The organism is Caldicellulosiruptor hydrothermalis 108 (assembly GCF_000166355.1).
Lineage (GTDB): Bacteria > Bacillota > Thermoanaerobacteria > Caldicellulosiruptorales > Caldicellulosiruptoraceae > Caldicellulosiruptor > Caldicellulosiruptor hydrothermalis.
On the sequence record NC_014652.1, the window covers coordinates 1,353,357 to 1,411,027 of the forward strand.

54 protein-coding genes and 2 pseudogenes (1 of these 56 only partly in view) are annotated in these 57,671 nt (G+C 35.0%); 30 read left to right on the plus strand and 26 right to left on the minus strand.

What is annotated here, in order from left to right:
* Both CALHY_RS06715 and CALHY_RS06720 read left to right on the plus strand, forming a co-directional pair.
* On the plus strand, window positions 1-51 hold the final stretch of the coding sequence (locus CALHY_RS06715; protein WP_013290438.1) for an Lrp/AsnC family transcriptional regulator. The gene continues 438 nt to the left of window position 1, outside the view; only the last 51 of its 489 coding nucleotides appear in the window; its start codon lies off the left edge, out of view; it ends in the stop codon at window positions 49-51.
* Complete coding sequence (locus CALHY_RS06720) at window positions 48-1,271, plus strand: aminotransferase class I/II-fold pyridoxal phosphate-dependent enzyme (protein WP_013403216.1); 1,224 nt, start codon at window positions 48-50, stop codon at window positions 1,269-1,271. The genes CALHY_RS06715 and CALHY_RS06720 overlap by 4 nt, the downstream gene beginning before the upstream one ends.
* On the opposite strand, the gene CALHY_RS06725 is transcribed toward CALHY_RS06720, so the two are convergent.
* The gene (locus CALHY_RS06725; RefSeq protein WP_013403217.1) at window positions 1,213-2,094 is read right to left on the minus strand and encodes an RluA family pseudouridine synthase; all 882 of its coding nucleotides are present in this window, start codon (window positions 2,092-2,094) and stop codon (window positions 1,213-1,215) included. The two genes, CALHY_RS06720 and CALHY_RS06725, sit on opposite strands and share 59 nt — an antisense overlap.
* A gap of 121 nt (window positions 2,095-2,215) precedes the next feature.
* On the opposite strand from CALHY_RS06725, the gene era reads away from it, so the two are divergent.
* The 13 genes from era (at window position 2,216) to CALHY_RS06790 (ending at window position 19,100) form a co-directional block, all read left to right on the plus strand.
* Window positions 2,216-3,118 carry a GTPase Era gene (gene era / locus CALHY_RS06730; protein WP_013403218.1) on the plus strand — a complete coding sequence of 301 codons (903 nt, stop codon included), beginning with the start codon at window positions 2,216-2,218 and terminating at the stop codon, window positions 3,116-3,118.
* Window positions 3,119-3,125: 7 nt separating this feature from the next.
* Window positions 3,126-3,860 carry a DNA repair protein RecO gene (recO, locus tag CALHY_RS06735; protein ID WP_013403219.1) on the plus strand — a complete coding sequence of 245 codons (735 nt, stop codon included), beginning with the start codon at window positions 3,126-3,128 and terminating at the stop codon, window positions 3,858-3,860.
* 61 nt (window positions 3,861-3,921) lie between these two features.
* Entirely contained in the window at window positions 3,922-5,217 is a 1,296-nt protein-coding gene (locus tag CALHY_RS06740) for a glycine--tRNA ligase (protein ID WP_148222357.1), read from the plus strand.
* A gap of 112 nt (window positions 5,218-5,329) precedes the next feature.
* A complete protein-coding gene (gene ppdK / locus CALHY_RS06745; protein WP_013403221.1) occupies window positions 5,330-7,981 on the plus strand; it encodes a pyruvate, phosphate dikinase in 2,652 nt (883 codons plus the stop codon).
* A gap of 158 nt (window positions 7,982-8,139) precedes the next feature.
* A complete protein-coding gene (locus CALHY_RS06750; RefSeq protein ID WP_013403222.1) occupies window positions 8,140-9,162 on the plus strand; it encodes a sugar-binding transcriptional regulator in 1,023 nt (340 codons plus the stop codon).
* 83 nt (window positions 9,163-9,245) lie between these two features.
* The gene (gene gap, locus CALHY_RS06755; RefSeq protein ID WP_013403223.1) at window positions 9,246-10,259 is read left to right on the plus strand and encodes a type I glyceraldehyde-3-phosphate dehydrogenase; all 1,014 of its coding nucleotides are present in this window, start codon (window positions 9,246-9,248) and stop codon (window positions 10,257-10,259) included.
* A gap of 110 nt (window positions 10,260-10,369) precedes the next feature.
* Window positions 10,370-12,322: a triose-phosphate isomerase gene (gene tpiA / locus CALHY_RS06760; protein WP_013403224.1), complete on the plus strand. Its 1,953-nt coding sequence runs from the start codon at window positions 10,370-10,372 to the stop codon at window positions 12,320-12,322.
* Between the two features lie 24 nt (window positions 12,323-12,346).
* Window positions 12,347-13,885, plus strand: a complete 1,539-nt coding sequence (gpmI, locus tag CALHY_RS06765; protein WP_013403225.1) for a 2,3-bisphosphoglycerate-independent phosphoglycerate mutase — start codon at window positions 12,347-12,349, stop codon at window positions 13,883-13,885.
* Window positions 13,886-13,932: 47 nt separating this feature from the next.
* Window positions 13,933-15,237: a phosphopyruvate hydratase gene (eno, locus tag CALHY_RS06770; protein WP_013403226.1), complete on the plus strand. Its 1,305-nt coding sequence runs from the start codon at window positions 13,933-13,935 to the stop codon at window positions 15,235-15,237.
* A 172-nt stretch (window positions 15,238-15,409) separates the two neighbouring features.
* The gene (gene uxaC / locus CALHY_RS06775) at window positions 15,410-16,804 is read left to right on the plus strand and encodes a glucuronate isomerase (protein ID WP_013403227.1); all 1,395 of its coding nucleotides are present in this window, start codon (window positions 15,410-15,412) and stop codon (window positions 16,802-16,804) included.
* A gap of 615 nt (window positions 16,805-17,419) precedes the next feature.
* Complete coding sequence (locus tag CALHY_RS13875) at window positions 17,420-17,686, plus strand: hypothetical protein (protein WP_238524590.1); 267 nt, start codon at window positions 17,420-17,422, stop codon at window positions 17,684-17,686.
* Window positions 17,687-17,693: 7 nt separating this feature from the next.
* Entirely contained in the window at window positions 17,694-18,089 is a 396-nt protein-coding gene (locus CALHY_RS13880) for a DUF6345 domain-containing protein (RefSeq protein WP_238524591.1), read from the plus strand.
* Window positions 18,090-18,185: 96 nt separating this feature from the next.
* Window positions 18,186-19,100, plus strand: a complete 915-nt coding sequence (locus tag CALHY_RS06790) for a hypothetical protein (RefSeq protein ID WP_013403228.1) — start codon at window positions 18,186-18,188, stop codon at window positions 19,098-19,100.
* On the opposite strand, the pseudogene CALHY_RS13885 reads toward CALHY_RS06790, so the two are convergent.
* A pseudogene (locus CALHY_RS13885) lies at window positions 19,090-19,369 on the minus strand (IS1182 family transposase); the annotation flags it as partial. The gene CALHY_RS06790 and the pseudogene CALHY_RS13885 overlap by 11 nt on opposite strands.
* Before the next feature lie 41 nt (window positions 19,370-19,410).
* Here CALHY_RS13885 and CALHY_RS06795 point away from each other — a divergent pair.
* The 3 genes from CALHY_RS06795 to CALHY_RS06805 are packed head-to-tail and all read left to right on the plus strand — an operon-like array spanning window position 19,411 to window position 20,474.
* The gene (locus tag CALHY_RS06795; protein ID WP_013403229.1) at window positions 19,411-19,659 is read left to right on the plus strand and encodes a DUF6364 family protein; all 249 of its coding nucleotides are present in this window, start codon (window positions 19,411-19,413) and stop codon (window positions 19,657-19,659) included.
* Window positions 19,646-20,089, plus strand: a complete 444-nt coding sequence (locus tag CALHY_RS06800) for a PIN domain-containing protein (protein WP_013403230.1) — start codon at window positions 19,646-19,648, stop codon at window positions 20,087-20,089. Before CALHY_RS06795 ends, CALHY_RS06800 begins: the two co-directional genes overlap by 14 nt.
* Window positions 20,090-20,144: 55 nt before the next feature.
* Window positions 20,145-20,474: a LysM peptidoglycan-binding domain-containing protein gene (locus CALHY_RS06805; protein ID WP_013403231.1), complete on the plus strand. Its 330-nt coding sequence runs from the start codon at window positions 20,145-20,147 to the stop codon at window positions 20,472-20,474.
* A gap of 10 nt (window positions 20,475-20,484) precedes the next feature.
* Here CALHY_RS06805 and xerA read toward each other — a convergent pair whose 3' ends face one another.
* Both xerA and CALHY_RS06815 read right to left on the minus strand, forming a co-directional pair.
* Window positions 20,485-21,471 (minus strand): site-specific tyrosine recombinase/integron integrase, encoded by a 987-nt coding sequence (xerA, locus tag CALHY_RS06810; protein WP_013403232.1) that lies wholly within the window; start codon window positions 21,469-21,471, stop codon window positions 20,485-20,487.
* Window positions 21,472-21,602: 131 nt separating this feature from the next.
* A complete protein-coding gene (locus tag CALHY_RS06815; RefSeq protein WP_013403233.1) occupies window positions 21,603-22,148 on the minus strand; it encodes a pyruvate kinase alpha/beta domain-containing protein in 546 nt (181 codons plus the stop codon).
* A gap of 183 nt (window positions 22,149-22,331) precedes the next feature.
* Between CALHY_RS06815 and CALHY_RS06820 the strand changes: the two genes are divergently transcribed.
* From CALHY_RS06820 to CALHY_RS06840, 5 genes are all read left to right on the plus strand, one after another.
* A complete protein-coding gene (locus tag CALHY_RS06820; protein WP_013403234.1) occupies window positions 22,332-23,504 on the plus strand; it encodes an ABC transporter substrate-binding protein in 1,173 nt (390 codons plus the stop codon).
* Between the two features lie 118 nt (window positions 23,505-23,622).
* Window positions 23,623-24,507, plus strand: a complete 885-nt coding sequence (locus tag CALHY_RS06825) for a branched-chain amino acid ABC transporter permease (protein WP_013403235.1) — start codon at window positions 23,623-23,625, stop codon at window positions 24,505-24,507.
* Between the two features lie 6 nt (window positions 24,508-24,513).
* A complete protein-coding gene (locus CALHY_RS06830) occupies window positions 24,514-25,452 on the plus strand; it encodes a branched-chain amino acid ABC transporter permease (RefSeq protein WP_013403236.1) in 939 nt (312 codons plus the stop codon).
* Window positions 25,445-26,215 carry an ABC transporter ATP-binding protein gene (locus CALHY_RS06835; protein WP_013403237.1) on the plus strand — a complete coding sequence of 257 codons (771 nt, stop codon included), beginning with the start codon at window positions 25,445-25,447 and terminating at the stop codon, window positions 26,213-26,215. The genes CALHY_RS06830 and CALHY_RS06835 overlap by 8 nt, the downstream gene beginning before the upstream one ends.
* Entirely contained in the window at window positions 26,208-26,912 is a 705-nt protein-coding gene (locus tag CALHY_RS06840) for an ABC transporter ATP-binding protein (protein ID WP_013403238.1), read from the plus strand. The genes CALHY_RS06835 and CALHY_RS06840 overlap by 8 nt, the downstream gene beginning before the upstream one ends.
* Before the next feature lie 101 nt (window positions 26,913-27,013).
* Here the strand turns inward: CALHY_RS06840 and CALHY_RS06845 are convergent, their stop codons facing one another.
* The 12 genes from CALHY_RS06845 to CALHY_RS06900 form a co-directional block, all read right to left on the minus strand.
* The gene (locus CALHY_RS06845) at window positions 27,014-27,412 is read right to left on the minus strand and encodes a zinc ribbon domain-containing protein (protein ID WP_013403239.1); all 399 of its coding nucleotides are present in this window, start codon (window positions 27,410-27,412) and stop codon (window positions 27,014-27,016) included.
* Between the two features lie 114 nt (window positions 27,413-27,526).
* Window positions 27,527-28,099: an orotate phosphoribosyltransferase gene (gene pyrE / locus CALHY_RS06850; protein WP_013403240.1), complete on the minus strand. Its 573-nt coding sequence runs from the start codon at window positions 28,097-28,099 to the stop codon at window positions 27,527-27,529.
* Window positions 28,092-28,814, minus strand: a complete 723-nt coding sequence (locus tag CALHY_RS06855; protein ID WP_013403241.1) for a histidine phosphatase family protein — start codon at window positions 28,812-28,814, stop codon at window positions 28,092-28,094. The genes pyrE and CALHY_RS06855 overlap by 8 nt, the downstream gene beginning before the upstream one ends.
* Before the next feature lie 12 nt (window positions 28,815-28,826).
* The gene (locus CALHY_RS06860) at window positions 28,827-29,729 is read right to left on the minus strand and encodes a dihydroorotate dehydrogenase (protein ID WP_013403242.1); all 903 of its coding nucleotides are present in this window, start codon (window positions 29,727-29,729) and stop codon (window positions 28,827-28,829) included.
* Window positions 29,726-30,493 (minus strand): dihydroorotate dehydrogenase electron transfer subunit, encoded by a 768-nt coding sequence (locus tag CALHY_RS06865; protein WP_013403243.1) that lies wholly within the window; start codon window positions 30,491-30,493, stop codon window positions 29,726-29,728. Before CALHY_RS06865 ends, CALHY_RS06860 begins: the two co-directional genes overlap by 4 nt.
* A complete protein-coding gene (carB, locus tag CALHY_RS06870) occupies window positions 30,474-33,701 on the minus strand; it encodes a carbamoyl-phosphate synthase large subunit (protein ID WP_013403244.1) in 3,228 nt (1,075 codons plus the stop codon). The genes CALHY_RS06865 and carB overlap by 20 nt, the downstream gene beginning before the upstream one ends.
* A 32-nt stretch (window positions 33,702-33,733) precedes the next feature.
* Entirely contained in the window at window positions 33,734-34,651 is a 918-nt protein-coding gene (pyrF, locus tag CALHY_RS06875) for an orotidine-5'-phosphate decarboxylase (RefSeq protein ID WP_013403245.1), read from the minus strand.
* Window positions 34,645-35,937 carry a dihydroorotase gene (locus CALHY_RS06880; protein ID WP_013403246.1) on the minus strand — a complete coding sequence of 431 codons (1,293 nt, stop codon included), beginning with the start codon at window positions 35,935-35,937 and terminating at the stop codon, window positions 34,645-34,647. The genes pyrF and CALHY_RS06880 overlap by 7 nt, the downstream gene beginning before the upstream one ends.
* Window positions 35,937-36,854 carry an aspartate carbamoyltransferase catalytic subunit gene (locus CALHY_RS06885; RefSeq protein WP_013403247.1) on the minus strand — a complete coding sequence of 306 codons (918 nt, stop codon included), beginning with the start codon at window positions 36,852-36,854 and terminating at the stop codon, window positions 35,937-35,939. The genes CALHY_RS06880 and CALHY_RS06885 overlap by 1 nt, the downstream gene beginning before the upstream one ends.
* Before the next feature lie 50 nt (window positions 36,855-36,904).
* Entirely contained in the window at window positions 36,905-38,278 is a 1,374-nt protein-coding gene (gene uraA, locus CALHY_RS06890; protein WP_013403248.1) for a uracil permease, read from the minus strand.
* A gap of 28 nt (window positions 38,279-38,306) precedes the next feature.
* The gene (gene pyrR / locus CALHY_RS06895) at window positions 38,307-38,855 is read right to left on the minus strand and encodes a bifunctional pyr operon transcriptional regulator/uracil phosphoribosyltransferase PyrR (RefSeq protein WP_013403249.1); all 549 of its coding nucleotides are present in this window, start codon (window positions 38,853-38,855) and stop codon (window positions 38,307-38,309) included.
* A 228-nt stretch (window positions 38,856-39,083) separates the two neighbouring features.
* A complete protein-coding gene (locus CALHY_RS06900; protein ID WP_013403250.1) occupies window positions 39,084-39,983 on the minus strand; it encodes an RluA family pseudouridine synthase in 900 nt (299 codons plus the stop codon).
* Window positions 39,984-40,170: 187 nt separating this feature from the next.
* Here CALHY_RS06900 and CALHY_RS06905 point away from each other — a divergent pair, with 187 nt between their 5' ends.
* Window positions 40,171-41,601 (plus strand): ISNCY-like element ISCahy1 family transposase, encoded by a 1,431-nt coding sequence (locus CALHY_RS06905; protein WP_013402019.1) that lies wholly within the window; start codon window positions 40,171-40,173, stop codon window positions 41,599-41,601.
* A gap of 236 nt (window positions 41,602-41,837) precedes the next feature.
* Here CALHY_RS06905 and lspA read toward each other — a convergent pair whose 3' ends face one another.
* The 3 genes from lspA to CALHY_RS06920 form a co-directional block, all read right to left on the minus strand.
* Window positions 41,838-42,278 (minus strand): signal peptidase II, encoded by a 441-nt coding sequence (gene lspA, locus CALHY_RS06910; RefSeq protein WP_041723135.1) that lies wholly within the window; start codon window positions 42,276-42,278, stop codon window positions 41,838-41,840.
* A 95-nt stretch (window positions 42,279-42,373) separates the two neighbouring features.
* On the minus strand, window positions 42,374-43,003 hold the full coding sequence (locus tag CALHY_RS06915; RefSeq protein WP_013403252.1) for a TraR/DksA C4-type zinc finger protein: 630 nt from the start codon (window positions 43,001-43,003) through the stop codon (window positions 42,374-42,376).
* A gap of 28 nt (window positions 43,004-43,031) precedes the next feature.
* Window positions 43,032-43,310 (minus strand): DUF5665 domain-containing protein, encoded by a 279-nt coding sequence (locus tag CALHY_RS06920; protein ID WP_013403253.1) that lies wholly within the window; start codon window positions 43,308-43,310, stop codon window positions 43,032-43,034.
* 100 nt (window positions 43,311-43,410) lie between these two features.
* Here CALHY_RS06920 and CALHY_RS06925 point away from each other — a divergent pair, with 100 nt between their 5' ends.
* From CALHY_RS06925 to CALHY_RS06935, 3 genes are all read left to right on the plus strand, one after another.
* Window positions 43,411-44,184: an S-methyl-5'-thioadenosine phosphorylase gene (locus CALHY_RS06925; protein WP_013403254.1), complete on the plus strand. Its 774-nt coding sequence runs from the start codon at window positions 43,411-43,413 to the stop codon at window positions 44,182-44,184.
* Between the two features lie 8 nt (window positions 44,185-44,192).
* A complete protein-coding gene (gene mtnA, locus CALHY_RS06930; RefSeq protein ID WP_013403255.1) occupies window positions 44,193-45,221 on the plus strand; it encodes an S-methyl-5-thioribose-1-phosphate isomerase in 1,029 nt (342 codons plus the stop codon).
* A 190-nt stretch (window positions 45,222-45,411) separates the two neighbouring features.
* Window positions 45,412-46,038: a hypothetical protein gene (locus CALHY_RS06935; RefSeq protein WP_013403256.1), complete on the plus strand. Its 627-nt coding sequence runs from the start codon at window positions 45,412-45,414 to the stop codon at window positions 46,036-46,038.
* Between the two features lie 35 nt (window positions 46,039-46,073).
* Here the strand turns inward: CALHY_RS06935 and CALHY_RS06940 are convergent, their stop codons facing one another.
* The 5 genes from CALHY_RS06940 to CALHY_RS06960 form a co-directional block, all read right to left on the minus strand.
* Window positions 46,074-47,276 (minus strand): hypothetical protein, encoded by a 1,203-nt coding sequence (locus tag CALHY_RS06940; protein ID WP_013403257.1) that lies wholly within the window; start codon window positions 47,274-47,276, stop codon window positions 46,074-46,076.
* A 22-nt stretch (window positions 47,277-47,298) separates the two neighbouring features.
* Window positions 47,299-47,943, minus strand: coding sequence for a hypothetical protein (locus tag CALHY_RS06945; RefSeq protein ID WP_013403258.1), 645 nt, complete (start codon window positions 47,941-47,943; stop codon window positions 47,299-47,301).
* Between the two features lie 159 nt (window positions 47,944-48,102).
* Window positions 48,103-49,260 (minus strand): amidase domain-containing protein, encoded by a 1,158-nt coding sequence (locus CALHY_RS06950; RefSeq protein WP_013403259.1) that lies wholly within the window; start codon window positions 49,258-49,260, stop codon window positions 48,103-48,105.
* A gap of 120 nt (window positions 49,261-49,380) precedes the next feature.
* Complete coding sequence (locus CALHY_RS13320; RefSeq protein ID WP_013403260.1) at window positions 49,381-50,940, minus strand: M56 family metallopeptidase; 1,560 nt, start codon at window positions 50,938-50,940, stop codon at window positions 49,381-49,383.
* 7 nt (window positions 50,941-50,947) lie between these two features.
* Window positions 50,948-51,328, minus strand: coding sequence for a BlaI/MecI/CopY family transcriptional regulator (locus tag CALHY_RS06960; RefSeq protein WP_013403261.1), 381 nt, complete (start codon window positions 51,326-51,328; stop codon window positions 50,948-50,950).
* Window positions 51,329-51,792: 464 nt separating this feature from the next.
* Between CALHY_RS06960 and CALHY_RS13680 the strand changes: the two genes are divergently transcribed.
* The 3 genes and pseudogenes from CALHY_RS13680 to CALHY_RS13575 all read left to right on the plus strand — a co-directional run.
* Window positions 51,793-53,484: an NHL repeat-containing protein gene (locus CALHY_RS13680; protein ID WP_013403262.1), complete on the plus strand. Its 1,692-nt coding sequence runs from the start codon at window positions 51,793-51,795 to the stop codon at window positions 53,482-53,484.
* Between the two features lie 129 nt (window positions 53,485-53,613).
* Window positions 53,614-54,822: a hypothetical protein gene (locus tag CALHY_RS06970; protein WP_013403263.1), complete on the plus strand. Its 1,209-nt coding sequence runs from the start codon at window positions 53,614-53,616 to the stop codon at window positions 54,820-54,822.
* Between the two features lie 124 nt (window positions 54,823-54,946).
* Window positions 54,947-55,282 (plus strand): annotated as a pseudogene (locus CALHY_RS13575) (transposase); the annotation flags it as partial.
* A gap of 325 nt (window positions 55,283-55,607) precedes the next feature.
* Here the strand turns inward: CALHY_RS13575 and CALHY_RS06980 are convergent.
* Both CALHY_RS06980 and CALHY_RS06985 read right to left on the minus strand, forming a co-directional pair.
* Window positions 55,608-56,840, minus strand: a complete 1,233-nt coding sequence (locus CALHY_RS06980) for a hypothetical protein (RefSeq protein ID WP_013403264.1) — start codon at window positions 56,838-56,840, stop codon at window positions 55,608-55,610.
* 45 nt (window positions 56,841-56,885) lie between these two features.
* The gene (locus tag CALHY_RS06985; protein WP_148222358.1) at window positions 56,886-57,497 is read right to left on the minus strand and encodes a C39 family peptidase; all 612 of its coding nucleotides are present in this window, start codon (window positions 57,495-57,497) and stop codon (window positions 56,886-56,888) included.
* Window positions 57,498-57,671: the final 174 nt, after the last annotated feature.

A 57,671-nucleotide genomic window follows, 5' to 3' on the forward strand; every position in this document is an offset into this window, starting at 1 on the left:
GTAATACTTGAAGATGGCGAAAAGGACGACAGGGAGGTTATAACACCGTGAGTAATTTAGAAAAGTACATTTCAAAGAGCGTTCAAAGCGTTCCACCCTCAGGTATTAGGAAATTTTTTGATATTGTATCTGAGATGAAAGATGCTCTTTCGCTTGGAGTTGGTGAACCTGACTTTGTCACTCCATGGAACATTCGCGAGATGGGAATATATTCTATTGAAGAAGGGCACACCCACTATACATCAAACTTCGGACTTTTGGAGCTGAGAAAAGAGATTAGCAGGTATTTGAAAGATAGATTCGACCTGGACTATCCAAATTACAGGGAGCAGATTTTGGTAACTGTTGGGGCGAGCGAAGCAATCGATATTGCTTTAAGAAGCATAGTAAATCCTGGTGATGAGGTTTTGATTCCTGAACCCTGTTTTGTTTCTTACAAACCATGTGTAATTTTTGCAGGTGGTGTACCGGTAGAGATTGAAACAAGACCGGAAAACGACTTTAAACTTAGAGCAGAGGATATTTTGCCCAAAATATCTTCCAGAACTAAGGCTATTATTTTATCTTATCCCAACAATCCAACAGGTGCTATTATGACAAAAGATGATTTAAAAGAGATTGTTGATATATTGAAAGACAAAGAAATCATAGTAATTTCCGACGAAATATATGCTGAGCTTACATATGAAGGAAATCATGTTTCAATTGCCAACTTCTCTGAAATGAAAGAAAAGACCATTGTTATAAACGGTTTTTCAAAAGCATTTGCTATGACAGGTTGGAGACTCGGGTTTATTGCTGCAAATGAGGTTTTTATCAAAGCAATGGCAAAGGTGCATCAGTACATCATAATGAGTGCTCCTACTTTTTCACAGTATGCGGCTATTGAAGCGCTAAGAAATGGGCTTTTAGAAGTTGAAAAGATGAGAGATGAATACAATAGAAGAAGACGCTATATGGTAAGCAGATTTAATAAGATGGGGCTTGAATGTTTTGAGCCAAAAGGAGCGTTTTATGTTTTTCCATCCATAAAGTCCACCGGCCTTTCCTCAGAGGAGTTTGCAGAGAGGCTTTTGTACGAACAGAAAGTAGCAGTTGTGCCAGGCACTGCATTTGGGAGGTCAGGAGAAGGATTTATAAGATGTTCGTATGCCTATTCGATTGAAACCATAAAACAAGCTTTGGACAGAATAGAAAAGTTTGTTTTAAACCTTAAAACTCAAGGTGTCTTCCAGCAAACTCGTGAAAATAATGTGGTAGTGGAGAAGTAATATCATAGACTTTATTATTAATTAGTTTGAAATTAAATCTTATCGAATAAGCGTGAAGAAGTAAAGGGGTATTTTGTGTTTTTTCTTCGCCGTAAATGTAGTCCCCTACAATCGGATGACCAATTGATGATAAGTGAACTCTTAGCTGATGTGTTCTGCCCGTAATTGGTTTTAACTTTAACACTGAGAAGTTTTCAAAAGTATCAATAACTTCATAGTAGGTGGAAGCAAAACTGCCATCTTGATGAATTTCTCTTTTGATACCATCATCTGAGCGTTTAATGGGTTTTTCAATAAGCCCACTTTTTTTTGTGAGTCTTCCGTGAACAATTGCAATATATGTCTTATCAACTCGTCTTTTTTCAAACTCGTATGAAACGATGCTGTGAAAGTAAGAGTTTTTAGCAAATACAACTATCCCTGAGGTCTCTTTATCTAACCTGTTTATTATGTGTGAAGTGAGGTTCTTAGAATTTAAATAATATTCAACATAGTTTGCGATGGTATCAAAATAATGTCCTTTAGATGGATGTGAAGGTAGACCGGAAGGTTTGTTTACAAATAAAAAGAAGTTGTCCTCATACAATATGTCTATGCTTCCTTCAACAGGAACTATGTTTGATTTGTAAGATATCAAATCAACTTCAATTACAGCATTTTCTTGTGGATATTGATGGATAGAATAGATTGGAGGAATAAATCTTATTTGACCATGTGCCTTTAACCTGCTCATCAGCGTTGAAGAAAAAAAGAGTCTTTTTTGCAATATCTGTTTATATGTCATGTTCAAATCTTCTTTTTTGACCACGTATATTAGCTTCATAGTGTTTTTTCATCCTTCCTGTTAAAATTTTTTAACATATGATATGATAATTTATTGAGGGTATCGCTCGCTATCATTTTTAAAACAATTATATCACAAAACAATAGAGGTGATATGCTCTATGGCATTCAAATCCGGATTTGTTGCGTTAATTGGTCGTCCTAATGTTGGTAAATCTACTCTTATGAACTACCTTGTTGGTAAAAAGATCTCTATTATTTCTCCCAAACCACAGACAACCAGAAACAGTATAAAAGGTATCCTCACATTAGAAGATGCTCAGATTATATTCATCGACACACCAGGTGTTCATCCTCCAAAGAACAAGCTGGGTGAGTATATGGTAAAGGTGTCTGAGAAGACTTTAAAAGAAGTAGATTTGATTTTGTATATTGTAGAAGCAATCGACAATGGAATTGGACCATGGGATGAAGCAATAATAGAAAAGTTAAAGGAAGTGGAAACTCCCAAGATTCTGGTTTTGAACAAATCTGACCTTGCTTCAAAAGAGAATATGGAGATACTGAAAAGCATTTTCTCCACAAAACTGAATTTTGAATCTATAGTTGACATAGCTGCAATTAACGGGTACAATTGCGACCTGCTTCTTAGCAAAATAAAGGAACTGCTTCCAGAAGGGCCAAAGTATTATCTTGACGATATGACAACTGATGTGAGAGAAAGCTTCATTGTAGCAGAGATTATAAGAGAAAAGATTTTGCTCAATCTTTCTGAAGAAGTACCGCACGGCGTTGGAATTGCGATTGAGAGGTTTGCAGAAAGAGAAAACAAGGATATACTGGATATTGAAGCCACCATCTATTGTGAAAAAGATTCGCACAAAGCAATAATTATTGGTAAAGGCGGTCAGATGCTTAAGAAAATTGGAATGCAAGCACGGGAAGAGCTTGAGATGATATTCGGAATAAAAGTAAATCTTCAGCTTTGGGTAAAAGTTAAGAAAAACTGGAGAGATGACATCTCTGCCATGAAAATGCTCGGTTATAACCTTAAAGAGGTCTGAGGAATAGATGAAATTAATTAAAACTAAAGGAATTGTGCTAAAAGAGACAAACTTTGAAGAGTCGAGTAAGATTTTGACTGTGCTCACAAGCGACTTTGGCAAAATTCAAGTTTTATCGAAAAATTGTAGAAGGCTATTGAGTGTACTTTCTGCTGTATCTCAGCCGCTCATGTTCTGTGAGTTTGTTATAAGAAGAACAAAAGATATATACTCAATTTCTTCAGCATCTGTGATTGAATCATTTTTTGAACTGTCTCAAGATGTAAATCTTGCAATTTATTCGGGATATCTTATTGAACTTGTTGACACTTTCTTGGAATTTGAACAAAAAAATGAGGATGTTTTAAGGCTTCTTTTAAACTCTCTTTATCTTCTGAAAAAAGGAAAAGACCCTGAAGTGGTCAGCAGGATATTTGAAATAAAAATTTTAGTATATACAGGCTTTTTCCCTCAGTTTACCCAGTGTGTAAAGTGTCAGAGAAAGGACATTACAAGAGCTTTCTTTTCTTTCGAAAATAGTGGTCTTACTTGCGAAAAGTGCAAAGAAGAGAACGATATAGAAATTGAGATTGAAGTTGTAAAGAGTATTTTGGTTATTGCAGCAACCAACTTAAAAAAGCTCAACAAGATTTCGCTTGACAGGTCTTTGAATAACAAGATAAAGACCATAACGCTACCATATATTAAAATGGTGCTGCAAAAAGATATCAAAATTCTTGATTTTTTTAGGTTTATACAATAAAATAAATTCGACTCGTGATAAAAATAATAAATTTGAAGGTGGTAAGAGCAATATGGTGACAATGGATGAAATAGTTGCCCTTTGCAAACGTCGTGGATTTATATTCCAATCAAGCGAGATATACGGTGGACTCAATAGCTGCTGGGACTATGGTCCTCTTGGTGTAGAGATGAAAAATAACATAAAAAGACTGTGGTGGAAAGCAAACGTCCAGCTCAGAGACGATGTTGTGGGGCTTGACTCGAGCATCTTGATGAACCCAAAGGTGTGGGAAGCAAGCGGACACTTGAGTAATTTTGCCGACCCTATGGCTGACTGCAAGGTGTGCAAAAAAAGATGGAGAGTAGACCAGTTACAAGAGTATAAGTGTCCTGAATGCGGCGGTGAACTTACGGAGGCAAGGATGTTCAACCTTATGTTCAAAACATTTATGGGCCCTGTGGAGGACGAGTCGGCAGTAGTGTATTTGAGACCTGAAACAGCACAAGGTATTTTTGTAAACTTTGTAAACGTACAGCAGACCATGAGAAAAAAACTTCCTTTTGGGATTGCTCAGATTGGTAAGTCGTTCAGAAATGAAATCACGCCTGGTAACTTTATTTTCAGGACAAGAGAGTTTGAACAGATGGAAATAGAGTATTTTGTAAAGCCAGGGACTGATGAGTACTGGCACAAACACTGGATTGAGCAAAGGATAAACTGGTATTACAAGCTGGGAATAAGAAAGGAAAACTTGAGAGTTCGTGAACACGGCAAGGACGAGCTTGCACACTATGCAAAAGCATGTGTGGACATTGAATATTTATTCCCGATGGGATGGTCTGAACTTGAAGGTATTGCGAACAGGACCGATTTTGACCTGACACAGCATCAAAAATACAGTGGCGAAAATTTAACATACTTTGACGATGAGACAAAACAAAGGTATATTCCATATGTAATTGAGCCATCTGCGGGCGTGGACAGGTCTTTACTTGCATTTTTAATTGATGCATATGAATACCAGCAGATTGATAAAGATGACTTTAGAGTGGTACTTCACCTTCATCCTGCGATTGCGCCTGTAAAAGCTGCTGTGTTCCCGCTTATGAAAAAAGAAGAGCTTGTAAAAAAAGCAAGGGAAATTTACAATGAGCTTAAATACAAGTGGATTGTTCAATACGATGAGAGTGGTAGCATAGGTAAAAGATACAGACGCCAAGATGAGATAGGAACACCGTTCGGGATCACGGTGGATTATCAGACTTTAGAAGATGAAACTGTTACGATAAGAGATAGAGACACCATGGAGCAAGTGAGGGTGCATATAAAAGAAATAATTCCTTACCTTGAAGAAAGAATTGAGGTAAAGTTTTAAACAAAATATATTCTCAAACTGCAAAAATATGCTATAATATTTTATGTTGTAACATGCCAAGTTTCCCCTTTATATATTTTCCCTAATAAATTTCACATAGGAGGGATTTTAATTGAGCAAAAAGAAATACGTCTACATGTTCTATGAAGGTAACAAAGACATGAGAGAGCTTCTTGGTGGAAAAGGTGCGAATCTTGCTGAGATGACAAATCTTGGACTTCCTGTTCCTCCTGGATTTACTGTCACAACAGAAGCTTGTACAAGATACTATGAAGAAGGCGAAAAGATAGCAGATGAGATTGTAGAAGAGATCTTTGAAAAACTTGCTGAACTTGAGAAGATCACAGGCAAGAAATTCGGTGATCCAAGCAACCCACTTCTTGTCTCTGTTCGAAGCGGTGCAAGAGTTTCAATGCCAGGTATGATGGATACAATCCTCAACCTTGGTATCAATGATGAAGTTGTTGAAGGGTTAGCAAAACTTACAAACAATGAGAGGTTCGCATACGACTCATACAGAAGATTCATTCAGATGTTCTCTGACGTTGTTATGGGCATTGAAAAGAACAAGTTTGAAAAGATACTTGATGAAGTCAAAGAAAAGTATGGTGCAAAATACGACACAGACTTGACAGCTGAGCATTTAAAAGAGGTTGTTGTAAAGTACAAAGAGCTTTACAAAGCTGAAAAAGGTGAAGATTTCCCGCAAGACCCTAAAGTTCAACTCTTAGAAGCGGTAAAAGCAGTTTTCAGGTCCTGGAACAACCCAAGAGCTATTGTATACAGAAGACTTAACGAGATCCCACACGATTGGGGAACAGCTGTAAACGTTCAGATGATGGCATATGGTAACATGGGCAACGACTCTGGTACAGGCGTTGCATTTACAAGAAATCCTGCAACAGGTGAAAAAGAGCTTTATGGCGAGTTCTTGATGAACGCACAGGGTGAAGACGTTGTTGCAGGTATCAGAACACCACAGCCAATCTCTGCTTTGAAAGAGACAATGCCAGAGGTTTACCAGCAGCTTGCTGACATTGCAAAGAAACTTGAAACATATTACAAAGACATGCAGGATATGGAGTTTACAATTGAAAGAGGCAAACTCTATATGCTTCAGACAAGAAATGGTAAGAGAACTGCACAGGCAGCGCTTAAGATTGCAGTTGATATGGTGGAAGAAGGTCTTATTACAAAAGAAGAAGCAATGTTAAAAGTTGACCCCAAACAGCTTGATACACTACTTCACCCAACATTTGAGCCAGATGCACTCAAAGCTGCAAAACCAATTGCAAAGGGTCTTCCTGCATCACCTGGTGCTGCAACAGGTAAGATTTATTTCACAGCTGAAGAAGCAAAAGCTGCTGTTGAAAGAGGAGAAAAGAAGGTTATTCTTGTTAGAACAGAAACATCTCCAGAGGACATTGAAGGTATGGTTGCAGCTCAGGGTATTTTGACATCAAGAGGCGGTATGACATCACACGCTGCAGTTGTTGCAAGAGGTATGGGTAAATGCTGTGTTGCAGGATGTGGCGACATTACTATAAACGAAGAAGAGAAATATTTCACGACACCTGATGGAAAAGTTTATCGTGAAGGGGATTGGATTTCACTTGACGGTTCAACAGGATACGTATATGCTGGAGAGCTTCCAACAAAAGAGCCAGAGCTCACAGGTTATTTTGCAACATTTATGCAATGGGCTGATGAGATAAGAAGACTTAAAGTTAGAGCAAACGCAGATACACCAAGAGATGCTGCACAGGCAAGGAAGTTTGGTGCAGAGGGTATTGGTCTTTGCAGAACAGAGCACATGTTCTTTGAAGAAGATAGAATTCCTGCAATGAGAGAGATGATTGTTGCAAGAACAGAAGAGCAGAGAAGAAAAGCTCTTGAGAAGCTCCTACCAATGCAAAGAGGAGACTTTGAAGCACTGTTCAGAGAAATGAAAGGTTACCCTGTTACAATAAGACTTTTAGACCCACCACTCCATGAATTCTTGCCAAAAGAAGATGATGCTATAAGAGAACTTGCAGCACAGATGGGCATCACCTTTGAAGAACTCAAGGCAATTGTTCAGAGTTTGCACGAGCTCAACCCGATGCTTGGACACAGAGGTTGCCGTTTGGCTGTAACATATCCTGAGATTGCTGAGATGCAGACAAGGGCTATTATCGAGGCAGCAATCAATGTAAAGAATGAAGGTATTGATGTTGTTCCTGAGATAATGGTTCCTCTTGTTGGTGAGTTAAAAGAGCTCAAATATATTAAAGACATCATTGTAAAGACAGCTGAAAAAGTTATGGAAGAAAAAGGTGTTAAGATTGAATACAAAGTTGGGACAATGATTGAGGTACCACGTGCTGCACTTACTGCTGATGAGATTGCAAAAGAAGCTGAGTTCTTCTCATTCGGTACAAACGACTTGACACAGATGACATATGGTTTTTCCAGAGACGACATTGGTAAGTTCTTAAATGACTACTTTGAAAAGAAAATATTCGAAACAGATCCATTTGCAAGACTTGACGAAAAAGGTGTTGGCAAACTCATTAAGATGGCTGCAGAACTTGGAAGAGCAACAAGACCAGACATCAAACTTGGTATCTGTGGTGAGCATGGCGGCGATCCATCCAGCATAGAGTTCTGCCACAACGCAGGGCTTGACTATGTATCATGTTCACCGTTCAGAGTACCAATTGCAAGACTTGCTGCAGCTCAGGCTCAAGTAAAATCAAAGATGAAGGCATTTATTGATAAATAAGACTATTGTGAAGAGGAGCAGAGGAAGGCAAAAAAATGTCTTCCTCTGCTTTTTTTGTATGTATACACTTGAATGGAAATAAAAAAATGGTATAATATTATTGGGACCAAAAAGCAAGATATGTGGATAAATTTGTCCCGCTGGAGAATGAGAGAGTTATGGAAAGTTATTTTGAATCTATAAAGAAAATTGCTCCTGAAATTGTTGAAATTATTGAAAGAAGATATGAGATTCTCAAAAATATTAGTTATTATCAACCAATTGGTCGAAGAGTTCTTGCAGAAAAGCTCAGCCTCACTGAAAGGATTGTTAGAAATGAAATAGACATATTGAGAAATTTAGGACTCATAAATGTAACTGAAAACGGAACGTTTTTAACAAATGAAGGCAAAGAGATTCTTGAAAAACTTTCTAACATAGTATATGATATAAAGGGATTAGAAGATATAAAGGCAAAGGTAAAAGAGATTTTAAAAGCAAAGGATGTATATGTTGTCCCGGGAGATGCTGATTTAAACCCTTATGTGCTAAAAGAAATTGGAATTTTGGCAAGTAAGGTCATTCTTACATTGATAGAAGATGTAAAGATAATTGCTGTAACAGGTGGGCAAACTGTAAAAGAAGTTGTTGATAGTTTTCCAACATGTTCTTTTAAAGACATATTGGTTGTTCCAGCAAGAGGCGGGATAGGTCAGGAAGTTGAAAAACAGGCAAATACACTTGCGGCAAACTTAGCGAAAAAGATAAATGGTAGTTATAAGCTTCTTCATCTACCTGATACAATGGATGAAGAGGTTTACAATCTTTTGATTAAAAAAGAAGAGGTTCAAGAGGTTCTAAACGATATTAACAACGCAGATATGCTTGTATTTGGAATAGGAAATGCAATTGAAATGGCAAAGAGAAGGAAATTGAGCCAAGATATGATAGAAAAACTCAAAAAGGTTGGAGCAATTGGTGAAATATTTGGGTATTATTTTGACAAAGCTGGCAGGATTGTGTATTCGACCACTACAATAGGTATAAAACTTGAAAAAATAAAAAACATTAAATATATGATAGGAGTTGCAGGAGGTTCACACAAAGCAGAGGCGATTTTATCGCTTGGAGAGATAAAAAACAATACCGTATTTGTTATAGACGAAGGAATAGCTAAAAGAATTATAAGTTTAGAAAAGTAAAAGGTAAGAGGCAAAAACACTGCAAGAGCAGGCAGCTTTTGCAGTGTAAAAATAAAAAAATAACGAAGGGATGGTAGGTAGAGATGGCTGTTAAGATTGGTATTAATGGTTTTGGAAGAATTGGTAGAAATGCTTTCAAAGCAATTTTGGCAAAATATCCAAATGAGTTTGAGGTTGTTGCGGTAAACGACCTGACAGATCCAAAGACATTAGCACATCTTTTAAAGTATGACTCCTGTTATGGTATCTTCAATGGCACAGTGGACTATACAGACACATCAATAATTGTCAATGGCAAAGAGATAAAGGTATTAGCTGAAAAAGATCCAGCAAACTTGCCATGGAAAGATTTGGGTGTTGAGGTTGTAATTGAGTCAACAGGTAGATTTACAAAGAAACAGGATGCTGAAAAGCACATTCAAGCAGGTGCAAAGAAGGTAATCATCACAGCTCCGGCAACAGATGAAGACATCACAATTGTTATGGGTGTAAATGAGGAGATGTACGACCCTGCTAAGCACCATGTAATTTCAAATGCGTCCTGTACAACAAACTGTTTAGCACCAGTTACAAAGGTTATTGACAAGCATTTCAAGGTAAAAAGAGGTCTTATGACAACAGTTCACTCATATACAAATGACCAACAGATTTTGGATCTCCCACACAAGGATTTAAGGAGAGCAAGAGCAGCAGCGCTTTCTATTATTCCAACAACAACCGGTGCGGCAAAGGCAGTAGCGCTTGTTCTTCCACATCTCAAAGGAAAACTCAATGGTTTTGCACTCAGAGTTCCAACACCAACTGTTTCTGTTACAGACGTTGTGTTTGAGGTTGAAAAGCCAACAACAAAAGAAGAAGTAAACAGCGTTTTGAAAGCTGCTGCAGAAGGCGAATTAAAGGGTATTTTGGGATACAGCGAAGAACCGCTTGTTTCTGTTGACTACAAAGGCGATCCAAGGTCTTCAATAGTTGATGCTCTCTCAACAATGGTTATCGAAGATACGCTTGTAAAGGTTGTTGCATGGTACGACAACGAGTGGGGTTATTCCAACAGAGTTGCAGACCTTTTGAACTATATTGTAAACAAGGGACTGTAATTTTAAATTAAAAAATAGTTATTAAGACTGGTCCGGGAAAGATTGTATGACAGCAAATATCTTCCGGACCAGTCTTGATTTGAAAAATATATTTTGGGGTGATTGGAACAATGCCTAAGCTCAACAAAAAGACCATAAGAGATATAGATGTAAGCGGTAAAAGGGTTCTTGTGAGGGTTGACTTTAATGTTCCTCAAGATGAAAATGGCAATATCACTGATGATAGAAGAATAAGAGAAGCTCTTCCTACAATAAAGTATCTCATTGACCACAACGCAAAGGTAATATTGGTATCCCATTTGGGAAGACCGAAGGGCAAATTTGACCCGAAATACTCGATGGCTCCTGTTGCAAAAAGACTTTCTGAGCTTCTCGGCAAGGAAGTTGTTCTTGCAAAAGACGTTATAGGCGATGATGCAAAAAAGTGTGTTGAGCAGATGAAAGAAAGAGATGTAGTTCTTCTTGAAAATGTCAGATTCCACAAAGAGGAAGAAGAAAATGATAGAGAATTTGCAAAGGCTTTAGCCTCGCTTGCAGACATTTATGTCAATGACGCATTTGGTACAGCTCACAGAGCACATGCATCAACAGCAGGTGTTGCAGAGTTCTTGCCTGCAGTTGCTGGATTTTTGATGGAAAAAGAGATAGAAATGCTTGGCAATGCTCTTGCAAATCCGCAAAGACCTTTTGTTGCAATCTTGGGTGGCGCAAAAGTTTCTGATAAGATTGGGGTTATTACAAATCTTCTTGAAAAGGTTGATAGTCTCTTAATTGGCGGTGCAATGGCTTATACCTTCTTGAAGGCAAAAGGATATAAAATCGGGAAGTCAAAATGCGAAGATGATAAGCTTGATGTTGCAAGAGAGATAATGAAAAAGGCAGAGGAAAAAGGAGTAAACCTTCTGCTGCCTGTTGGAAGCATAGTAGCAAAAGAGTTTAAAAATGATACAGAGTTTATGTACGTACCATCAGATGCAATGCCAGACGATATGATGGGTATGGACATAGGGAATACCACAATTGAGCTTTTCTCAAAAGAGATAAAGAAGGCAAAGACCATTGTTTGGAACGGACCAATGGGTGTATTTGAATTTCCAAACTTTGCAAAGGGAACAGAAGCTATCGCAAGAGCTGTTGCTGAGGCTGTTGAAGAAAATGGCGCAATTGCAATTATCGGTGGTGGCGACTCTGCGGCTGCTGTTGAAAAACTGGGGTTTGCTGATAAGATGACACATATTTCAACAGGTGGCGGTGCTTCATTAGAGTTCTTGGAAGGCAAAGTTTTACCAGGTATTGCATGTCTTCTTGATAAAAATCCAAGAAAAAAGATAATCGCAGCAAACTGGAAGATGAACAAGACTCCTATTGAGGCGAAAGAGTTTGTTGAAGAGCTGAAAAAATATATTGATGATGTTCAGGCAGAAGTAGTTATCTGTGCTCCATCAATTCTTGTTCCTTATGTCAAAGAAGCAATAGAAGGAACAAATATAAAACTTGGAACACAAAACATGTTCTATGAAGAAAAAGGTGCATATACAGGTGAGATCTCAGGTCCAATGTTAAAGGAAGTTGGAGTTGAGTATGTGGTAATTGGTCACTCTGAAAGAAGGCAGTACTTTGGTGAAACTGATGAGATTGTGAACAAGAAAGTGTTAGCAGCGCTCAAGTTCGGTATCAAGCCTATTGTATGTGTTGGTGAGACACTTAAGCAAAGAGAATATGGTATTACAGATGAGCTTGTAAGGCTTCAGGTCAAGATTGCACTAAATGGTGTCTCAAAAGAAGATGTTGAAAAGGTTGTCATTGCATATGAGCCTATCTGGGCAATAGGTACAGGTAAGAATGCAACACCTGAAGAGGCAAATAGAGTAATTGGGGTTATCAGAAATGTAATTGCAGAGATTTACGATGAAGATACTGCGCAAAAGGTTAGAATTCAGTATGGCGGAAGTGTAAACTCTGCAAATTCAGCAGACATTTTCAATATGCCAGAGATTGATGGAGGCTTAGTTGGCGGTGCAAGCCTTAATGCTCAGGAATTTGCAAAGATATTACACTACTAATTATGGCAAGTAAAGGGGAATAAGATGATGAAAAAACCTGTTGTTCTTATCATCATGGATGGTTGGGGTTACAACCCAAAGCAAGAGGGGAATGCTGTTGCTTTGGGTAAGACCCCCAACCTTGACTATTACGAAAAGAATTACCCATATACTTTGATTGGTAGCAGTGGCATGGACGTTGGTCTTCCTGAAGGTCAGATGGGGAATTCTGAGGTAGGTCATCTTAATTTGGGTGCTGGGAGAATTGTGTATCAGGAGTTTACAAGAATAACAAAGTCAATTAAAGATGGTGATTTTTTTGAAAAAGAAGAGTTTTTAATGGCAATAGAAAATTGTAAAAAATATAACTCTTCTCTTCATCTGATGGGGCTTTTATCAGATGGTGGTGTGCATAGTCACAACACTCACCTTTATGCTCTTTTGGAGCTCGCAAAAAAGCATAATCTTGAAAAGGTTTATGTTCACTGTTTTTTGGATGGAAGAGACGTTCCACCTTCAAGCGCAAAGGGTTATATAGAAGAACTTGAACAGAAGATGAAAGAAATTGGTTGTGGCAAGATTGCAACAGTAATGGGCAGATACTATGCAATGGACAGAGACAAAAGGTGGGAAAGAGTAGAAAAGGCTTATAATGCAATGGTGTTTGGTGAAGGCGAATATGCAAGCTCAGGATTAGAGGCAGTTGAAAAGTCGTATGAAAAAGGCAACACGGATGAGTTTGTAATTCCGACTGTTGTACTTGAAAATGGCAAACCAGTTGCAACAATAAATGAACATGACAGTATTATTTTCTTTAACTTTAGACCCGATAGAGCAAGACAAATCACAAGAGCATTTTGTGATGTTGAGTTTGATGGGTTTGAAAGGAAAAAGGGATATTTTGAAGTGTTCTTTGTATGCATGACCCAGTATGATGTGACTATAAAAAACTGTCATGTTGCTTTCAAACCAGAGAACTTAACAAACACTTTAGGAGAATACCTTAGCAAGTTAGGGTTAAAACAACTTCGAATTGCTGAGACAGAAAAGTACGCTCATGTCACCTTCTTCTTCAACGGCGGTGTGGAAGTACCAAATGTCGGAGAAGACAGGGTTTTAGTACCATCACCAAAGGTGGCAACATATGATCTTAAGCCTGAGATGAGCGCATATGAGGTAACGGAAGCTTTGCTTGAGAGGATAGAAAAAGATGAATATGATGTAATAATCTGCAACTATGCAAATGGTGACATGGTAGGGCACACAGGCATTTTAGAGGCTGCTATAAAGGCTGTTGAGGCTGTAGATAGCTGCATAGGAAAAGTTGTGGAGAAAGTGTTGCAAAAGGGCGGCGTTGCAATAATAACTGCTGACCATGGCAACTGCGAGCAGATGATTGATTATGAGACAGGCGAGCCTCATACAGCTCATACAACAAATAAGGTGCCTTTGTATCTTGTTGGGTATGGCAATGTTAAATTAAGAGACGACGGAATTTTAGCAGACATTGCTCCGACAATCTTAGACATCTTAGGGTTAGAAAAGCCTTCAGAGATGAAAGGAAGTTCGCTTATTATTAAATAAAATCATATAGATACTGCCAAAAAATGTTTAGAAGGAGGAATAAACAAATGAAGGTTGACCTTTCTATTACAGCTGTAAAAGCAAGAGAAATTCTTGATTCAAGAGGGAACCCAACTGTTGAGGTAGAAGTTGTTGTAAATGATGAATTTGTAGGTAGAGCCGCTGTTCCATCAGGTGCGTCAACTGGTATATTTGAGGCTGTTGAGCTAAGAGATGGTGATAAAAAGAGATATATGGGTAAAGGTGTTCTCAAGGCAGTTGAGAATGTTAATGAAGTTATTGCACCAGAGATTATTGGAATGAATGCTCTTAACCAAGTTGAGATTGATAAACTTATGATTGAGCTTGATGGAACAGAGAACAAGAGCAAGCTTGGGGCAAACGCAATTTTGGGTGTATCTTTGGCAGTTGCAAAGGCAGCAGCAAACGCACTTGGCCTTCCACTGTATCAATACATTGGTGGTGTCAATGCAAAATATTTGCCTGTTCCAATGATGAACATCTTAAACGGTGGTAAGCACGCTGACAACTCGGTTGACTTGCAAGAGTTTATGATTATGCCTGTTGGTGCAAAGTCTTTTAGTGAAGCGCTCAGAATGTGTGCTGAGACGTTCCATCACTTGAGAAATGTGCTCAAAGCAAGAGGATACAACACAACAGTTGGTGATGAGGGTGGATTTGCACCAAACTTGAAGTCTAACGAAGAGCCATTGGAAGTGATTGTTGAGGCAATTGAAAAGGCTGGTTATACTCCTGGGAAGGACATTGCAATTGCGCTTGACCCTGCAACATCAGAGCTCTACAACGAAGAGGACGGAAAGTATCATTTCGAAAGAGAAGGAAAAGTTAGAACAAAAGAAGAAATGGTAGAGTTCTGGGTAAAGCTTGTTGAGAAATATCCTATTGTTTCTATTGAAGATGGTGTTGCAGAAGAGGACTGGGAAGGCTGGAAGATGCTCACTGAAGCACTTGGCAACAAAATTCAGCTTGTTGGTGATGATTTGTTTGTTACAAATACAAAGAGGCTTGCAAAGGGAATTAAGCTTGGTGTCGCAAACTCAATATTAATTAAGCTCAACCAGATAGGAACACTTACAGAAACTTTAGAAGCAATTGAGATGGCAAACAGGGCAGGTTACACTGCGGTTGTATCCCACAGGTCTGGTGAGACAGAAGATACAACGATTGCTGACCTTGTTGTTGCGGTAAATGCTGGTCAGATTAAGACAGGTGCGCCGTCAAGAACAGACAGAGTAGCAAAATACAATCAGCTGTTGAGAATTGAAGAGGAGCTTGGCAGCATTGCCGTATATCCTGGAATGAACGCATTCTTTAATTTGAAAAAGAAATAAATCCACAAAAGTCCAAAGATAAGCTTTGGATTCACAATGGAATTAAGATAGAGGGAAAGTGTTGAACTTTCCCTCTTTTCATTTTATAATATATTCAAACAGATTCTGTTGTGAATTTTGTTTGAATCTTTTAGAAATTGTGTTGAAACAAGTTTCAAGGAGGTTTGGAAAGATGAAAAGATTTATGGATGAGGATTTTCTCTTGAATAACAAGACTGCTAAAGTGCTTTACGAAAAATATGCAAAGGATATGCCAATTGTAGATTTCCACTGTCATTTAAACCCAAAGGAAATTTATGAAAATAAGACGTTTAAAAACATAACAGAGGTTTGGCTTGGAGGAGACCATTACAAGTGGAGGCTTATGAGAACAAACGGAATCGAAGAAAAGTATATAACAGGAGATGCAGATGACTATGAAAAGTTCTTGGCATGGGCAAAGACCATTCCGATGGCAATAGGAAACCCAATTTATCATTGGACACATTTAGAACTCAAAAGATACTTTGGAATAGATGATGTATTGAATGAAAGATCTGCACCTATCATTTGGGAAAAGACAAACAAAGTTCTCAAAGAGCTTGGTGCAAGAGATATAATTTTAAAGTCCAATGTAGAAGTAATCTGCACAACAGACGACCCTGTTGATACACTTGAGTATCATTTAAAACTGAAAGAAGATAAAGACTTCAATGTCAAAGTTTATCCTACTTTCAGACCTGACAAGGGTGTGAACATCGAAAGAGAAACCTTCATCCCGTGGGTAAAAAAGCTTGCAGAGGTATATGGAAAAAAGATAGAAAGCTATGATGAGTTTTTAGATGCTCTAAAGTCAAGAGCAGAGTTTTTCCACTCTGTGGGGTGTCGCATCTCAGACCATGCTATTGACGATATGGTTTTTGCTGATGCATCTTTTGATGAAGTAGCTAATATTTTCAAAAAAGCTTTAGCAGGTGAGAAACTTACTGATATCGAAGTTGCAAAATATAAAACATATACATTGGGATTCTTAGGGAAAGTTTATTCAAGTCTTGGCTGGGCAATGCAGCTTCATATAAATGCTCTGAGAAACAACAACACACGAATGTTCAATATTTTGGGGCCTGACACAGGATATGATTCAATAAACGATGGTCATATAGCCTCTGCACTTGTCAAATTCCTTGATTCATTAGAAAAGGAAAACTCTCTGCCAAAGACAATTTTGTATTCCTTAAATCCAAAAGATAGCTATGTTCTTGCAACAATCATGGGGTCTTTCCAGGATGGTAGCGTTCCTGGCAAGATGCAGCTCGGTGCAGCTTGGTGGTTCAACGATAGCAAAGATGGCAACCTTCAGCAGATGAAAGACCTTGCAAATCTTGGGCTTTTGAGCCGATTTGTTGGAATGGTAACAGATTCTCGAAGCTTTCTGTCTTACGCAAGACATGAATACTTTAGAAGACTTCTTTGCAATTTGATTGGCGAGTGGGTAGAAAACGGCGAATATCCTTATGATTTGGAAACACTTGGCAAAATAGTTCAAGGCATTTGTTATTATAATGCAAAAGAGTATTTTGGGTTTTAAAATAAGAAAAGATTATGGCAAAATGGGTGGGCTAAACAACCACCCTTATTTTTTTTAACTGTGGTTCATATAAAGTTAATTTTGGACTTAAATCCTACGATAGTAGCAACTCTGCCTTATTCTAAACCCAAGAAAATTGAAGCAATTTTAAGCTATTTCAAGAAAAACATAATTTTAGCTCAAAAATTGGCGAAATATTGTCTAAAAAAAGAAATAAACGGGATTGACAGTGTGAAAATGTATAAGATAAAATTTGCATAGAAATTCCAAGAATAAGTTTACAGAAAAAATAGTTTAAGTATAACAAACCCTAAATAAGATAATAAAGAATCAATTACACTAAAAATCAAATAGAATGAAGAAATGAGAAGAATATACTATTGTTTAAAGTAGGATAATGTAACAAAATAAATGTTAGTTTCAAAAGTTTTTGTTGATTTAAAATAATCACAGTACTAATAGTAAGTTTGTATAATGGATCGAGGAACGAATTTAAGATAGAACAATAAAATTATTTAAGAAGTCAAGCCAAAAGCGAGGTTTGTATAGAGTATAACGTTTTTATGTGATCATATAAAATATGTGTTTACATATTTAAAAGGTGGAGTTTTGGGTGTGAGCAAATATAGTAGTATATTCGGTTCATGCTTATATGGTGATAGAGCAGGCGCTGAATATGTTACCAACCTAAAAAATAAACTTTCTCCAATTATGAATGCAGCTTTTGTTAGACTTAACAGTGATGCAAATGAATCTCATTTAAAAGATATTACATTAACCTCAAATGTTGATTTGTTAGTATATTCAGGACATGGATTAAAATTTACTAAAGAGAATGCTGCTCATTTTTTTTGCAAGAAGTACAGGGCAATCTTGGCATAATAGTTCAATGGAATACAATGACGAAGTAAATGCAAAAACAAATGAAGTTCGATTTGGGCACAACATGCTGAAATGGGTAGTAATGTATACATGCAACTGGCTTACTAACGATGGTGACCAAGAAAAGTTAGAGAATATTTATAAAACATTTGAAGGTGCAACTTTAGTTATGGGTTTTGCATCAACAATGTATTTAGATAGTCGTGAAGCAAACTATTTTGGTGATCTTTTGGTGAACAGTAAAAAATCTTTTAAAGATGCATTTTTTACCGCAGCAAGGAAGTATCAGGTACAAAGGCAAAATGGTGACAGTATAGCTCGTGTTATGGGCTACACATTAGCAAAGAATGATTCATTGTTTAATAATTTTTACGGATGCCGTCCCAAAATGAGTGGTATGTAAACTAAAAGCAAGGATATTCAATAATAGACACTATAACAATTCCTCATACTGGTCAAATAATACCATAAATATTGGAAGAAAAGGGAGTGAGAAAAAATGACAATGCGAAAAAATATTAAAATTTATTTGTTGTCTTTTTTAACAATTTTGATTATTTTTGCTATAAGTTTTGTTTTGTATATTAATTCAAACAAAATACCAAAACTCAATATTCCTATGCCCGGACAGGAAATTCCTCAAATAGACTATAAAGTGACTGCAAAATTTGATAATTTACCTACTGAAGCTATGGTATATAGATTTAAAAAGCCACAGGATGTCGACTTTTACTCAATTGCAAAGAAATTTGGCATTAGCGGAGATGTAAAATATGACTCAGAAAACAAAAGATACACAATAAATGATGAATCTGGACGTTATTTCGAATACGAAGTAGAGACAGGAAAATGGCTTTATATTGATTTCAAGGAAAAGAATAATTACGAACCACAAAATATACCTTCTGATGAAGATTCCAAGAGGATTGCAATTGAATTTTTGAAAAAAGAAGGTCTTTACAATGAGAGATTTAATTACTGTACAGTTGTTCCTGAAGCATCGGGAGATAAGCTTACAAATGATTATAAGATTCATTGTTGGGATGTATATTTTTATCCATCGATAAATGGGAAACCAGTATATGGAGTTTCAAGGATAATGGTAAGTGTAGGTGATAATGGCAAGATAATAGAAGTCGACAAACTATACAAGGATATTGAGGAATATAAAAAAGTTAAAATAGTTCCTGCAGAAAAAGCTTTAGAAAAAGTTAAAAAAAGGCAAGCTTCAAACAATATTAATCCAAGGGCTAAGTCTGCCACTATCAATAAAGTTTTTCTTGCCTACTGGGAAGATGCAGGGACAATTGAAGAACAGCCATATTTGCAACCTGTCTGGGTGTTTGCTGGAGAGGCAGTTACTGAGGATGGGAAATATGAATCATTTGATGCTGTTGTTCCAGCTATTGAATAAGATTTTGAGGTTCATTGTTAAAGGTTGAGAAGATAGTCAAAAAACAATAATTTTCAATAACCAAAATCAAGCATTTGATGGTATTAAATGTTAATATTGAACTATACAGTAAAAAGGCAAGAGGGTTGGCTGGCAATTTTGCCCCAACCCTCTATTATTATCTTCGCTAACCTTTCTATGTTATAGACAATACAAATCAAACTCTACTTTAGCTTCACACCCTTCATACCCTTGAGCAGAAATCTTCTAAGTCCTTTGTTGAATCTCACGTAAATATGTGATACACTATTTTACGTGGAGGTGAAATAGTATGCGTAAATATCAGAACATTACTTTGTCTCTTCCTAAGGAACTAATTCAAAAGATAAAACATATTGCTGTTGAAAGGAATACATCTATTTCTGCGCTGCTCACAAGCTTGTTAGAAGAACTTGTAAATAGAGAAGAGTCATATCAAAAAGTCTATTTACAACATCTTAAACTTTTAGAAGAAGGATTTGACCTTGGAACAGGTGGAGCAATCACGTGGAGGAGAGAAGATTTATATGAAAGAAAGTAACTATCAATTTGTTGACACAAATATTTTGGTCTATGCTTATGATAAATCTGCAGGTGAAAAGCACGTAGTAGCTAAACAAATTGTGGAGAAACTTTGGAAAGAAAGAAATGGTGCTCTGAGCACTCAAGTTCTTCAAGAGTTTTTTGTTGTTGTTACAAAAAAGGTTAAAAATCCTTTAAGTTTTGAAAGCGCTTTTCAAATCATATCAGACTTAAAGTTATGGAAGATAGCCACAATTGAAGTAGAAGATATTTTAGAAGCTATAAAGATTTCACAAAGATATAAAATATCTTTTTGGGATGCTTTGATACTTTGCAGCGCTATAAGTTTAGGGTGTTCGGTAATATGGAGTGAAGATTTAAATTCTGGTCAGTATTTTGGGAAAATAAAAGTAGTAAATCCTTTTTTGTGTTCACCTCTTGACATCTAAACATTTGTTTGATATCCTTTATATAGAACATTTTATCGGAGAGAATGAATATTTTATGAGAACAAAGGTTGTTATAAGAAATAAGTTTCGTTTTGGAATTGCATTGCTTCTTCTAATGGTATTTGTTATAACGGTTTTGATGATATCAATTGGAGAAGGGAAGGGCATTGATAAAGAAAAAGATATAAATTGGATATTTGTGAAGGTAAAAGAGGGAGATTCGCTGTGGACAATTTCAAAGGATTTTGTTGATGGAAGTGTAGACATTCGCGATTATATCTCTTTTATACGAAAAGTAAATAAATTGGAAAATGCAATATTGTATCCTGGGCAAGTATTAAAATTTGTGGATGTAAAGACATACAAACTTTTGTGCACAAAATAAAATCCCCTTGTCAGGAGTCCAACATATCTTGGTTTTCTCCTGAGAGGGGGTTTTTTTCAAATGCTTTTTTAATATCATCGTCATTTACATGAGTATAAATCTCTGTTGTGGAGATACTTTGATGACCCAAAATAGTCTGAAGAGACCTTATATCAACTTTGCCGTGCCTGTACATGAGAGTTGCTGCTGTATGACGAAGCTTGTGGGCAGAGATCTTTTTCTGATTTATACCTGCCATTTTCACATACTTTTCAACAATGTATTGAACAGTTCTTCTGCTGATTCTTTTCTTTCTTTCACTCAAAAAAAGAGCATCTTTGTCTTTTACGCCTTCTGTAGGGCGGACCTTTAAATAGTTTTCAATTGCTTCTTTACATGCTTTGTTTAAGTATATTATTCTCTCTTTATTGCCTTTACCAACAATCCTAAGCATATCATCTTTTATATCCGAAAGGTTTATATTTACAAGCTCTGAAAGTCTAAGGCCGCAGTTTAGAAAAAGAGTAATTATTGCAAAGTCCCTTTCTTTATTTTCACCATCAATTGCAGAAAGTAGCTTTTTGCTTTCATCAAGGGTAAGATAACGAGGGTTTCTTTTGCCAAGTTTTGGCGATTCTAAATCTTTTGCAGGGTTATCGGGAATGAGTTTAGCTTTGCTGTAAAGGTATTTAAAGAAGCTCCTGATTGATGCAACTTTTCGGGCTCTTGCATATGGACCATTGTTAAAGCGCGTAGCAAGAAAAGAAAAATATTCATACAGATTGCTAAGAGTTAAGGCTTTTAGCTTTTCAATTTCAAAATTGCTTACATCAATATTTTCAAGGTCTTCAATCTTTTCGATTTGGCTGAGCATATTCAGATCTTTTGCTTTTAGATATCTTAAAAAGGTTCTCAAGTCGTAATAATATTCTTTGATGGTATTTGGAGATTTATTTTTGATTGTAATCATATAATTCAAAAAATCTGCAACATAAGATGGAATATCAGAAAAATTCATTTTCTCATTCCCTTCATTGCACAAAATTTTTATTTTGTGCAATTATATTTTCTTAAAATCTATTATACTTCTCTTCTTTTTATCATGTCAACCTTTTTTCTTTTTCTTGTTTAACAACCCTATGTGGCTTCTTAAAATTCATAAGGTTTGCAAATTATTTCTTTAATCTTTGTTTCAAATATAGAAGCTGCATGTGAAGGTCTTATAATTACAGCAGTGTCTGCGCCTTCAGATGTTCCACCAATCGCAATTATATCTTCACCATATGGTATTAATCCTGCATCTAAGGCCATAACAGAAATCTCCACTGCAACCTTTACGCCTTGCCCGAGCATTCTAAGTGTGTGTGCCATGATTTCAACTGGATATACTCCGCCAAATTTTCTTGATATTCCTCTTTCCGCACCTGATAAAACATGTGTTCCTGTATAGACCTTAAACCCCATTGCTTTAAGCTCTTCAATAGTTTCCTGGCTTATTTCCATCTTTCCAGGTTCAGAAAAACCACTTACATGAGTTACAACTACAACATTTTTCCCACAATCTTTTAGAAGTTTAGCTGTACTTCCACTGCACGAAGCCACCACAATATGGTTAATATTTCTTTCGTTAGCAGTTTTTATCGCAAGCTCAACTGTCTTTAGAGTATTATGAGGACCTGCCGACTTAAAGTACATATTACTCACTCCCTGCCCTATGGTTTTCCTTCAGTATATTAATTTTACAACGTGGAAGTGATGATGTCTATAACAGCAGCAGAAAAACAATCTGAATACTTGTATTCAATCTAAAGATATTTTATACTATAAACTATAAAGACAAAATACATACAAAAATTTTCAAAAGGAGAGTGAACTTTAGTGAAAAGAGTTGTTTCAATTATCCTCATATTAATATTCGCGCTTTCAATATTTACTGTATCATTTGCTTCTTCTAAAAATGTCATCAAGATAGGTGTGGACTTAGAACTTTCACAGGCAGTTGCTCAATATGGACAAAAAGAACTTGAAGGTATAAGACTTGCAATTGACGAAATCAATCAAAAAGGCGGTATTGCAGGTAAAAAGATTGAACTTGTAGTTATTGACAACAAATCTGACAAGACCGAAGCTCAAAATGTTGCAACAAAACTGGCTGTAAGAGAAAATGTTCTTGCTATTTTAGGACCGGCAACTTCAGGTGCAACAAAGTCAGCTGCAGTTGCTGCAACAAAGTATAAAGTTCCAATCATCTCACCTTCTGCAACAGATGATACTGTTACAGTTGATGAAAGAACTGGTAAAACAAAGACATATGTTTTCAGAACATGTTTTAACGACTCATTCCAGGGAAATGTAATGGCAAACTTTGCATTGAAAACTTTAAAAGCTAAAAAAGCAGCTATAATTTATGATGCAACATCGGATTATAGTAAAGGTCTTTTGAAAAATTTCAAGAATACATTTGAAAAAGGCGGCGGAAAAGTTATTGCTCAAGAGGCATTTGGCAAGGGTGAACAAGATTTTAGCAGTATACTTACAAAGATAAGAGACAAAAAACCAGATGTGTTGTTTGCCCCTGTTTATTATGATGAAGCAGGACTTATCATTAAACAGGCTCGTGAACTTGGAATGAGTATTCCTATACTTGGTGCAGATGGTTTTGACGATCCAAAAGTTGTTGAAAAGGCTGGCAAAAATAATGCTAACAACGTATTTTTCTCTGCTCATTACTCTTCCCAAGATACAGATGTAAAGGTTCAAGAGTTTATAAAGAAGTTTAAGGCAAAATACAAGCAAGAACCAAATGCATTCGCTGCTCTTGGTTATGATCTTGGATATTTCATTGCAGATGCTCTCAAAAGAGCTAACTTGAAGTTTGACAGTGTAGCAAAGGATAGAGAAAGATTGAAAGCGGCAATCGAAAATACAAAGAACTTTGTTGGCGTTACAGGAATTGTGAGCATAAACAAATATCACAATGCTGAAAAATCTGCTGTTATTATTGAGCTCAAGAACGGTGTTCAGAAATTCAAACAAAAACTCAATCCATAAATAACTGCAAGCAAAAACTGGAAGGGGCATTTGTGGGTAGCAAGCCCCTTCCGTTATGTTATTATTCCCCTTTTTGTTGTAAATGATTTTAAAGATTTTGAAAGAGGTGAAAAGCAAATTGTCCACTTTTATCCAACAATTAATAAATGGTATAACATTGGGAAGTGTCTACGCTCTTATAAGCCTTGGTTATACAATGGTTTATGGAATAATTAAGCTTATAAATTTTGCCCATGGTGACATTTTTATGGTTGGCGCATATATTGCGTATCTGAGTGTTACATATTTGAAACTGGGTTTAATACCTTCTTTGATTGTTTCTATGGTGTTCTGCAGCATTTTAGGAATGCTTATTGAGAAATTTGCCTACAAGCCTTTGAGAAACTCACCACGAATCTCAGCATTAATAACAGCAATTGGCGTTTCGCTACTTTTGGAAAATCTGATGCAAATTATAATGGGAGCTGATTCAAGAGTTTTTCCAAGACTTGTTGCTGAAAAAAATTATCATCTGTTCCAAGATAGAATAGTGGTAAACAACAAACAGATATACCTTCTAATTATTACAGTACTTTTGATGATAATTCTGAACTTCGTTGTCAAAAAGACAAAAATAGGAAAAGCAATGAGAGCGGTCTCTCAAGATATGGATGCAGCAAGATTGATGGGTATAAACGTTGACACTACAATTTCATATACATTTGCAATAGGCTCTGCTCTTGCTGCAGCAGCTGGTGTTTTAGTTGGACTTTACTATAACACTATAAACCCTCTTATGGGTGTTTTGCCTGGACTCAAAGCTTTTATAGCCGCTGTGTTTGGTGGAATTGGTATCATTCCTGGGGCGATGCTCGGTGGATTTTCCCTTGGTATTATTGAAACTCTTGTAAGTGGATACGGCAGTTCTATGTACAAGGATGCGGTTGCATTCGCCCTTTTGATATTGATTTTGATTATAAAACCTTCAGGCCTGCTCGGAAAAAATATAAAAGAGAAGGTGTAGGGAAAGATGAAAAAGAGACTTCTGGTATATTCTGCATTTATAATTGTTCTGTATTTGACAATAACTCTTTTAATGAAAATTGGCATTATAGATGATTACATCAAACTAAACCTCTTTTTGATAATGTTGAATATCATTTTAGCCGTTAGTTTGAATTTAATAAACGGTATCACTGGCCAGTTTTCTCTTGGACATGCAGGATTTATGGCAATTGGAGCGTATACCACTGCAGTTTTGACCACCCTTGAAAAACCAGTACCCTTTTATCTTACCGTTTTAATTGGTGGGTTGTTTGCAATGATATGTGGTCTTATTATTGGTCTTCCTGTGCTAAGGCTGAGGGGTGACTATCTTGCAATTGCCACACTTGGTTTTGGAGAGATTATAAGAGTAATCATACAGAATATAGATTACTTAGGTGGCGCAAGTGGAATAAGTGATATACCACAAGGAATTGACTGGACCGGATATTTTGTCATTACAGTCTTAAGTGTAGTGGTTATATTAAATATTATCAATTCATCGTTTGGCAGAGCGATGATTGCCATCAGAGAAGATGAGATAGCTGCAGAAGCTATGGGAATCAACACAACTTTATATAAAGTTCTGGCATTTATGATAGGTGCTTTTTTTGCAGGCGTTGCAGGCTCAATTTATTCCGGTTCTTTTGGATTTATACAGCCAGATATGTTCAACTTCTTTAAATCAATTGACATATTAGTGATAGTTGTTTTGGGTGGACTTGGAAGCATATCAGGTTCAATTATCTCTGCTATAGTTTTAACAATAATTTCAGCTTTGTTACAAGATTATCCTGCAGTGAGAATGGTTTTATATTCTCTTATTTTGATAATAATTATGTTATTTAGGCCTCAAGGCCTTATGGGGACAAAAGAAATAAGACTTTCAAAGTTTATACCAATTGGTGGTGAGAAAAATGCTTAGGATAAAAAATGTGACAGTCAATTTTGGAGGAATTGTAGCTCTGAACAATGTCAATATTGATATTGAAAAAGGTGCAATAATCGGGCTAATCGGTCCCAATGGTGCTGGGAAAACCACAGTGTTTAATGTGATTTCAGGTATATATAACCCCAATACTGGTAGGATAGAATTTTCAAACTACGATATAACTTATAAAAAGACATACCAGGTTTCTGCGCTGGGGATTTCAAGGACTTTTCAGAACATAAGGTTGTTTAAAGAACTCAGTGTAATTGATAATGTAAAAATTTCTTTTCATAAGAACATTAGCTATAACCTTTTTGACGCAATTTTCAGAACCTCAAAGTTTTTAAAAGAAGAAGAACAAAATCATAAAAAAGCTGAAGAACTTTTAAAAATCTTTGGACTTTATGAAAAAAGGTTTGAACTTGCTAAAAATCTGCCTTATGGTGAACAAAGAAAGCTTGAAATTGTTCGTGCGCTTGCAACATCACCAAAACTCCTTTTATTGGACGAACCAGCAGCCGGAATGAATCCTCAAGAAACACAGGAGCTAAAGAAGCTTATCAAATTTATAAAAGAGAGGTTTGATTTGACTATACTCTTAATTGAACATGACATGTCGGTTGTGATGGACATATGTGAGAAAATCTATGTTCTTGACTATGGAGAAGTTATAGCTGTCGGCACTCCTGTTGAGGTCAAAAACAACCCTCGTGTGATAGAAGCCTACCTTGGAGAGGGGGATTTAGAGTTTGCTTAAGGTGAATGGAATAGATGTTTACTATGGAGCCATACAGGCCTTGTTTTCAGTATCATTAGATGTTCAAAAAGGTGAGATTGTTACGTTAATTGGTGCAAACGGCGCAGGAAAGTCTACCCTGCTCAAAACAATCTCTGGTCTTATTAGGCCTCGTACAGGTTCAATCTATTTTGAAGATATTGATATAACAAAAAAGTCATCTATGGAAATTGTCAAGCTTGGAATCTCGCATGTGCCAGAAGGAAGACGCGTCTTTCCAGAAATGACTGTTCTTGAAAACTTAGAGCTTGGCGCGTACTTGAGAAAGGACAAGCAAGGAATAAAAGAAGATTTGAAAAAGGTGTTTGAGAGATTTCCAAGGTTATATGAAAGAAAGAATCAGTTAGCAGGTACCCTCTCTGGTGGAGAGCAGCAGATGCTTGCAATTGGAAGAGCACTAATGTCAAGGCCAAAGCTTCTGCTTCTTGACGAGCCTTCAATGGGCTTAGCACCTATACTTGTAACTGAGATTTTTAAGATAATAAAAGAGATAAACTCACAAGGTACAACTATACTTTTGATTGAACAAAATGCCCACATGGCACTTTCAATCGCAGACAGGGCGTATGTAATAGAGACAGGTAAAATTGTTTTATCCGGAGATGCAAAAGAGATTGCAGCAAATCCTGAGGTTAAAAAAGCTTATTTAGGTGGTTGATTTTTGAAAAGATATAAAAAATGCAGGGCTATCTTGTTTAGCAACGTTGTTTTTAAAGTCCCTGCATTTTTTATTATGCTAAAATTTTTTTATTAAAAAAATCAAAAATTAGGAGAACAACTGACAAAGAGCAAACTTATAAAGATTGAAATAACTATAACGACTATGCTTGTTATAATCAAAGATTTTCCCAAATTATCTTCCCTTCTTGCTATATAGATGCAACCCAATATAATACCGATAATTGGTAACAATATTGAAACTATGTATAACCAAAAACTACTATTATTAGTTTTACTATATTTGTAATTAGTATTTTCACTATATACTGCCAGTTTTCCTCCACATTCATCGCAAATTTCAGCTCTCTGAGGGTATATTCGCCCACATTTCAGACAAATTTTTTTGTACTTATCTACTGGACCTAAAATAGCTCCACATTTCCAACATTCTGTTCTGTTTTCACCATTTAATTCGTTACATTTTGGGCATATTCTCAAATTTTATATATCCTCCATGTTTCCAACTAATATTTATAACATTCTATCACTTTTATCAATTAACTGTCAATATTACTTTTTTGGATTAATAATTTCAATTATCCATATCACAACTTATTTTTTCCTACTTCCAGGCTTCACAATAGGTATACCTTCTTTACAAAGTGGACACTCTTCAGGCTCAAAAGTTTCAATTTCCAGTGTAAGAAGGGTTTTTAAGGGATAGCCAAGGTCTACCTTCCCGCCACTTCTATCTACAATGCCAGCAACTGCAACAATTTCACCACCGTATTCTTTAACTATCTCAATTATTTCTTTTACAGAACCGCCTGTGGTTATAACATCTTCAACAATTAAGACCTTTTCGCCTTTTTCTATAAAAAATCCTCTTCTTAACTTCATAATTCCATCTTCTCTTTCTGCAAATATAGAGCGACAGTTCAACTGTCTTGCAAGTTCATACGAAAGTGTTACTGCTCCAAGAGCAGGACCAATTACAACATCAATTTGCTCATACTTAAAATATTGAGCTAAATCCTTGCAAATAATTTCTGCTAAATTAGGATACTGTAGTATTTTTGCACATTGAAGATATTTTGAGCTGTGTTTACCTGAAGAAAGAAGAAAATGACCCTCTAAAAGTGCATCTGTATCTTTGAACATTTGAATGTAAGCTTCTTTATTCATAACTTTCTCCCCTTTCAATAATAGTAATATCTTGTTTTTCAATTCCTCTTTCTTTTAAAAACTGTTGCCACCAGTCTTGATATGCTATTGTGGAAAGCTCCTTTCCAAGATGAGACCAGTCACCCTCAACAACAAGGTGGTATTTCCCTTCTTTATACTCGATTATATTTATAGCAGTATTGTCCTGCCACAAAATCTCGTTGAGTCTTTCAAATTCATATCCTTTTATATACGTCAGAAGAGCCCTAATTAACGTTCCGTGGGTTACAATACATATTCTCTTCCCAACATTTGACTTTACAATGTCCTCAAAAGCAGATTTTGCCCTCAAGAAAAGTTCATACATACTTTCGCCATTTGGCATACAGTGTTTGTGAGGCATTTTCTCCCACATTTCATACTCTGTTGGATAAAGCAATGGAAGTTCATCCCAGCACCTGTCTTCCCACTCTCCACCGTTTATCTCTATCAAATCTTCTCTTACTATAATATTTATATCTCTTCCCTCTGCTATTTTGCTTGCAGTATAGAAGGCTCTTTTCAGAGGACTTGAATAAATTACATCAAAATGGACATTTTTTAATCTTTCTGCAAGTTTTTGAGCTTGTAATTTACCCTTTTCTGTTACGTCAGAATCTGTAATACCATGAAATCTTCTTATAAAATTTCCTTCTGCCTCTGCATGGCGAATAAGATATACAACTGTCTTTGACATTTTGTTTTCACCTCAGATATTAATGCTACTTACAAGCTCTTTTATAGAACTAAAACCCTTTCTTTCGAGATAAGCCTCAATTCCCTCTTTTATTTCACAAACAGCTTTAGGATTTATAAAATTTACAGTACCTATCTGAATGGCAGTTGCTCCAGCAATAAAAAACTCAATGGCATCTTTGTAATTCATAATTCCTCCCATGCCAATAATGGGTATTCTAACTTTCTTGAAACACTCATAAACCATTCTAACTGCAATTGGCTTTATAGCAGGGCCTGAAAGCCCACCTGTTACCATCTTTATCAGGGGTTTTCTTGTTTCAATATCAATTGCCATAGCAGATACAGTGTTTATAAGCGAAATTGCATCAGCTCCTGCATCTTCTGCAGCTATTGCTAATTGAGTTATATCTGTGACATTTGGTGTAAGTTTAACAATGATCGGGCAACTTGCTACATTCTTTACAGATTTTGTTATTTCATAAACTTTTTTTGGGTCTTTACCAAAGACCATTCCGCCTTCTTTCACGTTTGGACATGATAAATTTACTTCAATCATGTCCACAAGTGAAGTTAAGATTCTTGTGAGTTCAACAAACTCTTCTTTCGTAAAACCGTTTATATTGGCAATGATTTTTGTATCGAAACCTTTTAAAAAAGGGAGTTCATCGTTTATAAAGGCTTCAACCCCTGGATTTTCAAGCCCTACAGAGTTTATTATTCCAGCATATACTTCACAAAGTCTTGGCTGGGGATTGCCATTTCTCTTTTTCAAAGTGATGCCCTTTGTACAGATAGCGCCAAATTCACTTATGTCAATTAACTTTGAATATTCTCGACCGAAACCAAATGTGCCTGATGCTGCAATAACAGGGTTTTTGAGTTTTATCCCCGCTATTTCAACTTCTAAATTCATTCAATCTCAACCTCCATTATATCAAAAACAGGGCCATCTGAACACGCATGATACATTTTGTCATCTTTTCCTTTTATACTGCAGCAAAGACATGCGCCTATCCCGCACGCCATTTTTTCTTCTAAAGAGGCATAACATTTTACAGGAAGATTAAGATTTTTAATCGCCTTTAACATAGGCTTCGGACCACAGCAAAAAACAACCTTATATTCTTCTTTTGAAACATTGGCTTTAAAAAGCTCAACAACACTCCCTTTATAACCTCTACAGCCATCATCTGTTGCTATTAAGGTATTGTCACAAATGTCCTCAAATCTTTCTACCAAAAACATTGAGTTTAAATCTCTGAATCCAAGAAATACATCAACTTTATTACCTCTATTTTTGAGCTCTTTACAGAGGCCAAGAAGAGGGAAAATCCCGACCCCCCCTCCAATCACAGCAACCTTACCGTCGAATGTGTCTGTCAAAAATGAGTTTCCAAGTGGCCCCAAGATATCAATAGCCTCTCCTTTTGATTTTTGAGAAAGAAGTTTTGTGCCTTTACCTACCAATTTGTAACCGATATAGACTCTTTTTCCCTCAACAAAAGAGATGCTAAAAGGTCTTCTTAAAAGAGGATAGATGCTCTCTTTATCAATTAGAATATTCACAAAATTGCCCGGTTTAAAATTTTCTGCTAAATATTCAGATTCAAAGGATAGAAGAAATATATCATTTGCAATCTTTACATTTTCTTCAATTTCAACGTCTAATAGCTTCATTATCAATCTCTCCTATGTTAAATATGTCAAGTTCTCTTTTTTGTTTTAGAAATTCAATAATTTCAACTACAGCCTTTGCAGTGTCAACTGAAGTGAAGATTGGAACCTTATTTTCAACAGCAAACCTTCTTATCAAAAAACCATCTCTCTGCGGCTGTCTTCCTTTTGTAGGAGTATTAATGACAATGTTTATTTCTCCCTTTCTAATCAAATCTATTATATTTGGGCTTCCTTCAGACACTTTTTTAACATAATTTGCAGCAACCTGATAAAAATTCAGATGTTTTGCTGTCTTTGATGTTGCGTATATCTTGAATCCAAGCTTTTCAAACTTCTCAGCAATTGGGATGATTTCATTTTTGTCAGGGTCGGCAACAGTAAAAAGTACTCCACCTTCTAAAGGAAGCTTTATGCCACTTGCAACAAGCCCTTTGTAAAGAGCAACATAGTAGTCTTTCGAAATTCCCATAACCTCACCTGTTGACTTCATCTCAGGACCAAGTGATACTTCAACATCAGGAAGTTTTTCAAATGAGAAAACAGGAACTTTAAAGGCATAGAAATTCTTTTTCGGCAAAAGCCCAACTGTGTTTACCAAATCTTTCAGCCTGTATCCCAAACTTACCATTGTTGCAAGCTCAACCATGGGAACGCCAGTTACCTTGCTCAAAAACGGTACCGTTCTGCTGCCTCTTGGATTTACTTCGATGACGTAAAGTTCTTCGTTTTGAACAATAAACTGCACATTCATAAGTCCTTTGCATTCAAGTTCTCTTGCTATTTTTAGCGTGTATTCGACAATCTTCTCTTCAATATACTTTGAGATATTTCTTGCAGGATACAGGGATATACTGTCTCCCGAATGAACACCTGCTCTTTCAATATGTTCCATTATCCCTGGGATCAAGATGTCCTTGCCATCAGATATAGCATCAACCTCAATTTCTTTTCCGACAATGTATTTGTCAATGAGGATAGGATGATCATTGAGATTTTTCGCATAGCTGAGCATCTCTACAATATCGTCATCGTCAAAGGCGATTTTCATGCCCTGTCCACCAAGAACATATGAAGGCCGCACAAGCACAGGATATCCCAATGAGTTTGCGATTTCAAGGGCTTCTTGCAGTGTATAACATGTAAAGCCTGGAGGTCTTTTTATTGAAAGCTTATTCAAGATTTTGTCAAATCTTTCTCTGTCTTCTGCAATGTCTATTCCCTCTGCGCTTGTACCAAAAATCTTGATACCTTCTTTTGCAAGCTGCTGAGAAAGTTTTATAGCTGTCTGACCTCCAAATTGGACTATTACACCCTCTGCCTGCACTGTCTCAATGACATTTAACACATCTTCTTTTGTGAGAGGTTCAAAAAAGAGCATATCTGAAGTATCAAAATCAGTACTTACAGTTTCAGGATTGTTATTGATAATCACAGATTTTATGCCAAGTTTTGAGAGTGTGTAAACACTGTGCACAGAAGTATAATCAAACTCAATTCCCTGACCAATTCTAATCGGACCTGAACCCAAAACAACAATTTTTCTCTGGGTATCTGATGTTTGTGATACTGCTACATCATTTTCTCTTTCATATGTTGAATAATAATATGGAGTTTTTGCTTCAAATTCTGCTGCACAAGTATCAACCATCTTATATACCGGTGTTATATTTAGGCTCTTTCTCAAGCTTCTAACATCATTTTCAGATATCCCTTTGAGATTTGCAATCGTCTTGTCACTGAACCCCATCTTCTTTGCTTCAAGCAGAATACTGCTGTTTAATTCCTCTTTTTTTATTCTTTCTTCCATCTCAATTATATTTTTAATCTTGTGGAGGAAAAATCTATCTACTTTACTGATTTGGTATAGGTACTCAACTTCATATCCTCTTCTTATAGCCTCAGCGAGTGCAAATATTCTTCTGTCATCAGCTTCGATTATAAGTTCTAAGAGAGCTTCATTATCTAAACTTTTTAACTCTGGAAGGTCTAAGTAGTCCAGCCCAATGTCAAGAGACCTTATACCTTTTAAAAGGCTTTCTTCAAACGTCCTTCCGATTGCCATGACCTCTCCAGTTGCTTTCATCTGTGTACCAAGTTTCCTGTTTGCATAAGTAAACTTGTCAAACGGCCAGCGTGGAATTTTCAGAACAACATAGTCAAGAGCGGGTTCAAAGCTTGCGTATGTCATCTTTGTAATGGCATTTTCTATTTCGTCAAGTGTAAACCCAAGTGCAATCTTTGCAGCAATTCTGGCAATGGGATAACCTGTTGCTTTTGAAGCTAAAGCAGATGAGCGGCTGACCCTTGGATTTACTTCAATCACAGCATATTCAAAGCTATCAGGATTTAGGGCAAACTGGACATTACATCCTCCCTCAATCTTCAGAGCATCTATGATTTTGAGAGCAGATGACCTTAGCATTTGGTATTCTTTATCAGAAAGTGTCTGCGATGGTGCAACAACAATGCTATCGCCTGTATGAATTCCCACAGGGTCAATATTTTCCATATTACACACGGTAATCAAGCATCCGTTTGAGTCTCGCATAACCTCATACTCTATCTCTTTCCACCCTTTTATACTTTTCTCTACAAGTATTTGGTGTACAGGACTGTAAGAAAGACCTCTTCTTGCAATCTCTACAAACTCCTCTTCATTGTTTGCAATACCACCGCCAGTTCCGCCAAGGGTATATGCCGGCCTTATTATCACAGGAAAGCCTATTTTCTTTGCAAACGCAAGTCCATCTTCTACGCTGTTTACAACTTCACTTGGAATAACAGGTTCGCCAATTTTTATCATCAGCTGTTTAAAAAGTTGTCTATCTTCTGCAAACTCAATAGCTTCAATATTTGTTCCAATTACCTTGACATTGTATTTGTCAAGGATCCCACTTTTGTAAAGCTCAACAGCAGTGTTAAGGCCCGTTTGACCTCCAAGTGTTGGTAATATAGAGTCAACTTTTTCTTTTTGAATTATTTTTTCTATTATTTCACAAGTTATAGGCTCAATATAGATACTGTCTGCCATTGTTTTGTCTGTCATTATTGTTGCTGGGTTTGAGTTTATAAGGACAACTTCAATGCCTTCCTCTTTTAATGCCTTGCAAGCTTGGCTTCCTGAATAGTCAAACTCTGCTGCCTGGCCAATTATAATCGGTCCTGAACCAATAACCAAAACCTTTTTGATATCCTTTCTCAGTGGCACTTTAAAGTCTCACCTCTTTTGATTTTATTTCTTTAGGAGATTACTGCGTTTATACTTTCCTTGATACTTTTTGAAGCTAAATAGCTACTTTTTTCAAAATCCGAATGAACATAGTTTTTGTATGCATAGATTATATCGCGTGACGAATTTACTATTATGCCCATGTTGTTACTGTCCACAAAATATTTTAAATCCTCTATTTTTCCTCCCTGCACACCGATTCCCGGTACAAGAAAGAAGGAGTTTGGCAAGATTTCCCTTATTCTTTTAGCAGCTTCTTTTTGGGTTGCACCTACAACAGCACCAACATCACTGTAACCTTCTTTTCCAATGCAGTTTTTCCCCCACTCATAAACTTTTTCAGCTACCAGTTCGAAAAGGTATTTATCTTCTATAGTCAGGTCTTGAAACTCGGCAGAAGAAGAATTGGAAGTCTTAACAAGGACAAACAGACCTTTTTTGAATCTCTCACAGTCTTCAACAAATGGCTTTATACCGTCTTGACCGAGATAAGGGTTTGTAGTGATTGCGTCAAACTCAAAAAACCTCATTTTTTTACCAAAAACAGGTGTCTCGCCAAGGTAAGCGTTTGAGTATCCTTTTGCAGAGCTTGAGATGTCGTTTCTTTTGCCATCAAAGATTACCACAAGCTTTTTGTTTTTTGCATATTCACAGAGTTTATGCAAAACCTCAAACCCATGGTAAGAGTACTGTTCAAAGAATGCTGCCTGAAACTTTACCCCAACCACATTTTCTTCCACAGCATCTATAATTCTTCGATTGTATTCAAACAAGATAGTTTTCAAATTGTCAATCTCGCTTTTTTCTTTGTCAAAAAATCTTTTGATAAAATAATCTGGTATATTTTCAATGCTTGTATCAATTCCTGCTATAAGAACACTATTTTTCTTTTTTATAGCCTCAATTAGCCTATCAGAAAAGTTCAACAATTTAAAACACCGTCCTTTTTTAATATCTTCCCATTATATATTACTGTCTCAACATACGAAGTCAAAAGTTTTCCCAAAAACACACTATTTTTCGACTTTGACATAATGTTTTCCTCTTTCACTTCCCACTTTTTCTTTAAATCCACAATTACAAGGTTGGCTTTTTCACCTTCTTTTATAACATTTGGGGGAAGTCCAATTATTTTTCTTGGATTTTGGTTCAAAAGCTCAACCACTTTTCTCAACTCAAACTCATTTTTCTCAACAAGATATGTGAAAAGCACTGAAAATGCAGTTTCAAATCCAATTGTCCCGCTTGCAGCAAGGTTAAATTCGACATTCTTTTCATCTTTATGATGTGGAGCATGGTCTGTTGATATACAGTCGATTACACCTTCTTTTAATCCTTCAATTAAAGCTTCAATATCCTCTTGTGTTCTCAAAGGAGGATTTACTTTTGCATTTGTATTAAATCCGAGCACCTCTTCTTCTGTAAGACTTATATAATGCGGGCATGTGTCAGCCGTGACATTTACCCCCCACTCTTTTGCCATTTTTATAAGTCTAACAGATTCTTTGGTGGACACATGGGTTATATGAAGATGTGCTTTTGTTTCTTTTGCAAGAAGAATATCTCTTGCAACGATGGTTGATTCTGCCTCGCGTGGAATTCCTCTAAGTCCCGTGATTGTTGACACATATCCTAAATTTATCTGTCCTCCTTCAGATAAGTTCGTATCCTCACAGTGTGAAATGACAGGTATCGAAAAATCTTTTGAGTACAATAGAGCATTTCTCATAATGTTTGCGTTCATAACACACTTTCCATCGTCTGATATAGCAATAGCCCCTTCTTCTTTCATAAATCCTATCTCTGCAAGCTCTTCTCCTAAAAGTCCTTTTGTTATAGCCCCAACAGGTAAAACCTCAATTGGTGAGACCTCTTTTGCACGATATTTTATATACGCAACCATTGCTCTGTTGTCTACAGGAGGGTTTGTGTTTGGCATACAGCAGATGGTTGTAAATCCTCCTGCTAAAGCAGCTCTGCTGCCGCTCTTTATGTCTTCTTTGTACTCAAAACCAGGTTCTCGTAAATGACAGTGAATATCGGTAAAGCTTGGCATTACATACTTGCCGCTTGCATCTATTATTATCATCTTATCTGGATTTTCTTCTATGTCTTTACCAATCTTTTCTATCTTGTCATCAACTATCAGTATATCAGCTTTTTCATTTTTGTCGTGAATACTATTTACAATCTGTGCATTTTTTATCAATATCATCACCTATAAATTCCCTCCTTGCGCGTACAAAGATATAAAACTGCCATTCTAACAGCAATACCGTTTGTAACCTGCTCATCAATTGTAGAATTTGGCAGCTGCATCACCTCTGAAGAAATTTCAACTCCCCTGTTGACAGGACCAGGATGCATAATCAGGGTGCTGCCTGAAATATACCTCATTATATCTTCGTTTAATCCATAAAACTTGTAATATTCTTGTTTTGAGGTTATAAAGCCCCGTTTTTGTCTCTCAAGCTGAATCCTCAAATCTATTACAACATCTTTTCCTGAAACTGCCTCCTCTAAAGAGGAAGCAACATAAGCAAAGTTTTCAATATAAGGAGGAATAAGAGTTTGTGGTCCAAACACTGTGATTTGGTTGTCAAACTTAGAAAGTCCCCATATGTTACTTCTTGCAACCCTGCTATGAAGAATATCGCCAATAATTGCTATCTTTAACTTCTCAATTGTTCCAAGCCTTTCTCTTATTGTGAACATATCAAGCAGTGCCTGAGTTGGATGCTCGTTCATTCCATCACCAGCGTTTATGACCGAAAATGAGCAGTTTTTAGCAATAAAATGCGGCACGCCAGAGACTGAATGTCTAACAATTAGAACATCTGTTTTTAGAGCTTCCAAAGTTTTTACAGTGTCAAGCAAAGATTCTCCTTTCTGCACACTACTGGTTTGCACAGATATAGAGGTTGTATTTGCACTCATAAACTTTGCTGCAAGCTCAAACGATGTTCGTGTTCTGGTGCTATTTTCATAAAACAGAGTTACCACCGAATACCCCTGCAGATGAGGAGTCTTTTTAGTTTCACTCTTTAAAATTGTCTTCATATCTTTTGCAAGATTAAGTATTTTTATTATATCCTCTTTTGAAATTTCTCTTAACCCAAGCAAATGTTTCAATTTATTCACCTCCGACTGTTTACAAAAAAGGTAGGGAAAATCCCCTACCTTTAATTATTTGGGTCTAAAGCTTCTTTTGCCTTTGCCACTTTGAGTTCTTTTGACTCTGGCAAAAGAAGATTTAAGATTATTCCGACAAATGTTGCAAGAGCCATTCCTTCAAATTCAATGTTGAAAAATTTGAGTCTTGTTCCACCAACACCAATTATTAAGACCACAGAAGCAATTACAAGGTTGCGTGTTTGAGACAAGTCCACCTTGCTTTCAATCATCATTCTCAAACCAGATGAAGCAATAACACCAAACAGCAGGATGCTGATTCCTCCAATTACAGGTGAAGGAATTACCTGAATAAGAGCACCAAGCTTTTGGACAAATGAAAGCAAAATTGCCAAGATTGCTGCCCACAGGATTACCCATGTGCTGTATACCTTTGTTATAGCCATAACGCCGATATTTTCACCATATGTTGTATTAGGAGGACCTCCAAGAAAACCTGCAGCAATTGTTGCAAGCCCATCTCCTGCTAATGACCTGTGAAGTCCTGGATTTTTTGTAAAGTCTCTTCCTACAACATTGTTTGTCACAAGAAGATGTCCAATATGTTCTGTTATTGTAACTATGGCAATTGGAGCAATTGATAAAATAGCAGAGAGTGAAAATTTAGGGAATGTGAACTGAGGAAGCCCCAGCCATTTAGCATTCCTAATAACTTCATAATTTAAAAATGGAATATACTTGCCATTTGGATAGAACGAATTGAGAAGATTTGTGTTCATACCAATCAAGTCAAGTACATATGCAAAAAGGTATCCACTCACAAGTCCAATTAAAACAGGTATGACTTTAAAAAATCCTTTAAAGTAAACAGAACCAAATACGGCAACAAGTAATGTAAAGATAGAAACCCAGCAAACGGGACTTTTTAGGACATTTACAGCAACTTCTAAAATCTGACCATCTTTTATAACCTCTTTGAAAAGTCCTGCTGATTTCACAGCGGCAGCCCTTGCAAGAGAAAGTCCAATAATCATTACAACAGGACCAACAACTACCGGTGGCAAAATCTTGTCAATCCAGCTTGTTCCAAACAAGTAAACAAGAAATGCTACAATCAGATATACAACACCTGACGCAATGCATCCGGCAAGAGCGTATTCTTTTCCTCCAAGCGAAGCGGAAACTGTTATAATAGGATTTATAAATGCAAAGGAAGAACCAAGATATGCAGGTATTTTGTTTTTTGTTACAAGAATATATATTATGGTCCCCACACCACTTGTAAAGAGAGCAACAGTTGGACTAAGCCCTACCAGAATAGGAACCAAGATTGTTGCGCCAACCATGGCAAAAAGATGTTGAAGGCTCAAAGGCAATGTTTTTAAAAATGGGAGCTTTTCTTCGACCTGAACAATTCTGTTCATTTTCAAAGCTTTCCCCTTTCTTTTAAAGTTATATTTCCCTATCAAGCTGTTCAATTATTACCCTGTTGTCGTTGTCAAACTCATCAACAAGAACATGAACAATCTCTTTTCTTGAAGTTGGAACATTTTTTCCTACATAGTCAGCCCTAATTGGAAGTTCTCTGTGTCCTCTGTCAATCAACACTGCAAGCTGAATCATTTTTGGTCTTCCCATGTCCATCAAAGCTTCAATTGCCGCTCTGACTGTTCTGCCTGTAAAAAGAACATCATCTACTAAAACTATCTTCTTATTGTTTATATCAAAATCAATCCTTGTGGAGTTAACCGTAGGGTGTTCTGATAGAAGGCTTAAATCATCTCTGTAAAATGTAATATCCAAAATACCTAAAGGAAGCTTTACACCTTCTATCTTTTCTATGTTTTCCTGTATTCTTTTTGCCAGAGTTACACCTCTTCGCTGAATACCAACAAGGCAAAGACTTTCAACACCCTTGTTCTTTTCAAGTATCTCGTGTGAAATTCTGACCAAAGCCCTTCGCATTTGATTCGCATCCATAATTTCTTTAAATTTTTCCAAAATACAGCACCTCCTTTGGCACAAAAAAAGCTTCCTGCCTGTGAATTGGCAAGAAGCTTTTCTGACATGCTAATACTCTCAACCTCTCTTATTTCAACCTTGCCGCCTCACAGGGCCAGCTTAAAGGTCTTAAATTCTCTTAAAGCCACTATTCAGTTTTTTATTTCTTAGCTATTATAACACCAAGATGTACAGTTTGTCTATGGTTTTTAATGTTATAAGCGGTATTTATTGTTTTTTACTTCTCAGTATGTTTAAAATCTTAAGAAAGTATTCAGGTAACTCGGCTGAAAAGTGCAGAACTTCTGAAGTTATAGGGTGGACAAACTCAATCTCACCTGCATGAAGAACCTGCCCTTCAACTCCAAATTCGTTTTTTGCTCTTCCATAAGTACCATCTCCAAGCAAAGGATAACCTATATACGACATATGAACTCTTATCTGGTGAGTCCTTCCTGTTTTTAGTCTTAATTTCACAAAAGTGTATTTGTCAAACCTTTCTAAAACCTCAAAGTAAGTAACTGCTTCTTTCCCATTGGGAACAACAGCCATTTTAAGCCTATTTACAGGATGTCTCCCAATCGGTGCATTTATTACGCCACTGTCTTCTTTTAACACACCTTCACATATAGCATAGTATATCCTTTTTATTTGATGAGATTTTAAAGCTTCAGAAAGTTTAACATGTGCTTCATCTGTTTTAGCAACAACTAAAAGTCCCGATGTGTCTTTGTCAAGTCTGTGGACAATTCCGGGTCTTATAACCCCGTTTATACTACTAAGTCTCCCTCTGAACTTGTGCAAAAGAGCATTTACAAGAGTATTTTCAAAATTGCCCGCGCCGGGATGTACAACCATCCCCCGCGGTTTGTTTATCACCGCTAAGTGTTCATCTTCATAAACAACTTCAATATTTATATCTTGAGCAACAATGGATAGCTGTTTAGGCTCTGGAATGACAACTTTTATTATATCTCCACTTTTGACTTTATATGCAGGTTTTAAAACCTGTGTTTGATTTACCAATACATTTCCTTCTTCTATTATCTTTTGAACAAAACTGCGGGTTTTAGAAAGAGCCTCAGAAAGATACCTATCCAGTCGGCCTTCAAAACCTTCTACTGTCAAGGTTTTTTCTTCAGAAATAACTCTTCGCCTCCTTCTTTTAGTATCAAAAATTAGCCTTTTGCAAAAACGCTCAAGATGAGCGTTATCAAGCTTTACATAGAATCAAAAAAGACTGGTCACCCTCCTCATAATTGTAGTAAAATATGATTATATAAAACAAATTTTCTACTATGAGGAGGGTTCCAAAATGTTCAACACCAAACCTAAACAACTTTCTTTCATAGACCTATTCTCCCACCTAAAGGCTTCGGCTCTCTACAAGCCTGAAAGCCTCTTGGGCTTGTTCAATAAATTCATTGACTTGTCACATTATATACCTTCTTCTTTCTACAATGCCTACTACAAATATTTCGGTAAGCATAGATACTTCTCTTTAGAATCTATGCTTTGTTGCTTCCTCGTCCAAAAATTGCTCAAACTCAATACTTTAACTCAGCTTCGTGCTGTCTTACTCAACTCATTCGAACTTCGCTCATTTTGTAATCTTCATGGCAATGTCCCTTCTATCTCTACTCTCTCTCGCTTTAGAAAAATATTTGCAAGTGAAATCCATAAACTTTTTCAAAATATCTCTATCCATGCACATAATATTTCCATCCAACAATGCCCTCAAGATTCTTCAATCTTAATCTTCGACACAACAGGTATTGTCCCAAAGGTTCGTGAAAACAATCCTAAATTCATTCATCTACTGCTGAAAAATACCTCAAAAGCTAACCCTGAACTTCCCTCTGAAAAAGTCTACTCTCTCGTTTATTCTTCTTTGCCTAAAACTGCTAACGCTAATTCTAACATCCGTCTTATGTTTGTAAATGGCCATTTCTGCTGGGCTTTAAAATTTGCAGTCATTACCAACGCTCTCGGTATCCCTTTAGCTTTAGTACCTCTGTTTAACTATGATTCCCCTTCCTCTGACCCACAAGAAGCAAAAGCTATCTCCGACTCTAAAGGTTTAATTCCTTCGCTCGAAACTTTATTCTCTTATATCCCCAAAAATTTCTCCACTTTCATCGCCGACAGTGCTTTGGATTCCCACAACATATACTCCACTTTAAAAAATACCTTTAACTTCTCCAAAATCGTTATTCCACTAAATACAAGAGCTTCTAAAAATACTACACCTACATCAGACCCCAATATCGTTATTTCTGAAGATGGTATCCCTATCTGCAAAAAGTTCAACAAACCTTTTAAACCCGAAGGCAAATGTCAGGGTAAAAATCGCTCTTTGCGCCTTAAATGGACTTGCCCTATGTCACAATACAAAGATGGCAAACGCATCTGCTCTTGCCCTCAGCCTTGTACTACCTCTAAATCGGGTAGAATGTTCTATACATACCCAGATAACTTTCGCTCTTTCCCAGGTATCAACAGAAATTCACAAGAGTTTTTTGACCTCTACAAAAAACGTGTCGCTGTAGAGCAGACTATTTACCACCTGAAATCCTACATGGGCTCTGATACTATCTCTACTTATGACCATATTTCTATTTTCTCTGATTTCTTGCTATCTGCCATTACTTTCTCGCTCTTGTTTATTCTCGCTCACAATATCAAACTCTATTGCTCTAAATTGACTATCAAAAAACTTAACAAGCTCAAAAAACTTATCGCTTAATACTACTATTTTTTAAATCTATTTCTTACAAAAAATTTCTGGTTTTGTTTTTACTTAACCTTCTAAAACAAGGAGTTAAGAAGGCTTAGGATATTATTGTCTTTTTTGAAGTTGTTAATTTTTGTCATATGTTTGTTGCTGATTATTTTTGTTGGTATTGATAATATTTGGTTTTCACTTCTCTTTTCTTTTTGTATCTTGATTGTATTTCATGTTAGTATTGGTGCCTTTTACCTTCAATCACCACCTATTTTGCAAACGCCTATTAGTATCAAAAATATCAAAAGAAGCACGCCACAGGTTATAAAGAAATCAGCAAGATTAAAAACAGGTATGACTTTTATGTCTATAAAATCTACCACATAACCTTTATCAATCCTATCAAAAAGATTTCCTATTGCTCCTCCCACTATCAGCGAAAAAGAAAGCCTGTAAAGGTTGTTTGTGGATTTGAAAATCATATAACATAAAAACAAAATGAGGATGATTGAAACCGTTATAAAAAATCTTCTTTTCCCCTCTAAGATGGAAAAAGCCCCACCTCTGTTTTGCACATAGGTGAGCGACAAAATTCCACCCAGTAAATTGACAGGACTATCTACAAAAACATTTTCAGCTCTTGCCTTTGTTATCTGGTCTAACACAAAAGTTGACATAATTATAATCCAGTAAACCAAATTCTTTCTCACCTTTTTAATTATCAATTCGTATCTGCAAGTATTCTTTTTTTATTATAATATATCAACCAATTAAAAGCAAAAAACAAGAAGCTTTATAGCCATTTTTTGGCATCGTCAGTTGAGATTTTATCCACCTCTTCAACTGTATCTTCAACATCATTTATTTTTTTATAAAACTTCCTTCCGTCAGATACCATTTCATCCTGTGGACCGTTGCTTGTTGAATGCATCTCAAGTATGCTCCACATATCTGTACCATCATGCTCTTCTTCACCTTGACTTGGAAACTTGTCATTGAAAGGTTTGCCCAGCACCTTTTCTTCGATTGGTTTTTGGTCTGTTTGATAATTTTCTTGATTTTCCATATCTTTCTGGCACTCTATACAAAATTCTGTATAAGGGATTGCCAAAAGCCTTTCTATAGGAATCTCTTTTTTGCAGGACATACAGTAGCCAAAGTTTCCCTTTTCAATTTTGGAGAGTGCTTTTTCAATCAGCTTAAGTTTCCTTTTCATGTCAGCTTTCAAGCTCATGTTCTTTTCCGCTTCAAATAGGTCTGATGCAATGTCAGCTGGATGATTGTCATAGTTTGACACCTCATTTGAATAGAGTGAGCTAAAGTTTGCAACCTGATTTTCTTTAGTATTTTTTAAATACTCTTCTACTTCAGATTTTTTCTCTAAAAGCAATTTTTTCAGCATTTCAATTTCAGCTGGCTGCAATATTAATCTCTCCTTTTACTGAAGTTTTTTAATGCATATAAAACTTTACAAATTTCAATATTTCAGCAATATATCGGCCAATTACAGGAAGGTTATACTTTACGATAGCGTTAAGTATATATAAAAGAAGAGCACCCAAAATAGAAAAGCCAAAAGCTGTTCCAAATCCCCGTGCAGCACCCGATAAGAAATTTGAAAAAATTATCTTTTTGGGGTTTTTCAAATATTCTACATAGTAGCTAAAATTCATCCTTTCAAGTTTTAAAATAAAATCATTTAACTTTTCTTCAAATTCGTCTCTTGACATTGTCTCACCTTCTCAATAAATTATTTTGTTGATTTTTGCACATTTTATTTATATAATTTTTTTGAAATGCAAAAGTTTTTATTGTTGGAGGTAAGAAAAGATGGAATACAGAGCTGATATAGGGGTCTTTGGCGGATCTGGTTTTTATTCTTTAGAAGACAATGTTGAAGAGATAGAACTTGAAACACCATACGGAAAACCAAGCGACAAAATCTCTTTGGTTGAGATTGCAGGCAAAAAAGTAGCTTTCTTGCCAAGACACGGGAAAAATCATCAATATCCACCTCATTTAATTCCATACAGAGCAAACATTTGGGCAATGAAGATGCTTGGAGTCAAAAAGATAATTGGACCAACAGCGTCAGGAAGCTTAAAGCCTGAGATAAAACCTGGTGACTTTGTTGTGTGTGACCAGTTTGTTGACAGGACATGGGGAAGAAAAGACACATTCTTTGAAGGACCTGAAGTAAGGCACATATCTGCTGCAAAGCCGTACTGTGAATATTTGAGAAAAATTGCAATTGAGGCTGCAAAAGAGCTTGGAATTACTGTGCATGAAAAGGGGACAGTTGTTGTAATACAAGGTCCGAGATTTTCCACAACTGCTGAGAGCAGATGGTTTTCTTCTATGGGCTGGGATGTTATCAACATGACACAGTATCCAGAAGTAGTACTTGCAAAAGAGCTTGGTATCTGCTATGTGAATATATCCCTTATTACAGACTATGATGCTGGGCTTGAGGGAAGAGATGATATAAAGCCTGTGACAGAAGAAGAAGTTTATAGAGTCTTTAGAGAAAATAATGACAAAGTAAAAAAGCTTATATACAGAATGATTGAAAAGATTGATGTAGATTATGTCTGTAAGGAGTAAGAAGAAAGATGAAACACTTTGAGTTTGAAAATGATAAGCTCATTGTGCTTGACCAGAGAAAGCTGCCATTTGAAAAAGAGTATTTTGTTTGTAGCACATATCAGGATGTATATGTAGCAATAAAGGATATGATTATAAGAGGAGCACCGCTTATTGGAATTGTTGCTGCATATGGAGTTGTATTGGGCTTTAAGGAGATAATTGAAAAGAACATGGAGCCCACTAAAATTTATGAGATTATAAACTATCTTGCGAGCTCAAGACCAACAGCTGTAAATCTTTTCTGGGTACTTGAGAGGATGAAAAAGATTTTTGAAGAGGCAAGAAATCTTTCCCAAAGCCAAATTTATAGTTTGCTGCTACAAGAGGCAAGGAAAATAGAAGATGAAGACAAAAATATCAATAAAAAGATTGGTGAGAATGGAAATACACTTATAAAAGAAGGTGCAAATATTCTTACTCACTGTAATGCAGGAGCTTTAGCAACAGGTGGGTATGGAACTGCACTTGGTGTTATACGCGAGGCTCAATTTACCGGTAAAAATATTCATGTTTATGTAGATGAGACACGGCCGTATCTTCAGGGTGCAAGGCTCACAGCATTTGAACTTTCAGAAGACGGTATTCCTAACACAGTTATTTGTGACAACATGGCAGGTTACCTTATGAAACTTGGAAAAATTGATTGTGTTATAGTAGGGGCTGACAGAATCGCTTTAAACGGAGATACAGCAAACAAGATTGGAACTTACTCTCTTTCTGTTTTAGCAAAGCACCATGGCATTCCTTTTTACATTGCAGCGCCTGTATCAACCATTGATTTTAACATAAAATCAGGCTCAGAAATTCCTATTGAAGAGAGAAGCGAAGATGAAATAAGATTTTTCAATGATAAAAAGATTGTTCCGGATGGATCGAAGGTTTTTAATCCTGCATTTGATGTAACACCGGCTGAGAACATTACTGCTATAATTACAGAAAAAGGTGTTATTTTCCCACCATTTGAGGAGAATATTTCAAAACTCAAAGAAAAGTAGTCTGTCAAAAAACGGGGTATTGTAAGAATTGAGTACCCCGTTTGTTTTTTTAGTTATAAGGAATTAGTACTTGAAATAATGTTCTTGCTTTTTTGCCTACAATTGAATTTCATCTACATATGTAGTATAATATTTATAAACTGAGTTTTCAAGGAACTAATATAAAGTAAAATTAAGGGGGATTAAACAAATGCAAAAAATATTTCGCAATTCAATGGTAATATTTTCTTTAATTCTCATTGGATCATTGGTATTATTAAGTATTAGTTTAAAAATCTCTCACATTAAGGCTGACACAATCTTAAATGAGCATAAGCCAGAAGACAATAGCTCCGAGAGAATTCATATTATAAAAAACAAGAAGAAATTTATAGCAGATATCATCTCAGTTTTACCCGTTGTTGAAGAAAAGAATATAAACAACTCAACTGTGGACAGCAACATAAGTAAAGTAAAAGCAGAAAGGCAAGTACATTATAAAATTATTAAAGCTGTGCTAAATGAAGCCAATCACAAAAGCATCCTTGGTCTTGCTTCAAACAAAGATATATATTCATTTGTATCTGAAAAAGTCCTAAAAATACTTTTTCCCAAACCTACACAAGATACTTATACCTGTTACTATAAGGTAGAACCTGCTGACCCCAAGCAAACCGTTATTTGGTACAAAAAAGGATATTTTTATTTTGTGTACTGCTTCACAGACTCTTACACCATAAATCCAGCTGACCCTTATGGTGATATTAAAAAAATGGTTCTCTTGGTTGAGAAAATTAAAAACAAATGGATCATAAGCGATTTTTCAAGCAACAATTAAAAATAGTGGCGACTTATAATAGTTGTTTATCAGCTCTAATGTATTCGAATAGTATCATAACTCACCAAATTTCCTCTTACTTTAAACAACTGAAGTACTCTTTTGCTTTTTAGCTTGTAAATTGAACACCCTTCTCCACTTGAAAAGTATCCGCCTTTATCAGTAAAGTATGTTCCATCAACACCAACAACAGGCCAGTAGGCATTTATATTTTTTTGAATTTCGCTAATATATTCTAAACTTCCATTTTTAATATTTAATAGTACTAATTTTGCTCTAAAAGGGTCTCTAATATTTGAATAGTCACCAAATTCTTCATATCCAGGACTCCCCTGTGAGAAAATAAATTTATCTCCCGAAAAAGAATTTACAGGCGGAGAGCACAGCCCTGTATTTTTCGTAAACTCTGTTACATTCCCTGTTAATACGTCAGCAACAGAAACCCAGATATATGATGGATCAGCAGGAGTTGAAGTACTGATAGCAACATATCTGCTATCCCTGCTCCATGCAACAGAGTAAATAATTCTGTAAACATTATTAATTGGCATATCTCCAAATCTTTCGGAAAGTAGCTTCTTCTTACTGTTTTTGTTCAAGTCAATTACAACCAGTGATGTAGCAGCATCATTTTCTTTGTTATCCATCTCACCACAGGCAATATACTTTCCGTTTGGTGAAAGAACTGGCCAGCAAAATGAACCTCTTGCAACTTTTTTTAGTGAAAAAGTATATATTTTGTTTTTTGGAACATACTCTGATTTCAAAAGATACAGTCTTTTTTCAGTGGCAATAACAAACTCACCTGTTTGTTTATTGGCACTGATATATTTTATCATTTCTGGCATTCGTTTTCGATAAACTTCTTTTTTAGTTTTGTAATCAACTAAAATTAACTCTTTCAAATCCTCACCACAATAAGCTACCTGATTTTTTCCCCATGCAAATAAGCGTACAGGAAAATAATCTAAACCCTTAATTTTATTGCGGCTCATTTTGACTTTGAAAAGCAAATCTTCTTTGCCACTACTGTGCCTGATTTTGCCATAAAATAAAGCAAAAAAGTCACCATTTTCGGTTTTATCAAAACGCTCTACATAGCCAACTTTTTCTGAAATATTTCCTATTAGATGACTTATAATAACAAAACAAATTATTCCTGCTATTATTAAACTTATAGAAACGTATAAAAATGTTTTTATTTTTACATTTCCTTTTTTCCAAATAGTTAAATTCATAATTTTTCATCCCCTCGAGATATTACTCTTTGAGGTTAACATGTTTAAACGCAACTACCTTACACTCATAACAGTCATAACCTATATCTTCGTATCTATTTACTATTTCTCCTTTTGCGTTATATAAGATTAAGTCTTTTAGCTTTTTATAACCGTCTACAATAACAATATATCCTTTGTCACCTTTTACATTTTCTATTAGTTTTGTCCCATTTTCAAATTCAAATACCATTTTAGTGTAATTAGTAGGCTTTCGTGCGCCTGTTGATGGTATCCAAGTGGAAGTATTCAGGTTGCAAAAATAAATGCTTTTACCTTTGTATTTGACCCGATTTACTCCAAATCCCATACTCATTGCTGGATACCCAGCAGATGCATACCATAACGCTTTATTGTTTTCAACCAAACATAACAAATATTGGGGTGAATTATCGGTAGTCATATAAAATAAAAATAGATACCAATTATCATGTTTTTTATATTTAAGTACATTAAAATTCTTATTTTTAACCATATAAAAAGCATCTGACAATGCTGAAACAGCTATTTTTTGAGCTTTAGTGTATTCATCTTCTTTTTTTGTAAAATCCTTTCTTGTGCACCCGCTTATATTTAGCATCATTAGTGTGAATAATAAAATATATGGAATAACTTTTTTTATCTTCAATGTATTCGCCTCCCATTTTATAATTTCTTAATTTCTTAATAAAAGCACACCTTCAGAAAAACATTAATAAACAGTGGAAAATATTCATAATCAAATTTCTATTCTGAAGGTGTGCAATCTTTGAAGATAGTGGGAAATAAGATTGTATTTGTTGTATTCTTATTCTATTTCTCTAAAATAATATGGATTGAAAAATCTTTTATTACCTTCATAATCAGAATAATAGCGATAACAATTTTCAGTATGTTGTGCAAATTTCCGTGTAATTTTGTCTACAAGAATTGCAGTATGATCAAATCTCCCATCGTTATAATAATCAATTTGCATTATTCCGCCATTATCTAATGAATTTATACTGCCTACTACAACAACGCGTGGACCAGGTGTGTCAATAGATTTATAGCTTGTCATATAACTCCAGAAAGCTTCAACATTCTCCCAATTTTTTGAGCCTCCACCAGGACCAGCATACCACCCTTCTTCATATGAACCAGGAACCATCATCACTTTGTTTAATATATCGTTCATAGTATCATTTGCTCCAAATCCATACCATAAAACTTGAGATGCAAAGTTTGTGCAATCTCCTCCTCCAGAGGTTGCATCATAAAACTTGGTATTACGGTTAAACACGTATTTGTTTGCATATTCAACAGCTCTTGATGTACTATAATAATGATTTACTGCTGGCAAACTAAGAATACCAACATTACTTTTCAATTCAACATCATTGAAGTTTTTATATACTTTCTTGGAATCTGGAGAAAATTCCTGATCAATCATTTCAGCTAATTCTTTCGGTTGAAATTCTCTTATTAATTTTTCTTTTGAAATTTCATAGAAACTTAGATCTTCATAATCATGTTCTGTAATTTTCCAGCCATCTTCCATCTTTATTAACTTAAATATATTTTCGCCACCACAAATAAAAGGTGGATAGGCATTCTGTCCATCTAATTTTATTTCTAATATAACATTTGCTTGATTACCGTTTATATCAATAGCTTTGTAATTGAACTCTAATGGAAATCGTCTTTTTTCGATGTAACAATACCCTTTTTGATAAATATACTTTCTTCTTGCTGTTAAATTTTTCAGAGCTATTACTTTGTTTTGATTCTGTATTTTAGTCATGTCAAGGTAAGGTGTTATGTCTTTATATTCCATTTGTAAATATGCATCGTACTGAGTGTTGTAAAAAGATTCAATAACGTTTTTAATGATTTCTTCTTCATTGTTTTTATGTGAATTTGCATAAGCAATGGAATTTGGTATTATTAGAATTAAACATAACAAAAACAGTACAATTTTTCTCATTTGAAATATCCCCTTTCTTTTAGTTTTTACATGGTGTTCAATTGTTTAATCAGGAACTATTGAAAATAAGAATGTACGACATAACTTTTCGCCTCCATTTTTTTAATATCATGCAAATTATTACTTAACTCCAAAATCTTTATCTATTTGCTTTTTTATCTGCTCGTAATCAGGTTCTGGTAACTTTTGGTCAGTAGAGAATTCATAGAACATTAAGGCCCATTTATCATAGATATGCTTTGTAATTTTCCATGTCCCATCCTGCTTTTCTAATTCAAAAATATTTTCTCCATAAGAAATAAATGATGGATATGCTTCTTTTAGTTTTATCTCTAAGTCAATAACTACTTTGGCTTTGTTGCCATCAAGCTCTATGTTCTTATAATGAAGTTCATATGGAAAATGTCTCTTCTCAACATAACAGTATTTTTTTTCGTCTGTATATTTTCTTCTGAATACCAATTCTTTGAGAGCTATTACCTTATTTTGATTCTGTATCTTTGACATATCCAAGTATGGTGTTATATCTATATACTCCATTTGAAGATAAGCTTTGTACTGCGTTTCATAAAATCCTTCTATGGTTGATTTGATTGCCTCTATTTCACTGCTTTCAAAACTCAAAATGTCTTTTGCCCAAATTTGAACAAATGCACTGAGAAATATTGTTGTCAATACTAACACCACAGCAAACACCTTTGCACCTTTGCTCATTTTCCTTGCCTCCAAACTCATAATAAACCTAAATCTCTCAACAATGCTTTCTTTTCTACCTACCAGACCAAATGCCGCACCTGCTCCACTTCCTATACTCACCAAAAGTGTGTTATAAAGTACCTCTGCATACTTCCTTTTGCCATCCTTCTTAAGCTTTCTTATTACTTCTTCGTCACATGAATATTCACATTCTCTATTTAGCTTTAAAACAGCAAAGTATACTAAGGGGTTAAACCAATGAAGTGCATTTATTAATTTACTTAGCCATTTAACAAGTACATCTTTTCTCTTGAAGTGTACAAGTTCATGTCTTATGATTAATCTTAAATCTTCTCTTACTATGGCCTTTGCAGGTATTAGCAAGATGGGCGTAATGGTTCCTATCAGCATGGGTGTTGGTATAATGTCATTTTCTAATACCTTTATCTTTCTTGAAATTCTTTTTAACCTACAATATCTCTCAATTATCCTTTTGCAATATTCATTAGAGCATTCTCTTGAGTTTCTTACAAGTATCAGTTTAAACCAAATATACCTCATTAAAAACCATGCGAAAAATATAATGGCACCTATGAGCCAGACGTAAACTATAACTTTACGTAAAACTTCAAGATTAAAATAACCAATATTTTCAGAAGGCAGGGCAGTTAAAGCCCCACCTTGTGCTGTATTTTCTGTTAGTTGTAAGTTCAATGAACTAGTGTTACTGAGTTTTGAGGTTATATGACTGCTGTTGCCTAATATAATACTCTGATTTAGTACTCTACTATCTTTCTTACAAAATTTAATCAATACATTCCATGGAATGGTAAAACAAAAAAGCCCTATCATCCAAATATAATACCTTGCCCTTGCGCTCAAATGCTCTTTAAAGATTTTGCTCAAAATAGCAAATATCAAAACAGCTATGCTACCACCTACTGTCATTACTAAAATCCATTTGAATATAACTTCTATATTCATCTCATCTCTACTCCTCTTTTCCTAATAACTTCTTAATCTCCTCAAGCTCTTCTTTTTTTAAGTTTCCACTTTCAACTAATGCTGCTATTAAATCTTTTACAGAGCCATTAAATAGCTTATTCAATACCCTTGCTGTTTCTATCTTTGCGTATTCCTCTTTGCTAATAGAAGGACTGTAGTAATAAAGTTTATCTTTTTTCTCTTGCTTTATTGCTTTCTTTTTTACAAGCCTGTCAATCAATGTGTATATGGTTGACTTTTCCCATTTGATGTCTTTTTCTTTTAACCTTTGCACTATCTCTGGTGCACTCAGGGGCTTTCCTTCTTCCCACAAAACTTTCATAACCTCTAACTCAGCTTCTGATGGCTTTAATAAATCCTTGTTCATTTGCTTCACTCTCCTTTTACAATTGTGATTACACATATATTTTACAATAGTAAAAACCAATTTGTAAAGAGGTTTTTGAAAAGTTTTTTGGAGATTTTTATACAAAAAGATTCAAGCCTAAACATGTCTTTCTATTCATCTATGCCGAAAATTAGTTATTAGAACTTATAGTATGATATTTTACTAAAAAATTGAGAGAATGTATTTATTTTTTTTTGTCTGATCTTACAATTGTAGTGTTACTACATGTGTGGTATAATTGTGATAAATAAAAAACTATTCAAGAGGTGAGTCAAAAATGTTAGGAAATTAGTAAAGGCAGATTTAAAATGACGCTAATATTAAGCAAGAAAAAATATATTAAAGCAACAATAGTAATATAAAGGCAAAATTACTTAATGTGATAAAAATTTTTGTATTTTTATTAAAATTTAGAGATATATCAAGGAAGGAGTGAACCTATGATGAAAAATTATAAGAAAATGATAGCGTGTTTGATAATCTGTAGTTTGATTTTAGTATCTCCTTTATCTTTTTTAACTATCAAAACCAGTGCAACTGATAGTGAAGGAGTTAAAGAAGACCTTAAGCTTTCTAACTTCAAGAAAATTGTAAGTATTCCTGTATCTGAAGAGGGAATCGAATACACGGGTTCAGCTGGGCGAAGTGGTCCCGAAGGTCCAAATGCCTTTGATGTCAAAGGGGACAAAGTATATGTACTTGACAATGTTCATCACAGGGTTTTAATATATAGTAAAACCAATGGAAACTTAATTGATAGAATATTTTTTCCAGAGAATTATTGGATTTATAATATGGCAGTTGATAAGGCAGGGAAGATATATTTATTTGATGCTGGGTTAAACAGTTTGATTACAATATTGAATGGTCAGGTTGAAGTCAAATCCTTAGGGAGAGAAGTTTGTTTGGAGCCATTATCTGATTTTGGAGTTAGTGAAGATGGACCATATGTTGTAATTTCTGGTGAAAGAGAAATGAAAACAGCGATATTAAAAGATAAGCAAACAAGTAACTTTGTACCAGATTCTAATGGAACAAGAACTCTTACGATTACAGAAGAGAAAAAAAATAATATGTCTTATGATAAAATTATGTGGAAGCTTAATTGGGAAAATGGAAAAGTAATAGGAGGTCAGATTTTTACATTAACAGGGAAAATTATGCGATTTGAATTTCCTTCAGGATTTGAGCAAGGAACTAACCGCTATATTGGGATGAATGGAAATATAGTATATTGGAAATTGGAAAACAAAGATGGAATTTCGGTAGTTGGATTTGACAGTGAAAGTGGTAAAATAGAAAGAGCTGTCCAAATTCCTCTTGATATTTATTATATTATTCCCCAACGGCATATTGTAATTGATGAAGGAAATGTCTATGTATTGGTACCTTCTGAAAAAAGTGTTGATGTACTTATGGTTACTTCTTGGCAATCTCCTGAAGAATTTATTAGAAATACAGGAAAATACAAAAATGAAAATATTCCGAATGATACAATAGTTCAATCTGAAAAATCAGTAGAAAAAAATTTTTCTTCTATTACAAATAGCAGCATAAGCAGATCTCAAATAATTTCAACGGCACAAAATTATCAGTGGCACCAGTGGTATTGTAATAAGGAGAACTATGATGGTTCAAAAGTAGCAAATCCAAATTGGTGGAAAAGACCTTATTTTATAAAATCATATAACACATACTATTACCAAGTTCCATATTGTTGGGGTGGTTTTAGCTCTTTGACTGGTTTTGATAGTGAGATTAGTCAGGGATATGCAGCTGGAAATGTTGATACATCTCCTCAGCATGGTTATGTAGGAGGAACAGCAGGAGTTGATTGCTCAGGATTTGTAAGCAAATGTTGGGAATTGGCAAGTCATCACAGTACAACACAGTTAAAAAGTGTGTCAATGCAATTGGGCAATGTAGGAAATTATTCTTCATTAAAACAAGGAGATATTCTCTTAACAAGTGACCATGTAATGTTGTATTACACAAGAAATGCTAATAATGAATATGTGGTATATGAAAGCACTACGGGTGGTTATGACCGAGTAATATGTCGAGGGCATACTTATACTGATTTAGTTGACAATAAGTATGAACCATGGCGTTATAAGTATGTAACTGACGGATAATCAATAATAAAGAACATTAATGATTGTTAGATAGTTATATTTTTAATAGGACTATCCAGAAATATAGCTGGATAGTATTTATTTACTGATATTAAAAAAAGTTACCTAAAAAGGAGATAAAATATTAATATGAAACTGAATGTTTTAAAAATAAAAAATATTTATAAAAGTTTACTTTTAAGTATACTTATAACATTAATAATAGCAGGAATAATTTGTTATGTTATTATAAGTCATCTAATAGGGAATATTTCAGAAAAAGTAGGCTATGTAGAGCGTTTTGATAAAACCGAAAATGGTAACTTTTTTGCTTTATTTTATGGCAAAATCAGGCATAGTAGTGGTAGAGAAGATTTACTTTTCAGAATTAAAACAGACAATAAAATGACTTCAGAATGGGGTTATTTCCCAACTCGTTTTTTTGCATGGGGAATAGAACAGGTAGCATATTGTAGTGCAAATCTAAAAGAGCTAATTTTAGTGGATTACAAATCCAAAAAAGAGGTTTATTGCAAGCAAATGCCAGAGGAAATAAAATATATTAGTGTAAATAAAGAAAGAAATGTGTTTGTTATTGCAACTCAAAAAGGGCTGTATCTTCTAAAGTCTCAACCTGCTTCAAAAAATAAAGAGTCTTCTGCGAATAACAGTTTTATATTAAAACAAGTTGCAAAGGGGTCATTTTGCTGGCCTGTTCTCTCACCAGATGGAAGATATATAGCTTGCGGAGAGAACAATAATAAAGAAAATGAACTTGCTACATCATTGGTTGTGCTTGATTTAAACAAAAACATCAAGAAAAAGTTGCTATCTGAAAGATTTGGCAATCTGCCAATTGACAATGTGTATCGGCTTGTTCTTTCTATTGAGTGGAGCAAGGATAGTAAATGGATTGTGATCAGCACAAGAACTCCTGCCGATCCACCGTGGATATGGATTTCTGCAGCTGATGTGAAAACAGGAAAGGTAACAGAGTTTATAGAAAAGACAGGGCTATGTAATCCACCGGGTTGTTTTATTTCTGAAGATAAGTTTATTTTCTCGCAGGGTAAACCAGAATACAAAGGATTTGGCGATTATTCTACTATCAAAGAACCTTTTAGAGCGAAATTGGTTTTGCTGGATTTTAAGAGAGGAAATTTAGAGTTTATAGAGGAAATTTCAAAAGATTTGAATGCATACTGGCCTATTTATGTAAATGGAGAAGTTTATTTTCTTGATAAAAACTCTTTTTTGACATCTGAGGGTTGTACAATTTATAAACTGAAAGGTAAAACAGTTAAGCGTTTGTTCAAAGTTAATGGTAATTTAGTGAATTATGATGTTATTAAAAATTAATTTTTCATTTTCAACAAAATTTAAATATTTGAGACTATAAATAATTTTATGTAAAGTATAAGGACCTCCTTCTTGGTAAGAACCAGAATATAAACAAAAATATCCAAGAGGGAGGTCTTTTGTTATGGAAAATGTTTTAACAAAAGAGCAGCTCTTAGAGTTTATAAGAAAAAACAATATTCAGAGTGTAAGTGATATTTACGAAAGTTTAAAAGATTTGTTTAAGAATGTACTTCATAGTTTTTTAGAAGCAGAGATTGAAGAAACTCTATGTTATGAGAAATATGATGTTAAAAACAAATAAACTACTAACTCTCGAAACGGATATACTCAGAAGACTGTAAAAACAAAATTTGGAGAGATGGAAATTGATATACCAAGAGACAGAGAAGGTGAATTTGAACCAAAGATAATTCCTAAGTATAAAAGAAATATTTCTGAAATTGAAGATAAAATTTTAACTGCTTCTATAGAAGCAGTTAAAAAAAACAGATAAAAAAGAGAATATTGTAACCCAGTATTAAATTTTCTCCACAAGGTTAGAAATTTATGCATAGATAGAAAATGTTAAAATGGTAATACTAAAAAATAGAAAGTTGGCAATTAAATTCTGAATGATTACATATCATGAAGGATGGTTTATCTTAAATACACAAAATTATTTACACAATTATTTACACACACCCTTCCCTTCTATCTACTTAACAGGGGGCAGTTTACATCTTTTTGGACAGCACCTATTATCTTAACCAATTATCATTATCAATTTATGAAATGTTGGTTATTCACTTCAAAATTAAATACTCACTAAATTTGTCGTTAGTATTGTTTTTCGAATAGTTTCTAATAAATAAATTAGTAGAAGGAGTTTCAGAATATAACATAACATAATTAGAATATCCTTTTTGAGGTTTTAAATAAGGAATTTTGTAATATTTTAGATCTTTTAATGAAAATATATAAATACCATCTTTCAAGTAATTACCATACCAAGATAAATATCCTCCAGAAATATATGGGTCTGCAAATGTAACCATACTTGATTTTTTCATAGAATACAATTCAGGATATACTATTACTTTCCATTTAAATGGAGCTTTTGATATATCACATAAAACTATTTGATCTTGAGAAATTATTCCGTTTATATGTCGAAGAGCAATAACATAATTTTTATAAATCCTTGGCATTACAAGTTCGTTATTTGGAGAAATTTTTGTTTTTTTCTTTTTTTCGATATTATATAAGTATATTTCTCCACTTTCTATCCTCATTGTATGAGTTTCTATAATATTTGATATACACCAAACTATATTATCACCATAAATAGATGGAGGATATATTAATCTATTTTCTTTTTCAGGTATTTTTTCAATTATAGAATATTTTTTTGTTTTCATATCAAATAATTTTATAACTAAATAGATAATTCCTTTTTTATCCTTTTCGTAGTTTAAGTAAACAACTTTGCCATTGTGAGCAAATATATCTCTCCACATAATACATGCTTTGGCTTTCATATCATCATTAGCTGAAACACTTGTTTCATTACATTTATCAATCAAGCATATAGTATTGGTATTAATATCATATCCATATAACTTCCAATTGCAACTTAGATATAAATATCCCTTTTTTCTTTCTCCTTCTATCCAATAGAAATATCTTCCATCAAAGTTTTCAGAAATGCTCAAAAAGTTTTTTTCAGTAATTTTGTGTATCAACTTTGTATGTCTTTTCTTTAAGTCTTTAATAAAATATGCATCTTCATTATTAGAAAGTCCAATAAATCTATTTGAGTCAATAGTAATAATCAAATTTTCATCTTTATTCTTTTTAAATGTTTTTAAAAGAATATTATTAAAATTTCCTTCATTTTTGGGAAAATATTCAAAAAGATTTTTACAATATACTATTCGCGGTAATGGTTGACTATTAATGAATTTAAGAAAAGAAAATAAAATAAAAACAGTTATTAAAATAAATATTTTTTTCGTAGTTTTTGATATATTACACATTTTTACTTCTCCTCGTTTCTGTGATTTATTTGATCTAATTTAAAATTACCAGACAATACCTCTGTCTTTGCATAACTTAACGAATTCGCTATAATTATCAGTCAATTTACATCCGTTATTGTATTTAGATGAATCTGAATAATAAATTTGATGATTTACTGGATCATAACCAATTAATGCAATATAATGCCAATATTCTTTTTGTCTATCATAACCAGGTAGATGATAGCCACCTGCAACCATATGAATATCAGCAATAACACCATATCCAAATTGAACATCACTTGTTACGTAATTCCATAATTCTATTTCTGAAGGAGACCATTTTATTACATGCACAATACCTGACCAATCTCTCATAACTCTTTCCCAGCGGGAGTCAAAAGGCGTACCATCCGTTGTTGTTTCCAAATCTTGAGCCAAATTATCTTGAGATACAGCAATTGACGGATTACTTCTTTTATAGTATATGTTAGAAGCTTTAAGACAATTGTTAGCTGCAGCTGGCCCACAATAATAATCATTCTTTTGCAACTCTGAAACAGGATTTAGCGATATAATTGTCGAATTTATTAATATTTGAGACATTGGCTTAAATTCTGAAAAACTACGGTTGTTTTGAATATATCTTATTCTTTCCAAGAGAGAGGTTTCCATAAGTTTATCTCCTTCCATTTCATTAACAAAATCTTTTATTATGTTTTCTATCTTTGATTGTGAATTAGCTGTTTCCTCATTTGTTTTAACATTATTTAACTCAGTGAGGAGCAAATTAATGTATCTATATTTTATTTCAGATTTTTTATTAGATATAATTAATTGTTCTTTATC

Bases quoted from the DNA above. Each gene is read 5' to 3' on its own strand.
- CALHY_RS06725 (WP_013403217.1), bottom strand. From the start codon at position 2,094: ATGAAGCTAATATACGTGGTCAAAAAAGAAGATTTGAACATGACATAT.
- era (WP_013403218.1), top strand. From the start codon at position 2,216: ATGGCATTCAAATCCGGATTTGTTGCGTTAATTGGTCGTCCTAATGTT.
- recO (WP_013403219.1), top strand. From the start codon at position 3,126: ATGAAATTAATTAAAACTAAAGGAATTGTGCTAAAAGAGACAAACTTT.
- CALHY_RS06740 (WP_148222357.1), top strand. From the start codon at position 3,922: ATGGATGAAATAGTTGCCCTTTGCAAACGTCGTGGATTTATATTCCAA.
- CALHY_RS06750 (WP_013403222.1), top strand. From the start codon at position 8,140: ATGGAAAGTTATTTTGAATCTATAAAGAAAATTGCTCCTGAAATTGTT.
- gap (WP_013403223.1), top strand. From the start codon at position 9,246: ATGGCTGTTAAGATTGGTATTAATGGTTTTGGAAGAATTGGTAGAAAT.
- tpiA (WP_013403224.1), top strand. From the start codon at position 10,370: ATGCCTAAGCTCAACAAAAAGACCATAAGAGATATAGATGTAAGCGGT.
- gpmI (WP_013403225.1), top strand. From the start codon at position 12,347: ATGATGAAAAAACCTGTTGTTCTTATCATCATGGATGGTTGGGGTTAC.
- eno (WP_013403226.1), top strand. From the start codon at position 13,933: ATGAAGGTTGACCTTTCTATTACAGCTGTAAAAGCAAGAGAAATTCTT.
- uxaC (WP_013403227.1), top strand. From the start codon at position 15,410: ATGAAAAGATTTATGGATGAGGATTTTCTCTTGAATAACAAGACTGCT.
- CALHY_RS13880 (WP_238524591.1), top strand. From the start codon at position 17,694: ATGGAATACAATGACGAAGTAAATGCAAAAACAAATGAAGTTCGATTT.
- CALHY_RS06790 (WP_013403228.1), top strand. From the start codon at position 18,186: ATGACAATGCGAAAAAATATTAAAATTTATTTGTTGTCTTTTTTAACA.
- CALHY_RS06795 (WP_013403229.1), top strand. From the start codon at position 19,411: ATGCGTAAATATCAGAACATTACTTTGTCTCTTCCTAAGGAACTAATT.
- CALHY_RS06800 (WP_013403230.1), top strand. From the start codon at position 19,646: ATGAAAGAAAGTAACTATCAATTTGTTGACACAAATATTTTGGTCTAT.
- CALHY_RS06805 (WP_013403231.1), top strand. From the start codon at position 20,145: ATGAGAACAAAGGTTGTTATAAGAAATAAGTTTCGTTTTGGAATTGCA.
- xerA (WP_013403232.1), bottom strand. From the start codon at position 21,471: ATGAATTTTTCTGATATTCCATCTTATGTTGCAGATTTTTTGAATTAT.
- CALHY_RS06815 (WP_013403233.1), bottom strand. From the start codon at position 22,148: ATGTACTTTAAGTCGGCAGGTCCTCATAATACTCTAAAGACAGTTGAG.
- CALHY_RS06830 (WP_013403236.1), top strand. From the start codon at position 24,514: ATGAAAAAGAGACTTCTGGTATATTCTGCATTTATAATTGTTCTGTAT.
- CALHY_RS06835 (WP_013403237.1), top strand. From the start codon at position 25,445: ATGCTTAGGATAAAAAATGTGACAGTCAATTTTGGAGGAATTGTAGCT.
- pyrE (WP_013403240.1), bottom strand. From the start codon at position 28,099: ATGAATAAAGAAGCTTACATTCAAATGTTCAAAGATACAGATGCACTT.
- CALHY_RS06855 (WP_013403241.1), bottom strand. From the start codon at position 28,814: ATGTCAAAGACAGTTGTATATCTTATTCGCCATGCAGAGGCAGAAGGA.
- CALHY_RS06860 (WP_013403242.1), bottom strand. From the start codon at position 29,729: ATGAATTTAGAAGTTGAAATAGCGGGGATAAAACTCAAAAACCCTGTT.
- CALHY_RS06865 (WP_013403243.1), bottom strand. From the start codon at position 30,493: ATGAAGCTATTAGACGTTGAAATTGAAGAAAATGTAAAGATTGCAAAT.
- CALHY_RS06880 (WP_013403246.1), bottom strand. From the start codon at position 35,937: ATGATATTGATAAAAAATGCACAGATTGTAAATAGTATTCACGACAAA.
- uraA (WP_013403248.1), bottom strand. From the start codon at position 38,278: ATGAACAGAATTGTTCAGGTCGAAGAAAAGCTCCCATTTTTAAAAACA.
- CALHY_RS06905 (WP_013402019.1), top strand. From the start codon at position 40,171: ATGTTCAACACCAAACCTAAACAACTTTCTTTCATAGACCTATTCTCC.
- CALHY_RS06920 (WP_013403253.1), bottom strand. From the start codon at position 43,310: ATGTCAAGAGACGAATTTGAAGAAAAGTTAAATGATTTTATTTTAAAA.
- CALHY_RS06925 (WP_013403254.1), top strand. From the start codon at position 43,411: ATGGAATACAGAGCTGATATAGGGGTCTTTGGCGGATCTGGTTTTTAT.
- mtnA (WP_013403255.1), top strand. From the start codon at position 44,193: ATGAAACACTTTGAGTTTGAAAATGATAAGCTCATTGTGCTTGACCAG.
- CALHY_RS06935 (WP_013403256.1), top strand. From the start codon at position 45,412: ATGCAAAAAATATTTCGCAATTCAATGGTAATATTTTCTTTAATTCTC.
- CALHY_RS06940 (WP_013403257.1), bottom strand. From the start codon at position 47,276: ATGAATTTAACTATTTGGAAAAAAGGAAATGTAAAAATAAAAACATTT.
- CALHY_RS06950 (WP_013403259.1), bottom strand. From the start codon at position 49,260: ATGAGAAAAATTGTACTGTTTTTGTTATGTTTAATTCTAATAATACCA.
- CALHY_RS13320 (WP_013403260.1), bottom strand. From the start codon at position 50,940: ATGAATATAGAAGTTATATTCAAATGGATTTTAGTAATGACAGTAGGT.
- CALHY_RS06960 (WP_013403261.1), bottom strand. From the start codon at position 51,328: ATGAACAAGGATTTATTAAAGCCATCAGAAGCTGAGTTAGAGGTTATG.
- CALHY_RS13680 (WP_013403262.1), top strand. From the start codon at position 51,793: ATGAAAAATTATAAGAAAATGATAGCGTGTTTGATAATCTGTAGTTTG.
- CALHY_RS06970 (WP_013403263.1), top strand. From the start codon at position 53,614: ATGAAACTGAATGTTTTAAAAATAAAAAATATTTATAAAAGTTTACTT.
- CALHY_RS06980 (WP_013403264.1), bottom strand. From the start codon at position 56,840: ATGTGTAATATATCAAAAACTACGAAAAAAATATTTATTTTAATAACT.
- CALHY_RS06985 (WP_148222358.1), bottom strand. From the start codon at position 57,497: ATGGAAACCTCTCTCTTGGAAAGAATAAGATATATTCAAAACAACCGT.